The sequence below is a fragment of the Vibrio sp. T9 genome (assembly GCF_003123985.1).
Taxonomy (GTDB): Bacteria; Pseudomonadota; Gammaproteobacteria; order Enterobacterales; family Vibrionaceae; genus Vibrio; species Vibrio diabolicus.
Genome location: NZ_NIGY01000001.1, coordinates 170,142 through 227,812, shown reverse-complemented (window position 1 = coordinate 227,812; position 57,671 = coordinate 170,142). Strand labels below are relative to the sequence as shown.

45 protein-coding genes (1 of these 45 only partly in view) are annotated in these 57,671 nt (G+C 44.3%); 24 read left to right on the top strand and 21 right to left on the bottom strand.

The features are described 5' to 3' along the window. The first annotated feature begins 369 nt into the window (after positions 1–369). The 4 genes from CBX98_RS01005 (at position 370) to CBX98_RS00990 (ending at position 5,067) form a co-directional block, all read left to right on the top strand. Positions 370–1,587 carry an HD-GYP domain-containing protein gene (locus CBX98_RS01005; RefSeq protein WP_109168384.1) on the top strand — a complete coding sequence of 406 codons (1,218 nt, stop codon included), beginning with the start codon at positions 370–372 and terminating at the stop codon, positions 1,585–1,587. Positions 1,588–1,779: 192 nt separating this feature from the next. Further along, positions 1,780–2,403 (top strand): LysE family transporter, encoded by a 624-nt coding sequence (locus tag CBX98_RS01000; RefSeq protein ID WP_109168383.1) that lies wholly within the window; start codon positions 1,780–1,782, stop codon positions 2,401–2,403. A gap of 214 nt (positions 2,404–2,617) precedes the next feature. Further along, complete coding sequence (locus tag CBX98_RS00995) at positions 2,618–4,162, top strand: YjjI family glycine radical enzyme (RefSeq protein WP_109168382.1); 1,545 nt, start codon at positions 2,618–2,620, stop codon at positions 4,160–4,162. Between the two features lie 23 nt (positions 4,163–4,185). After that, positions 4,186–5,067, top strand: coding sequence for a YjjW family glycine radical enzyme activase (locus CBX98_RS00990; RefSeq protein WP_006741577.1), 882 nt, complete (start codon positions 4,186–4,188; stop codon positions 5,065–5,067). A 24-nt stretch (positions 5,068–5,091) separates the two neighbouring features. Here the strand turns inward: CBX98_RS00990 and CBX98_RS00985 are convergent, their stop codons facing one another. Beyond that, positions 5,092–6,030 (bottom strand): LysR family transcriptional regulator, encoded by a 939-nt coding sequence (locus CBX98_RS00985; protein ID WP_041853038.1) that lies wholly within the window; start codon positions 6,028–6,030, stop codon positions 5,092–5,094. A 415-nt stretch (positions 6,031–6,445) separates the two neighbouring features. On the opposite strand from CBX98_RS00985, the gene CBX98_RS00980 reads away from it, so the two are divergent. After that, a complete protein-coding gene (locus CBX98_RS00980) occupies positions 6,446–7,216 on the top strand; it encodes a TerC family protein (RefSeq protein WP_047008736.1) in 771 nt (256 codons plus the stop codon). A gap of 160 nt (positions 7,217–7,376) precedes the next feature. Beyond that, positions 7,377–7,979 (top strand): 2OG-Fe(II) oxygenase, encoded by a 603-nt coding sequence (locus CBX98_RS00975; RefSeq protein ID WP_109168381.1) that lies wholly within the window; start codon positions 7,377–7,379, stop codon positions 7,977–7,979. Positions 7,980–8,040: 61 nt separating this feature from the next. On the opposite strand, the gene CBX98_RS00970 is transcribed toward CBX98_RS00975, so the two are convergent. Next, positions 8,041–9,306: an HD domain-containing protein gene (locus CBX98_RS00970; protein ID WP_109168380.1), complete on the bottom strand. Its 1,266-nt coding sequence runs from the start codon at positions 9,304–9,306 to the stop codon at positions 8,041–8,043. Positions 9,307–9,931: 625 nt separating this feature from the next. Between CBX98_RS00970 and CBX98_RS00965 the strand changes: the two genes are divergently transcribed. From CBX98_RS00965 to CBX98_RS00930, 8 genes are all read left to right on the top strand, one after another. Next, entirely contained in the window at positions 9,932–11,125 is a 1,194-nt protein-coding gene (locus CBX98_RS00965) for an iron-containing alcohol dehydrogenase (RefSeq protein ID WP_109168379.1), read from the top strand. A 161-nt stretch (positions 11,126–11,286) separates the two neighbouring features. After that, positions 11,287–12,492 carry an aromatic amino acid transport family protein gene (locus CBX98_RS00960; protein ID WP_109168378.1) on the top strand — a complete coding sequence of 402 codons (1,206 nt, stop codon included), beginning with the start codon at positions 11,287–11,289 and terminating at the stop codon, positions 12,490–12,492. Between the two features lie 274 nt (positions 12,493–12,766). Beyond that, a complete protein-coding gene (locus CBX98_RS00955; protein WP_104971656.1) occupies positions 12,767–13,891 on the top strand; it encodes an HD domain-containing phosphohydrolase in 1,125 nt (374 codons plus the stop codon). Between the two features lie 87 nt (positions 13,892–13,978). After that, positions 13,979–14,197, top strand: a complete 219-nt coding sequence (locus CBX98_RS00950; protein ID WP_005377723.1) for a hypothetical protein — start codon at positions 13,979–13,981, stop codon at positions 14,195–14,197. Between the two features lie 325 nt (positions 14,198–14,522). Next, a complete protein-coding gene (locus CBX98_RS00945) occupies positions 14,523–15,287 on the top strand; it encodes an ABC transporter ATP-binding protein (protein WP_005394180.1) in 765 nt (254 codons plus the stop codon). A 10-nt stretch (positions 15,288–15,297) separates the two neighbouring features. Next, a complete protein-coding gene (locus CBX98_RS00940) occupies positions 15,298–16,182 on the top strand; it encodes an ABC transporter substrate-binding protein (RefSeq protein WP_109168377.1) in 885 nt (294 codons plus the stop codon). Then, the gene (gene fhuB / locus CBX98_RS00935) at positions 16,179–18,155 is read left to right on the top strand and encodes a Fe(3+)-hydroxamate ABC transporter permease FhuB (protein WP_109168376.1); all 1,977 of its coding nucleotides are present in this window, start codon (positions 16,179–16,181) and stop codon (positions 18,153–18,155) included. The genes CBX98_RS00940 and fhuB overlap by 4 nt, the downstream gene beginning before the upstream one ends. 204 nt (positions 18,156–18,359) lie before the next feature. Then, the gene (locus CBX98_RS00930; RefSeq protein ID WP_109168375.1) at positions 18,360–20,582 is read left to right on the top strand and encodes a TonB-dependent siderophore receptor; all 2,223 of its coding nucleotides are present in this window, start codon (positions 18,360–18,362) and stop codon (positions 20,580–20,582) included. Between the two features lie 41 nt (positions 20,583–20,623). On the opposite strand, the gene CBX98_RS00925 is transcribed toward CBX98_RS00930, so the two are convergent. The 6 genes from CBX98_RS00925 to CBX98_RS00900 form a co-directional block, all read right to left on the bottom strand. Next, positions 20,624–21,172, bottom strand: a complete 549-nt coding sequence (locus tag CBX98_RS00925) for a hypothetical protein (protein WP_054867095.1) — start codon at positions 21,170–21,172, stop codon at positions 20,624–20,626. A 252-nt stretch (positions 21,173–21,424) separates the two neighbouring features. Beyond that, on the bottom strand, positions 21,425–23,200 hold the full coding sequence (locus CBX98_RS00920) for an ABC transporter transmembrane domain-containing protein (RefSeq protein WP_109168374.1): 1,776 nt from the start codon (positions 23,198–23,200) through the stop codon (positions 21,425–21,427). A 3-nt stretch (positions 23,201–23,203) separates the two neighbouring features. Continuing rightward, complete coding sequence (locus CBX98_RS00915; RefSeq protein WP_109168373.1) at positions 23,204–24,943, bottom strand: ABC transporter transmembrane domain-containing protein; 1,740 nt, start codon at positions 24,941–24,943, stop codon at positions 23,204–23,206. Positions 24,944–25,216: 273 nt separating this feature from the next. After that, positions 25,217–25,708: a type II secretion system protein gene (locus tag CBX98_RS00910; RefSeq protein WP_101911898.1), complete on the bottom strand. Its 492-nt coding sequence runs from the start codon at positions 25,706–25,708 to the stop codon at positions 25,217–25,219. Between the two features lie 214 nt (positions 25,709–25,922). Then, a complete protein-coding gene (locus CBX98_RS00905; RefSeq protein WP_109168372.1) occupies positions 25,923–27,266 on the bottom strand; it encodes a sodium:glutamate symporter in 1,344 nt (447 codons plus the stop codon). Positions 27,267–27,840: 574 nt separating this feature from the next. Continuing rightward, positions 27,841–28,527, bottom strand: a complete 687-nt coding sequence (locus CBX98_RS00900) for a DNA-3-methyladenine glycosylase I (RefSeq protein ID WP_046875233.1) — start codon at positions 28,525–28,527, stop codon at positions 27,841–27,843. Positions 28,528–28,613: 86 nt separating this feature from the next. Between CBX98_RS00900 and CBX98_RS00895 the strand changes: the two genes are divergently transcribed. Beyond that, a complete protein-coding gene (locus tag CBX98_RS00895) occupies positions 28,614–28,808 on the top strand; it encodes a hypothetical protein (RefSeq protein WP_005394200.1) in 195 nt (64 codons plus the stop codon). Positions 28,809–28,906: 98 nt separating this feature from the next. On the opposite strand, the gene CBX98_RS00890 is transcribed toward CBX98_RS00895, so the two are convergent. The 3 genes from CBX98_RS00890 to CBX98_RS00880 all read right to left on the bottom strand — a co-directional run bounded on the left by CBX98_RS00890 (position 28,907) and on the right by CBX98_RS00880 (position 34,366). Then, a complete protein-coding gene (locus CBX98_RS00890; RefSeq protein ID WP_109168370.1) occupies positions 28,907–31,717 on the bottom strand; it encodes an Hsp70 family protein in 2,811 nt (936 codons plus the stop codon). Positions 31,718–31,778: 61 nt separating this feature from the next. After that, on the bottom strand, positions 31,779–33,734 hold the full coding sequence (locus CBX98_RS00885) for an Hsp70 family protein (RefSeq protein WP_172605907.1): 1,956 nt from the start codon (positions 33,732–33,734) through the stop codon (positions 31,779–31,781). Beyond that, positions 33,734–34,366: a DUF2760 domain-containing protein gene (locus tag CBX98_RS00880; RefSeq protein WP_005394205.1), complete on the bottom strand. Its 633-nt coding sequence runs from the start codon at positions 34,364–34,366 to the stop codon at positions 33,734–33,736. Before CBX98_RS00880 ends, CBX98_RS00885 begins: the two co-directional genes overlap by 1 nt. 289 nt (positions 34,367–34,655) lie before the next feature. Here CBX98_RS00880 and CBX98_RS00875 point away from each other — a divergent pair, with 289 nt between their 5' ends. Together CBX98_RS00875 and CBX98_RS00870 are read left to right on the top strand one after the other, a co-directional pair. After that, on the top strand, positions 34,656–36,197 hold the full coding sequence (locus CBX98_RS00875; protein ID WP_109168369.1) for a sensor domain-containing diguanylate cyclase: 1,542 nt from the start codon (positions 34,656–34,658) through the stop codon (positions 36,195–36,197). An 83-nt stretch (positions 36,198–36,280) separates the two neighbouring features. Further along, positions 36,281–36,811: a 3'-5' exonuclease gene (locus CBX98_RS00870; RefSeq protein ID WP_005394213.1), complete on the top strand. Its 531-nt coding sequence runs from the start codon at positions 36,281–36,283 to the stop codon at positions 36,809–36,811. Between the two features lie 251 nt (positions 36,812–37,062). Here the strand turns inward: CBX98_RS00870 and CBX98_RS00865 are convergent, their stop codons facing one another. The 3 genes from CBX98_RS00865 to CBX98_RS00855 all read right to left on the bottom strand — a co-directional run bounded on the left by CBX98_RS00865 (position 37,063) and on the right by CBX98_RS00855 (position 39,993). Then, a complete protein-coding gene (locus CBX98_RS00865) occupies positions 37,063–37,503 on the bottom strand; it encodes a TerB family tellurite resistance protein (RefSeq protein ID WP_109168634.1) in 441 nt (146 codons plus the stop codon). 189 nt (positions 37,504–37,692) lie between these two features. Continuing rightward, positions 37,693–39,633, bottom strand: coding sequence for an alkaline phosphatase D family protein (locus tag CBX98_RS00860; protein WP_172605906.1), 1,941 nt, complete (start codon positions 39,631–39,633; stop codon positions 37,693–37,695). 9 nt (positions 39,634–39,642) lie between these two features. Further along, entirely contained in the window at positions 39,643–39,993 is a 351-nt protein-coding gene (locus CBX98_RS00855; RefSeq protein WP_005377676.1) for a hypothetical protein, read from the bottom strand. A gap of 236 nt (positions 39,994–40,229) precedes the next feature. Between CBX98_RS00855 and CBX98_RS00850 the strand changes: the two genes are divergently transcribed. Both CBX98_RS00850 and CBX98_RS00845 read left to right on the top strand, forming a co-directional pair. Beyond that, positions 40,230–41,534, top strand: coding sequence for a MipA/OmpV family protein (locus tag CBX98_RS00850; RefSeq protein WP_109168367.1), 1,305 nt, complete (start codon positions 40,230–40,232; stop codon positions 41,532–41,534). Between the two features lie 62 nt (positions 41,535–41,596). Continuing rightward, positions 41,597–42,016, top strand: coding sequence for a hypothetical protein (locus CBX98_RS00845; protein ID WP_225311865.1), 420 nt, complete (start codon positions 41,597–41,599; stop codon positions 42,014–42,016). A gap of 74 nt (positions 42,017–42,090) precedes the next feature. Here the strand turns inward: CBX98_RS00845 and CBX98_RS00840 are convergent, their stop codons facing one another. Continuing rightward, positions 42,091–42,675, bottom strand: coding sequence for an FMN-dependent NADH-azoreductase (locus tag CBX98_RS00840; protein ID WP_046875241.1), 585 nt, complete (start codon positions 42,673–42,675; stop codon positions 42,091–42,093). A 185-nt stretch (positions 42,676–42,860) separates the two neighbouring features. On the opposite strand from CBX98_RS00840, the gene hrpA reads away from it, so the two are divergent. The 5 genes from hrpA to CBX98_RS00815 all read left to right on the top strand — a co-directional run bounded on the left by hrpA (position 42,861) and on the right by CBX98_RS00815 (position 50,688). Beyond that, complete coding sequence (gene hrpA / locus CBX98_RS00835) at positions 42,861–46,847, top strand: ATP-dependent RNA helicase HrpA (RefSeq protein WP_172605905.1); 3,987 nt, start codon at positions 42,861–42,863, stop codon at positions 46,845–46,847. Between the two features lie 182 nt (positions 46,848–47,029). Then, the gene (locus CBX98_RS00830) at positions 47,030–47,509 is read left to right on the top strand and encodes an outer membrane beta-barrel protein (protein WP_005394221.1); all 480 of its coding nucleotides are present in this window, start codon (positions 47,030–47,032) and stop codon (positions 47,507–47,509) included. A gap of 199 nt (positions 47,510–47,708) precedes the next feature. Continuing rightward, positions 47,709–48,224, top strand: coding sequence for an outer membrane beta-barrel protein (locus tag CBX98_RS00825; RefSeq protein WP_005394222.1), 516 nt, complete (start codon positions 47,709–47,711; stop codon positions 48,222–48,224). Between the two features lie 372 nt (positions 48,225–48,596). After that, positions 48,597–50,177 carry a BCCT family transporter gene (locus tag CBX98_RS00820; RefSeq protein WP_005394224.1) on the top strand — a complete coding sequence of 527 codons (1,581 nt, stop codon included), beginning with the start codon at positions 48,597–48,599 and terminating at the stop codon, positions 50,175–50,177. A 121-nt stretch (positions 50,178–50,298) separates the two neighbouring features. Next, a complete protein-coding gene (locus CBX98_RS00815; protein ID WP_046875242.1) occupies positions 50,299–50,688 on the top strand; it encodes an ATP-binding protein in 390 nt (129 codons plus the stop codon). 20 nt (positions 50,689–50,708) lie between these two features. Here CBX98_RS00815 and CBX98_RS00810 read toward each other — a convergent pair whose 3' ends face one another. The 6 genes from CBX98_RS00810 to CBX98_RS00785 all read right to left on the bottom strand — a co-directional run. Beyond that, on the bottom strand, positions 50,709–51,347 hold the full coding sequence (locus CBX98_RS00810) for a sugar transferase (RefSeq protein ID WP_005394228.1): 639 nt from the start codon (positions 51,345–51,347) through the stop codon (positions 50,709–50,711). A gap of 10 nt (positions 51,348–51,357) precedes the next feature. Further along, on the bottom strand, positions 51,358–52,545 hold the full coding sequence (locus CBX98_RS00805; RefSeq protein ID WP_109168366.1) for a glycosyltransferase family 2 protein: 1,188 nt from the start codon (positions 52,543–52,545) through the stop codon (positions 51,358–51,360). Further along, a complete protein-coding gene (locus CBX98_RS00800) occupies positions 52,538–53,656 on the bottom strand; it encodes a glycosyltransferase (RefSeq protein ID WP_172605904.1) in 1,119 nt (372 codons plus the stop codon). Before CBX98_RS00800 ends, CBX98_RS00805 begins: the two co-directional genes overlap by 8 nt. A gap of 220 nt (positions 53,657–53,876) precedes the next feature. Beyond that, positions 53,877–55,310 (bottom strand): chain-length determining protein, encoded by a 1,434-nt coding sequence (locus tag CBX98_RS00795; protein ID WP_109168365.1) that lies wholly within the window; start codon positions 55,308–55,310, stop codon positions 53,877–53,879. Further along, positions 55,307–56,431, bottom strand: coding sequence for a glycosyltransferase (locus CBX98_RS00790; RefSeq protein ID WP_074191434.1), 1,125 nt, complete (start codon positions 56,429–56,431; stop codon positions 55,307–55,309). Before CBX98_RS00790 ends, CBX98_RS00795 begins: the two co-directional genes overlap by 4 nt. A gap of 115 nt (positions 56,432–56,546) precedes the next feature. Further along, positions 56,547–57,671, bottom strand: partial view of an O-antigen ligase family protein gene (locus CBX98_RS00785; protein WP_006742945.1) — the 3' portion only. Its footprint extends 240 nt past the window's final position; 1,125 of the gene's 1,365 nt are visible here — the last part of the coding sequence; its start codon lies beyond the right edge, outside the window; the stop codon is at positions 56,547–56,549.

Genomic DNA, 57,671 nt, shown 5'->3' with positions numbered 1-57,671 from the left:
TCATTTTATGCGCTACTAGGTTAATAACATACTAAGATTAGGCGGCTAATCATCGACATTTATAAAAAATAGTCAACAGTAAAAATCATTTATAAAATACAGTTATTGATGCTGTCCGCAATCTATAAATATTTATGAATAATTATCCTCAAGTTATTTTAAGACGTGTCGGTTAGAGGTTCTGCTCTTGAGTGTCATATCCGTATATTTGCTAGGTTAAAGACCATAATAACAAAAAGGGCTTAGTGATCGCGATGGGTTATTAATTGACAGGATGCTCATTAATAGTAATCAATTCTAATTTATTATCACGCCAATTAATCAAATCTCTTATAATACTGCCGTTAATATCGAGTAAGCTTTCTTTTTATGCAGTACGATCCAAAAAATTCAATCAAAATTGCGCTCGCTGATGTCGGCGTTGGTATGTTTGTTACCGCGATAGAGCACAACAAGCGCGTAAATTTAGCCAATGCAGGGCGGATATCTAGCCCAGAGGGCATTAAGAAGCTTACCGCGAGCGGCGTGAAGTATGTTTGGGTAGATCAAACATTATCTTCTCAGAAGTGTGTCTTTAAGCCTGTGGATGAATCCATTGTTGCCGTAGAAGAAGAGCGAGAGCCCAAGCCCTCTGACTTTTCGAAGGTTCAACGCGCTTATCGCTCGAGAGACGTTCAACATAAACGAGCCAAAAAGCTAATTGCGGAAGCAAAAGATCTGGCGCAGAAACTATTGAATCAAACTTTTGAAGGCAAAATCATTGAAGTTGATGAGGTAGAAGCTTGGGCTGATGATGTCATTGAAAGCGTTTTTATCGACTCAGATGCGTTGCAATGTGTTTCTGCACTCCGAAAAAAAGACTCCTACTTGTTGGAACACTCCGTCAATGTGGCTTGCCTTTTAGTGTCATTTGGTAAGTACTTGGGGTTAGATAAGCAGACATTAAAGCAGCTCGCTATTGGTGGCATCATTCATGATGTAGGTAAAATTAAAGTTGATGACAAGATTTTGCATAAACCAGCAAAGCTAACACCTGAAGAGTTTGAACACATGAAGCTACATCAAGTGTTCGCTGGTGAGATTATTCTCCATGTAAAGGGCCTTAGTGATGTGAGTCGCGATGTCTGTTTGATGCATCATGAGAAGTTAGATGGCAATGGCTACCCTAGAGGCTTGAAGGGCGATGAGATTCCGATTCACGGCCGCATGAGTTGTATTGTTGATATTTACGATGCGTTGACGGCCGATCGCTGCTACAAAAAAGGCATGAGCTCAGCAGAAGCGTTTAAAATCTTGTTGAGTTTAACGCCATTTCATTTAGATGCAGACCTAGTCTACAAGTTCATTAATTGCGTTGGGATGTACCCAGTGGGCTCTATTGTTGAGTTGAGTGATGGGCGTGTTGGTATTGTTTGGTCCTCAAATGACTCTCAAGCTTTAAAGCCAGAAGTGAAGTGTTTTTACTCACGCAAATATCAGCGTTATATCGATGTGGCGATGGTCGATTTGAAAAATAGCCTACACAAAATAGAAAGAGCAGTCGCTCCGTCATCGTTAGAAATCGATCCCAAGCCTTTTTATGATTAAGAAAAATAAACATGCTTTACAACCTTGCATGCAGAGCGTATTTTTATTGCATAACTATCTATTAATGGTTTCTAAATTATGTAGGGACTAGGTGGTTATTAAAGAATCGAGTTTCATGGATGGAAACCGAGTTAGGAATATCTCAATAAAGATTGAGGTATAACCCTCTACTTTTTGCGGGAAGGGATGCCAATGCAAATTGATACATGGATTTTTTACACCCTGGCCATTTTGGTGCTTACTGCATCGCCTGGACCAAGCTCATTGCTGTGTTTAAGTAAAGGTGTGAGTAGTGGGTTTCGTATTGCCCTCATGACTGCGCTAGGCAGTTTATCAGCGATCACTATTATACTAACGCTTTCTTTTACCGGGTTAGGAGTTGTGATTGCCTCATCTGAGCTGGTCTTCAATATCATCAAATGGTGTGGTGCCGCTTATTTAATTTGGTTAGGCATTCAAGCGCTGCGCTCTTCTCAAACGGATTTTAACAAAACGGCAGCCGTCCAAAGCTCCTCGAATGCGCTCAGCGCGTTCACCAGTGGTTTTATTGTTGGCGCTAGTAACCCGAAAGCGATTGTCTTTTTTACCGCTTTGTTTCCTCAGTTCATTGATCCCTCTGCGCCTTTGTTGGCTCAATACGCGATTTTTGCATCTACATTTGTGGTGTTTGAGCTAAGTTGGCTAACATTTTATGCATTATTAGGTGTAAAAGCTTCAGGCTGGCTGTTTGTCGCTGGAAGAGCCAAGTTGTTCAATCGCCTGACTGGCGGAGTATTTATTAGCGCGGGCGTCATGTTGTCGACGGCCAATCGATGAGAAAGCGCGTGTTCGGTGCATGGTTGGATTATTTCAATTGCGTAAGTTGCAATAACCTAATTTAGCGTTAGCTTATTTCCATTATGGAAATAGACGTTTTGTTTATTTTCATTAGTGGCAACAGGTAAGCCGGAGTAAAATCACGTTACTCTTTAGGGGTAGAATCCATGTTTTATCTTGTGGGTTTGTGGTTACTTTTTCAGGGACATCTCAGATGAAAAGCCTTTCTGAACTACAACAACGTTTTCTAGACATTGCGACTGATGTTCGTCTTTCTCCAAAACAAAAGTCGAACTTTTTGGCCTTGGAGGCGGAAGCATGTATTCCTTACATGTCGATTTCCCCATCGCTAAGACAAGCAATGGATGAAGGAATAATCTGTGATATGTTTGAAGGCCATGCACCTTTCAAACCACGCTATGTGCTGCCTGATTACGCTAAGTTCCTATCGCAAGGCTCTGAGTATCTAGAGTTGCTTCCAGCTGACGATTTCGATGATGCGCTGAATATGCTCACCATCATTTACCATCATGTTCCATCGGTAACGAATATTCCGGTGTATTTAGGTCAGTTGGATGATGTCTTGCTGCCTTACATAGGCGACCTAACAGAGAATCAAATTTACAAAAAGTTAAAACATTTTTGGATCATGTTGGATCGCACATTGCCAGATGCGTTTATGCACGTGAATGTCGGACCGACAGACAACATTATTTGTCGCACTATTTTAAAAGTGGACGCCGAGCTCAAGCAGATTGCGCCAAATCTTACGTTCATGTACGACGAGTCGGTCACGCCTGATGATTTACTTCGTCAAGCGACGCAGAATATTTGCGAGTGTAGTAAGCCTCATATTGCCAATTACCCTGTGCACTCGAAAGCCTACAGCGGTTCACGTTTTGGTATTGTAAGTTGCTACAATTCACTGCCACTGGCTGGTGGTTCAAACACGCTGGTGCGAATGAACCTAAAAGGAGTCGCAGAACGAGCATCGGATTGTAACGACTTCTTAAACAGTGTTTTACCTCTATACCATCAATTAATGGTTGAGTTGATGGACGCTAGAAGTACGCACTTGCATGAAAAGTCCAATTTCTTTCAAGGATTTTTGACGCAAGAAGGGTTGATTGAAGAGTCCCGTTTCGCACCAATGTATGGCATTTATGGTATGGCAGAAGCGGTGAATCTTTTGTTCGAAAAAGAAGGCCAAACGGGGCAGTACGGAAAAGATGAACGTGCGAATGCCTTTGCTCATGATGTTTCAGCCACACTGGCGAAACTAGTGGAGTCAACCCCAGTGAAATATGGTTTGGATGGCAAAGCGCTCTTACATGCTCAAGGTGGTATTAGCTTAGATCTTGGCGTTACGCCAGGTGTGCGTCTTCCTTATGGCACGGAGCCTGACCCTGTCACTTATGTACAAGCAACAGCTGAGCATCACCAGTATTATCGTGCAGGTATCAGCGATATTTTGACGATTGATGAAACGGTGAAATCAAACCCAGAAGCGATGTTCAATTTGTGCAAAGGGGCGTTAAATGCTGGTTATCGTGAGTTTACCGCGAATGTGGCCTCAAATGATTTGATTCGCGTTACGGGATACATGGTCAAACTTTCTGATATCGCAAAATATGATGCAGAAGGTTCGAGAACCAATACGACGTTTCTGGGAGCAGAGGCGGCAAGAAATACTGGGATTTTAGAACGCTCACCACGTGTGGTGAGTCATGAAATGACACCGACCTACACGCAGGCGTAAAGGTCGGTTTAGGAAAGAACAAGATGTCTAGACGAAGTGGAAGCCTTTTGGCAAAAGTCACTCGTATCCTTCCTTTCTCTTGTGTTGATGGGCCAGGAAATCGTCTAGTCATCTTTCTACAGGGTTGTAACTATCAGTGTTTGAACTGTCATAACCCTCATACAATAAACCATTGTAATCACTGTGGTGATTGTGTGAGTGAGTGCCCGGCAGACGCACTGAAGTTCGACGAAAACAACAACGTTGTTTGGCTTAAAGAGGAGTGCACCCACTGCGATCATTGTATAGAGATATGTCAGAACCAATCTAATCCAAAAATTACTGACTACTCTGTGGTAACAATGCTCGATTTGATACGCAAACATCGCTTTTTCATCAGTGGTGTTACAGTATCCGGTGGGGAATCTACCTTACAACTTCCTTTCATTATTGAGCTGTTTAAAGGGATGAAGCAAGATCCTGAGCTACAGCACCTTTCTTGTTTCATCGACAGCAATGGCTCTTTATCAGTGACAGGTTGGCAGCGTGTGCTTCCTTTTCTGGACGGTGCGATGATCGATTTGAAATCGTGGCAGACAGAGACGCACCAGTGGCTAACTGGGCGTGATAATCACCGTGTATTCAAAACGCTTCAGTATCTTGCAAAGCATGAAAAATTGTATGAAGTTCGGTTACTGCATATTCCAGGGAAAAGTGATTTAGATATAGAAATCGTAGCGATTGGGCGCTATTTGAGTACTTTGCCTGAATCGGTGCTTATCCGTTTAAATGCATTTCAACATCACGGAGTCATGGGGGAGGCGCTAACTTGGGATGCGTGCTCTCGCCATGATATCGAACGCTTAAAATCAGAACTTTTACGTTACGTGAGTAACCCCATCGCAGTGCCGACTGTACTCACGTAATGCAGTTTTGATTCGTTATCTTACTCACGCATCGCACGCGTCTAGCATGGCACAGGCATCGAGCAATTGTTTTTGTAGCCATTTTAAAGCCGGATCGTTCAAGCTCGCTTTGTTCCAAACGAGGCTGTAGGCTACCTGTCCATAATCGAATGGAAGGGATTGTTCAACCAAGCCTTTTGCTTGCATGGCCGCCCTTGCCCAAAGTTTGGAACAGGTGAACAAGTAATCTGAGTGCTGACACATCACCGCAGCTGAACCAAAATCCGCTACACGCATAGCCATGTTTCGCTTCGAGTGCCTTTGTGTGAGGTTCTGCTCGAAATAAGGTTGTGAGAGATCTTTATCATGAATCCCAATGTGTCTTGCACAGAGGTAGCTTTCAATAGACAAAGGCTGATTAGAGAGTGGATTTGATGGTCCCATTAAACAAACCATTTCGTCTTTCAGAATGGTTTGCCATACCAAGTCTTTGTTTTGCGTGGGCGGCTGACTAAGATCGTGTGGAAGCAGCAAAAAGTCCACTTGGCCTCTTACCAACGCATCGAAACTCATTTCCTCTTTTGCATGCACATTCAAATGTGCGTGATTGCCGAGTTGCTGAGATAAATGCTGTAGAACTGGCGCAAAAAGCTCAAACGAACTTTCGCGCATAGCTAATGAGAAACTGCCCTGATAGTAAGCTGGATTAAATGAGCCCTGATGTAATAATCCATTCATGCTAGAGAGTATGCCATGGATCGAGGGGCCAATGTGCAGCGCAAATGCCGTTGGTACCAAGCGAGTACCATCGCGATAGAAAAGGTCATCTTTCAGCGTTTCACGTAATTGCCCAAGTGTTTTACTGACGCTCGAAGGTGTTACACACAGGCGCTCTGCGGCAAGCGTAACACTGTGAGTGGTTAACAACATATGCAATACAGTGAGATGTTTTAGGCTAATGCGTGAAAGAGCAATGTAGTCCATAAATAGCATGGTTTCTTATGATTTTTGGCAGTATATCAGGATGAAACAAATTTTTACTATTGTTTATCTCGTAAATGAGCATCTTTCGCTTTGAGCTCAATGTATTTAACGTGTTGCGTAAAAATAATTTGAGCTTTGTACGATTAAAGAACTCTCTTGGATTTGTTAGGTCTTTGGCGTTTTTCTTTCTTCAATTTTAGAATTTCTCTTTTATTTATCTTTCTAGTGCGAGGGCTGAATAGTTTGTGTACGAATGAAAAGCCGTCATTACCTATTAAAAATAGCCATTGTGTTGTTGATTGTTTGGTGATTTACTCAAGATCCTTAAGTAACAGAGGTATAAATAATTAATGGACGACCCCTTTAGTCGACAGAACCCTTCACCGTATGTCTTCCCATCACTGGAGGCGTACTCATGTTAGAACTTTTCATGCAACCAGAGGCTTGGGCGATTTTTGCCACTTTGTTTGCGCTTGAAGTTGTCTTAGGCGTTGATAACGTCGTTTTTATCTCCGTCCTATGTGAAAGATTGCCACTGCATCAACGTAAACTGGCAAGAAACCTTGGTATCGGCCTTGCTGTTATTGCTCGTATTGCATTGGTTTTTTCTATCTCTTGGATTATGCAGTTGACTCAACCACTGTTTTCCGTCGTAAACCAAGCGTTTACCGGAAGAGACGTGATCATGATCGCGGGTGGTGCATTCCTATTGGCAAAAAGCCTGAAAGAGTTGTGGAGCTGGTTAAATCACAATGAATCTGGCCACTCGACTCATGCTCGTACTGGATTAGCGGTAGTGCTGCTGCAGATTGTTGCTGTGGATGCGGTATTCTCAATGGACTCGGTGATAACCGCCGTCGGTTTGACAAGTGATGTCCCGCTTATGGTCGCGGCGATTGTCTCGTCTGCAATCGTGATGGTAATGACTGCTGAAAAAATCAATAATCTGGTGACGCGCTATCCCGGCTTTAAAACGTTGGCATTGCTGTTCCTGGTTTTATTGGGTGGCTTATTGATGGCAGAAGGCTTCGCAATTCATATCAATAAAGGTTATGTGTACTTTGCGATGGCATTTGGTTTGATTCTGGAACTTTGTCATATCCAGCTAAAAAACAAACAGCGTCCTAGCATTAAGCGTCTTCGTCCGTTGCGAATTCGAGCAACGAGATTAGAAGCTCGTCAATAACAAACGACATTGCCGCTCACATGAGCGGCATTTTTGTATCTTGTATCGTCTATTTTAATTCTCGTTTTGCTTCATTGTCGTCTCGATAAAAAATCGCATTTGTTGTTGTGTCGCAGATTTTTTATATAGAGCGCCCAACTAACACGAGTGAACGAAAATAATGAATAAAATGATCGATGCGTTAGCAACCAATGGCTACTACATCTGGGATGATTTTCTTTCTGAACAAGAGGTGGCTCAACTGCGAGATTGCATTCCAAGCAATTGGAAAAAAGCACGTATTGGTCGTAACGATGATGTGACTCGTATTGAATCTATTCGAAGTGACAAGATTCAATGGTTATCGCCAAATATGGGGCATGCTGTTGCTTCTTACTTGGATAAAATGGAAGAGATCCGCCAAGAAGTGAACCGTCACTTGTTTCTTGGACTTTTTGAGTACGAAGCTCATTTTGCCAAGTACGAGAAAGGGGACTTCTACCAAAAACATTTAGATTGTTTCAAAGGTAACGAAAACCGTCGATTGACGACCGTTTTTTATATGAACGAATCCTGGACGGAAGAAGACGCGGGTGAATTAGTAGTATACGATTTGAATGACACTAAAATTGCAACCATTCCCCCACGCTCAGGGCGTTTGTTCGTATTCTTATCAGAGCAGTTCCCACATGAGGTGTTACCAACTAATGCCGAGCGTTTTAGTATCGCTGGTTGGTTCAGAATCAATGGTGTGCGAGATAATTTACTTGATATTGCTAGGTAGCTATTTATCTGCCTAGTTTTATCATCCTAAAAAAGGGGGCGTGTGTTCGCCCCTGTTTTGATTAAACGTCGGTTGAGAGTTCGTAACACTCTGTCATGTGTCGTTCTAATACCGCATAAACGTCAGAGCAAAGCTCCTCTTTGGCTATTTGCTCACCCATAATGTCGGCGATCTGTGTTTGAGTCATTCGTCCTCGATAGGGGCGATCTTGAGACAGGGCTTGGAAGACATCCGCGACAGCAATGATACGCGATGGAACATCGAGCTCGTCGCCTGTTTTGTGATAGGGATAGCCCGACCCGTCTAAACGTTCATGATGATTGGAAGCCCATTCCGCTATTTTCGCGTTAGGAAAGACCTTGTGCAATGCGAGCTGAGTATCAATGGTATGGCGTTTAATGCGTGTGTACTCTTGTTTGTTCAGAGAGCCTTCTTTGTGAAGGATTTCATCTGGTGTTTTTAACTTTCCAATATCATGCACCAGCCCTGCAATATATAACATTTCTTGGTCGTGCTCGTTTAGCCCAAGCTTAATTGCTAGATAACGAGATAATTTCGCTACTTTTTGTGAATGTTGATAAGTGAACGGGCTCTTTGCATCGACAATTTGAGCGATAAACATTCCCAAACTGTTCATATCTTGGATGGTTAATTGTTTTTGAAGCCAATCAATGCTTTTAAAATTTAGGCCTATAGTTTCAATATTTTCCGACTCCATCGCGAACCAAAACGCGTCGGTCATGACGAGTTTAACCATTGCTTCGGCCATGCTTGGATTAAACAAAGTTCCAACGTTTGCCATGATGCACTCAGCAATCAATTCTTCATGAAGCGTGACAATGTCACAGTGGCAGTTCATGACGTATTTTGAGCGCATAAAATCAAGGCGGTCCGATAAGTAGAGCAGGGCGGCCACCTCTTTTTCAAAAGTCGGTAAATCGAGCTCTTTTAGTTCGCTCCAATGTGTATGGTGGTAAAGAACGGGTGTCGCAAATTGGCGCAACAAACGACACTGCTTGAGGCTTCGGTACCCTCTTAAGCAGTGTGTTTTCACGTCTTGTGGCACGAGCTCTTCAAGTAACATTTTATGTTCTTGTGTTTCGGAGACTCCACAGTCGTGGATCATACCTGCGAAGTAACAAAACTCCGCTTTTTCTGGCTCCCAACCCATGACGCGAGCACATTGGTAAGCGATATAAGCGACACGATGGCTGTGGTGAGTATCGTCAACACCGACATAATCGAGTGCTCGAGCAACCCAGATAAGTGCTTGTTTTAGATCGACTTCAAAGCCCGTGTCCGTATGGGAATGGCAAGAATGATTCATGGTTTATACCGACATTGCTAATTAGCCCACGCGAAACCCAAATCAGAAGGTGATAGGAAAATTGGGTACGACAGCGAATAGACCCCAAAAAGGTGGGCGTTTAGACGTAGTTTTAATTATGGGGCGGATAATAATCCTAGTTGCATAACAATATCACCTGAAGCTCATGATTAAGAGTCAGTTATTTGAACTAAGTATTAGTTTTGAAAGATTATTGTTGCTTTTATTGACTTATTTGAAAACGACAATAAATCATGATGTAACGCATTCTTATTTGTATTTTTATAAGTGATGTTCGGATTAGATTACTGATATACCGTACAGCTATGTGATTAAGCAGAATCCATATTTTTGAGTTTGCATGAACGAGAAGGTATCTTCAATAACCACTTTATGATCGGCGAAGCTGAAGGGGGATGGGTTATTAAGGTAACGCTAATGGCAAATCATAAAAAATAATTTTCTCTACAGCTCACGTGGTGTGGGGAGATCAAGATAACGGTATTGCTCCCTCAGCAGCATTTATGTGCTGATGAAATGACTTAATTAAAAAATGTGTGATTGCAAAGTAAGCATAGGTGATAAAAGTAGCTAGAATGATAGCTCTAAATGAAAAGGATTTCGTATGTTGAAGCATCGCTTATATCGGACTTACACCGCAGGGCTAAAAATAGCAGCTCTTATCCTTCCTATGCCGAGACCAACCTTGTTTTCTGGCCCCGGTTCGATGAATGAGCTATTAGAATCGATGACCGAACTGGGATTTAAACGCGTCTTATTAGTTACCGACGAAGGGTTAGTCCAAGTCGGTATTGTCGATAAGGTGCTCAAGGCGGCAGCACAACTCGATTTACAGTTAGATGTTTTCTCGAAAGTGCATCCCGATCCTACCTATGATCAGGTAGAAAGCGGTCTAGAGGCTTACCATCGTTTTCATTGTGAGGGCATATTAGCTTTGGGTGGTGGCTCGGCAGTGGACTGCGCAAAGGTCATTGCTGCGAAAGTTACCAATAAACGGCCAATAAAAAAGTTAGCTGGACTATTGAAAGTATGGCGAATGCCAGCTCCTCTGTTTGCTATTCCAACGACCGCAGGAACAGGAAGTGAGGTCACCATCGCCGCGGTCGTATCAGATCCCTCCTCACACATTAAAACCCCTTTGATGGATCCAAAGTTGGTGCCACTAATGGCAGCTTTAGATGCGAACTTAATGATTGGTTTACCTCCTAAGATCACGGCTGATACTGGCGTTGATGCATTAACTCACGCTATTGAGGCGTATGTGTCGAGAAATGCTACTCAAGAAACTAGGGCTTATTCTGTTGCCGCCGTTAAGTTAATTTTTAAGCATCTTCCTCGGGTCGTAGCACAAGGGGATGATGTTGAAGCTCGACATAAAATGGCCATGGCATCCTATTACGCAGGTTTAGCATTTACGAAAGCGAGTTTGGGTTATGTTCATGCGTTTGCTCACACATTCGGTGCGAAATATGGAATACCTCATGGCATGGCAAACGGATTAGCCTTGTTACCTGTGCTTCGCTTTTCATTATCAGAGATAGAGCCTCAACTAAGAAAACTCGATGCGTTGACGGCCGAAGGGCAGTCAGGTGAGGCGAGTGCTCAACACTTTTTGACGCACGTGGAGTCTTTGTTTGCAAGCATTGATATTAAGCAGAAAAGTGCACTCATTAAGCGCGAAGATGCTGATGCGCTTGTAGATTTAATTCTGAAAGAGGCGCACTGGAATTACCCTGTCCCTAAGTTCATGAGTAGGGAAGAATGTACTCAGCTATTGTTGGATATTAGTGGTGTGTAAGTTTTTATTTACACTTGTGGTTTTTTATCCTTACACTTTGCTTGATCTTCTGCTGAAGATCCTACAATATCGACAGCATTACAAATATGGTATTGGTTTCGGTACGCCGTTACCCGATTTAATACCGATAATTCCTAATAAAGTGTAAAGATAAATATACAATGAGTCGTTCTAAAGTATTCGGTAGTACTCTAATTATCGCGGGAACTACAATAGGTGCTGGCATGCTAGCCCTTCCACTTGCCTCTGCCGGCATTGGTTTTTCAACTTCAATCATCATCATGCTCAGTTTATGGGCTCTGATGGCTTTCACTGCCTTACTCATGCTAGAGCTTCATCAGCATGCAGAAAGTAGTGCAACTCTTCATACTTTAGCGAAACAGATCTTGGGCCAAAAAGGCAAGTGGGTGGCAAGTTTTGCGATGTTGTTTCTGTTCTACTCATTGTGTGCAGCGTACATCGCTGGCGGTGGTGCTCAGTTCGGAGACCGCCTTGCACAATGGTTTGACCTTGATATTTCAGGGCCTACATCAACGATAATCTTTACCTTGATTGTGACTGTAGTTGTGACAGTTGGTACAGGTACGGTCGATAAAGTTAACCGAGTGTTGTTCGCGATGAAACTTGTTGCGATGGTTGCTGTGCTTTCTTTTCTTGCTCCAAACGTTACGGAATCTTACTTATTGAGTATGCCGATTGAGCAAGGTCTTATTGTAGCGGCGATTCCTGTTATCTTTACTTCGTTTGGTTTTCACGGAAGCATTCCGGCAATTGTGAATTACTTAGATGGCGATACTTCTTCTTTGCGCAAAGCCGTTATTATTGGCTCGACGATCCCGCTCGTGATTTACATCTTTTGGCAGATCGTGACATTGGGTGTGGTTAGCCAAAGTACGCTTATTGAAAACGGCGGGTTGAGCGCGCTTATTGGTCAACTATCGCAGACGGTGCACCAATCAAACTTAGGCAACATTGTCGGTGTATTTGCTGATTTGGCACTGTTAACGTCATTTCTTGGTGTGAGTTTGGGCCTATTCGAATTTTTGGGTGATACCATCAAAGGGAGCAACGATAAGCCTAATCGCTTGGTTGCGGCACTCGTGACGTTTACCCCACCGCTGGGCTTCGCACTTTTTTACCCTCAAGGCTTTATTATGGCTTTGGGTTATGCAGCGATTGCATTAGCGATTTTAGCCATCTTTTTACCTCTGGTTATGGTGATCAAGGTTCGTAAATCGGATGATTTTACAGGAGAGTACCGAGTAGCTGGTGGCCAAGGCGCATTAGTGATAACGGGTATCGCTGGCACAGGTATCGTATTAGCTCAGCTGTTAATTACGCTGGGTGTGCTTCCTGCTCTGGGCTAGTTGTTTAGAACGTTCTCTGAATAACCTCTAGTTACTGAATCCATCGTAATCAATCAGTATTGTTAAGCCAACGAGTTTCGCTCGTTGGCTTTTTTAATCTGGATCAAATTACCGTAAGATATTCGGTGAAAAAATTGGTAGAAATGTGCTTTTATTTCGTACACTTAAGTTGTGGTATATCGATAATTTAAGTGGAGAAAACCGCTCAAAATACCATTGAATTTACAACACAATGAGCTTCTCTTGTTTCTCTGCTTGGGTGTGGAGGTGAAGTATGGCGCACCGGAGTTTTTACCCGTTTGCAAAACCGCTTAATGAGCAACTGCAAACGCTAAAGGGCAGGATGCAGGCGCACTTGCCGTGTATTGATAGGGTGTCATTTGCTAAATATCACCCAGACCAAGATGTGCTCAAATCATTTGCAGAAAGTGAGTTCGACACTTGGTGTTTAGCCCACCATGAGTCAGCATTCCGTAAACTCCACCACCTCAATATTGCCTCCAAAAACGCGATTCCTCGCATCGTCGAAGATCTTCACGATATTAATCACTGTCCTCGGGTTCAAACCTTACTCAAACACGGATACCAGTCGTCGGTTGCGATTCCTTGTTACGACAATAAAGCATTTACTGGCTTTGTGTTCTTAAATTCCACTCAGCCCAATGCATTTAGCTTAGAAGCGTTGAATAGTCTTAAACCTTATTTCGAAATGATTCAATTTGCGGTTGAATCAGAAGACCACGTCGTTAGCGCGATAGAAACGTTGGCGAACCGAATGCAATGTATGATGCCAGGCTACTCCCCTGAGTTTTACGCGCATACCAAACGAATGAAGTACTACAGCCAAGTCATCGCAACGCAGTTAGCGGATCGTTATCACCTGAATGATGAAATGGTCGAAGATATTGGTATTTTTGCTCAATTCCATGCGCTCAGTGATATTCAGCTGCCAGTTGAAATTGCTAGTCGCCGAACAAATTATACTCAAGAACAAGAGGCGATATTGATTCAACATATTGAGCGTTGCATCGACTCGGCCGATGACATAGTGGCTCGTATCGGAAATCCGGTTCACCCGAGTGTGACTTTGTTTTTGCAGATGGTTACTTATCAATACGAAAACTTAAATGGTACTGGTTATCCGTATGGTTTAACCAGTGGCGATATACCAATAGCCGCGCAAATTACGGCTGTCGCGAATGCCTTTGATTTTATGACGACGCACCATCCGTACAGACAAGCGTGGTCCATCCCATACGCATTGTTAGAACTTGAAAAATGGGTATATCAGGGATGGTTATCTCGAGAATGTGTTAATGCTCTGCGAGAGCATCAAGGTTATATAAAGCAAATCATCCACAAATATCCGGAGCACTATACAGGCTTGGGGTTAATGTGAAGAGCAGTAACGAAGTTGAAATGTTGACGAGGAGGAATATTTAAACAATACTGTTTTTATATACAGTAATAAGTTTGGAGGTGAAGTATGTTGTGGGAAACCCTTGAAAGAGTAAACCGCTTACGCCAACAAGCACTTGCAAATCCTGAGTTTGTTGAGTCAGCAAAAGAGCACGAACAAGCACTTCAGGAGCAAGAATACCATTATCAAACGAAGAAAAAGCGTTCAGCCAAAGACAAACAAGGTAAAAAGTCGCTGGCCGATATCTATAAAGAAGTAGAGTTTGGCGCTGACGCTCGTCATTAATTTATTCACTGCGGCATTTCTCATTTCTTCATGCGCCGCAGTATTCATTCAAATTTATGCGAGGGCAGTGGTAGACCGCTGCTCTCGTTGACCTGCCGACAATCCACTAATGAAGTCATCCGCAACAAATAATCATTAACGCTTAGTAATTCTCTCAATGATTTTGTTGATGTAATGATAATGACAACGGTTTGCATTTGTATCTTTGTTGTTATATAAAACCTCCCTTATTAATCGTTCTGTTGAATAAGAACGGCAAACGTGATGAACGAATGAAAGCGATTGATTAGCTTTCATTTGTGAATGGCTATTAGGTGAAGTAGGGATGTTGGAAGCTAAAGCACTCCAGTTTGAGATTGAAGGCAAGTCATTGCTAAAAGCGTTTGATGTGACATTTGAACCTGGGAAAACATACGCTCTTGTTGGGCACAATGGTTCAGGAAAATCCACATTGTTAAAGTTGCTGGCACAGCAACAGCCATACACCGCTGGTGACGTGGTTCTGCATGGAACGAGCATTAACGATCTCTCAGCGAAAAAATTCGCCCAACACATTGCCTACTTGCCTCAGCATCTTCCGGTGACCGACAGTATTTTAGGTCGAGATTTAGTCGGTTTTGGTCGTTACCCATGGCATGGTTTACTTGGTCGTTTGAGCAAGAAAGATCATGACATTGTTGAAGAATCAATGGCGATGACAGGAACACTAAAATACGCAGATCGCTTAGTTGATACGCTATCTGGAGGGGAGCGCCAACGAGTGTGGCTAGCCATGCTATTAGCGCAAAAAACTGAGTATTTGCTTCTTGATGAGCCTTTGTCTGCGTTAGATATTAGCCATCAAGTCGATATGTTGAAGCTCATCTCTAAACTCAGTAAAGAGTTGGGTTTGGGCGTTATTATCGTATTGCACGACATCAACTTAGCGGCGCGCTTTTGCGATCATATCGTTGCATTACATCAAGGTGATTTGATTGCACAAGGCAATGTTGAACAGGTGTTTACTGAACCTAAGCTAAGGGACATATACGGGATAGAGATGAAGATCTCTGACCACCCTGCGGGTTATCCGGTGGCGATGCCAAGCTAGAGGTTGAATAATGAGCAGTACAAACACTCGACTTAAGCATTTCTCTTTCTCTCTCTCACTTAGTGCGCTTTTGGTCAGTTCCTTTCAAGCAGTAGCTGAGGCGTCACCTCGGGTGATGTCGGTTGATTGGACACAAACTGAAACGATGTTGGCGTTAGGGGTCGTGCCCGTAGGCGTCGCTCAAGGGCAAGATTACGATGCTTGGGTAAAATCGCCACCGTTACCTCCTCAAACTAAGGATGTAGGGTTAAGAACTCAACCCAATATAGAGCGTATTTACGAGCTCAGACCTGACCGTATTTTTATTGCCCCGTACTTCTCCTCAATGAAGCATCGCTTAGTCGATATTGCCCCCGTTACCACCATTGACTTATATGAAAGCGGGATTACAGATTGGTCGGTACTTACTCGTTTCACTCGGAGGTTTGGTGAAGAGCTAGGAAGAGAAGCGGAAGCTGAGGCACTTATACAAAAATATGAAGAACGTTTCTCTTTATTAAAACAGCGCCTAAACAAAGACCAGCCGCCGCTTTTAATGATTCAGTTTATGGATACGAAGCACGTTCGTGTTTTTGGTCAGAATAGTCTTTACTCTCAGGCTATCGAAAAGATTGGGCTGAGTAATGCGTGGAACGAAGAGACAAATAGCTGGGGCTTCAGCTTAGTCGGCATCGATAAGTTAGCAGGTATAAGAGCCCAAATTGTTATCGTTGAGCCATTGCCTCACGGTGGCGAAAAGCAGCTCTCTCAAGATCCGTTTTGGCAATACGTTGTTCAACAGTCTGGTGAGAAGGTCATGCAAGTCGCGCCTGTTTGGAGTTTTGGTTCTATGCCTTCAGCGCTTCGGTTCGCGGAGTTAGTTACGGCGAGTAAGGTCGAGGAGTTAGAACAATGAAAGCCATGCCTTTAAGCCTTGTGGTGTTACTTTCGGCATTTACCTTTTCTATTGGTGCTTTCCAATTGTATCAAGCAAGTTCATTCTCACTGGCTCTTAGCAGTTTATGGAAACCTAACTTTCAATCTATCGATTCCGTCTTACTTCACTTTAGCTGGTGGCCTCGAGTCTTCACCACGATTATATCTGGTGCTGGATTAGCGGTTGCTGGGGTATTGATGCAGCAAGTTCTGCGCAATCCTCTTGCTTCGCCAACAACATTAGGTGTGGCGAGCGGTTCAAGTTTTGCTTTGATGTTAGCTACGCTATTTGCCCCTTGGATGTTGGATATAGCACCTAATTTGGTTGCTCTCATCGGCGGTGTGACATCGATGGGGTTGGTGATGCTGTTGTCATGGCGACGAGCGTTATCTCCAACGGTCGTCGTCGTTTCTGGGTTAGTGATAAACCTGTACTTTGCATCATTAAGTACGGTTATTCTGATGATGAATACCGAAAAGCTGAATGGATTAATGATATGGGGAGCGGGCTCGCTTGTTCAGAGCGGATGGGGTGATTTCTCGTATCTTGCACCTCGAATCGCACTTGCTACGGTTATCGCATTTGTGTTTGCAAAGCCGTTAAGTCTGTTAGAACTCTCCGAGCAAGGTGCCAAGAGTTTAGGTGTCTCGCTAGCCAAACTGCGCTTTGTCTGTCTTGGGCTTGCGGTGTTAATCACTTCTTGGGTCGTTTCTGCAGTAGGAATCATCGGTTTCATCGGATTAGCAGCGCCAGCGATTACTCGATTGATAGGTATCAATAAAATCCAGCATAAGCTTTGGGTATCGATGCTGATTGGTGCCATGTTATTGACTTTAACCGATTTGGTTATTCAGCAACTGCCAGGGCTAATGGCGAGTTTTATACCAACGGGAGCAGCAACCGCTGCACTGGGCGCTCCGCTACTGTTATGGCTGCTACCTCGCTTATCACAAAAGACGCAGGGTCATACTCAAACGGTGTTAACTCGACATCGTCAACATGTTTACAAGCTAAACCCTAAAGCGATCTCATTGGCGTTGATCGGCACATTAATTTCCGTTGTTCTTTTTGCCACGGTTGCTGTGCAAAATGAAGGGTGGACAAACTTGTTTGCTAGCCAAAATTGGATTTTTTTGGAATGGCGCGCACCTAGATTATTTGCAGCAGCAATTGCGGGAGCAATGTTAGCGATTGCTGGCACCATGATTCAACGCCTAAGTGGAAACCCAATGGCCAGTCCAGAAGTGATCGGCATCAGTTCAGGGACAGCGATGGGATTGATCATCGCGATGTTTACTGGGTTAGGTTCGTCAATTTTCACTCTTTCTTTAGGCGGGCTTGTAGGTGCATTAGCGACGGTATTGGTCATTGTGCTGCTAAACCGTAAATCAGGTTTTCAGCCGGAGCGCATTTTGTTGACTGGTATTGCTATTACCGCACTGATGAATGCAATACAGAGCTTTATTCTAGCCACTGGTGACCCAAGAAGTTATCAAGCATTGGCTTGGTTGTCTGGGTCTACCTACTATGTTTCGGTTGAAACGTTACTCCCATTGTCTTTATCTGCACTTGTTTTTATAGGGTTGAGTTTTCTCTGCGTAAGATGGCTAGATATTCTTCCTGTTGGCGCCGCTTCCTCTAAAGCACTTGGGATTCGCGTTGATCGTTCACGCTCGATACTGCTGCTTTTAGTTGCTTGTCTCACGGTCAGTGCGACATTGGTTGTTGGTCCTATTAGCTTTGTTGGGTTACTGGCTCCGCATTTAGCTCGCTTATTTGGCTTTAACAAAGCGTCACAACACATGTTATGCGCCGCGATATTGGGTTCCGGCGTGATGTTGTTGGCCGATTGGTTGGGACGACAAGTTCTTTACCCACAAGAAATACCAACAGGGCTGATGGCATCTCTCATTGGCGGTTTGTATCTGATGTGGGGATTACGCCGTTTATAGATACCAGCTAAGCCTCAACGAAGAAAGTACTTATACAACAAACAAGCACTCGCAGTGGCATTCGTAACCTATGCGAGTGCTTTATGCAAAACCTCTGGTTTGTCTTTTATGGAAACAATTGGCGATGCTGTAACTCGCTTTTCTTTCAGCGATCGCTGAAGTCATGAAGGGTTAGTTTGGCTGCCGACAAAAAAGGAGAATAATATGACTCGGCAGTTTATGCTGACACCAACGTCAATGGCGGTTGTATTAGCGTTATCAACGCCAAATGTCTTAGCTCAGGAAAATGAAAATATAGTTGTGATTGGACAGCAGCAAGACAGTGCAGTTGGCCCTGATTTTAGTTATCTTGGAGTGAAGAGTCGGGCAGCGACGAAAACTGATATTGCCATCAATGAAACCCCAAGAGCGGTATCTGTTGTTACGCGAGAACAAATGGATGATCGTGCCTCTATTAGCATTTCTGACGCGCTACAGTACACACCAAGTATTCAAACTAATTATTTTGGCGAAGATAACAAGCAAGATTGGTTTATTATTCGTGGTTTTAAACAGGCGAACAGCGGGCTGTATCAAGATGGTACCCGTTTATATTCTTCTGGTTTTTATAGTTGGCAAATAGATCCGTTTGCTTTGGAAAGGGTTGAAGTTTTACGTGGTGCCGCTTCTGTTCTTTATGGGCAAAACCCTCCAGGTGGGGTCATCAATGTCGTCAGTAAGCGACCTCAATTTGATGGGGGCTCAGGGCTTGTATCTTTGGAGTACGGTTCTGAAGACCGTAAACAACTTTCTCTTGACGTAAACTCTGAGGTGAGTGAGCAGTTAGCTTTCCGCTTTCAAGGGTTAGCGAGAAAAAATGGGACGAGAATTAGTGGGGTAGAAGCGGAGCGCATTCTTCTCTCTCCATCAATGACGTACAAATTTACTGAGACGTCTGAAATTACCTTTCTAACGAGCTATCAAAAAGACGACTCAGATCCTTATCTGCAATTTTTGCCAGTTGAAGGAACGTTAACGCCAAACAAAAATGGAAAGATCAGTGATAGTTTAGCGATAGGCAATCCCAACTGGGAGACGTTTGAGCGTGAGCAGGTGTCTTTAGGCTATGAGTTTTCTCATGCGTTTAATGATACCACTTCGTTTGTTCAAGCTGCTCGTTACAGTGAAATGGATGTTAAGTTGAGACAAATGTATTCGTACGTTTACTCGGCTGATGTACCTGGGTTGGGGCCGATTTTAGATCCATCAAATGAACGCAAGACCATACTTCGGGGCGCTTCAACAGAAGATGGATCATCCGATGCTTTTAATATTGATAATCGTTTGATGCACCAAGTAAATTGGGGAAGCGTTGAGCATAACTTGATGTTGGGTTTAGATTTTCAAATGATCAGTATCGATGGTAAGGACTTTGCGAATGATCCTATCGTTGCTGATGGTAATGCGCTCTTAAACACACCAATGGGAGCTTTGCCCGATCCTAGGTTTAATGTATTTAATCCTACTTATTCGGATAACATAATGTTACTCGATCCGAATACGCTACAACCATTGAGCGAAACCGATAAGCAAAGAACGAAAATCGATAATCAGCAGCTCGGCGTCTACTTTCAAGATCATATGCTGATCAACGATAAATGGGCGATGTTATTGGGCGCACGTTACGACAATACAAGTAATGAAGTACATAATGTTACCACGGGTGCTCGCACGAAAGTCGATAATGGAGAGTGGACGTTTAGCGTGGGAACGGCTTATATTTCTGATTCTGGCTTCACGCCATACTTTAGTTACTCTCAGTACTTTGATCCAATTATTCAAGAAGACAGCAATGGTAAGCCAGCGAAGCCTGAAAGCGGTGATCAATTTGAAATCGGTATGAAATACCAACCGGATTCATTCGATGGCTATTTCAATATTGCAACGTATCGGGCAACAAAAGAAAACTTGGCTCGTATCTACTTGAGTGAATTAACGCAAATAGGAAAAATAGAAAATAACGGCGTTGAGTTTGAAGCTGTAGCTAATGTGACACCATCCTTAACATTGATCGGGAACATTGCGTACGTTGATGCAGAGATAAAAGAAGACATCAATAAGGTATGGGTTGGCAAAACACCTTCCCAAGTGGCGAATACCGTATCATCAGCTTGGGCACATTATCGTTTCTTTGATGGACCTCTTGATGGCTTTGCTGTTGGCTTAGGTGCGCGCTATACAGGTGAGTCATACGGAGATAATGAAGAGAGACTAAAAGTACCAAGTTACTTTTTAATGGATGCGACGGTCAGCTATCGCATTGGAGATTACAAGCTACAAGTCGCAGCCAAAAATATCACTGATAAAGAGTACATAGCGACATGTGATGGTTTTTGTTGGTATGGCGATCGACAAAATATTATTGCCAGTTTAACTTACGATTGGTGATTTAACGGATAAATAAACACCCCTAGTGTAGGGGTGTTTATTTAGAAATCGGCTTTGCGGACAAAATGTGGGTTTTTGTACTTTTTCTGCGGACCAAACGATGATACTACGAGCTTGTTCCATAACGTTTTGTCAAACTCACCCTTTGGAATCGAAGGGTAGAGGGTTTCCTCTTCTTCTCTTGCAAAGTTCATGTACTGTTTCTTCTTAATTTGATTGTACTTTTTGGCGATCTGGTTATGTTTTCTTACCCACTCCAGTTTGTAATTGTGGAGCACTTTTTCACCTTCTTCCGCACTCATTCGAGATAGGAATAATCGCTTGTACGAGACCTTTCTGTCCAACATTGTGCGCATGACGGTTTGGATATATTTACCGTGGTGCGTGACAGTAATATCTTTTTCGTCAACAGGAGTGACGCACCAGCCTTTAGGTAAAAAGTCTGGCTTCTTAAATTGCTTATTACGCTCCATTAGCGCCTGATGTAAAACTAAATCAGAGGTGCCGCGGAACGTTTTTTGCCATTTACCGATACGAATTTGAATCGAACCAGGCAAGCGATAGATGTTAGTAAACTTATCTTTGTCCATGGACTTGTGTCATGAGATTAATATGCATTATTAGAAAGTGAAAAACAGTCTAGTGCAAAGGGCACCAGACTGAAGTACCGTACGATTTTACAACGACCTTGCGTGATATAGCGAGGGGTTATGTCAATAATAGGTAAGAAATAGAAAATTAGTTCACATTATGAAGAAATTGGAAGCTAATCAGGCTAACTTTTGAAGTTGGGCCGATTATGCCCATGCCTACCAAATAAAAAGAAGGCATGGGTATAAAAATCACACCGCTTCTTCGAGTTGCTTGGTTTCTTCTTCAATCTGCTGTAAATGTCGGTTTGCTTGCTGTAACTGATACATTTGGGCATAACGACCATTTTGTTTCAACAGTGCTTTGTGTGTGCCTTTCTCTACTAACTCCCCATGATGAAGAACAATTATTTGGTCCGCATCCAAAATAGTTGAAAGTCGATGAGCGATAACGACTAGTGTCATGTCTTGTCTGAGTACTGCCAAGCTCTTTTGTATTAAAGCTTCTGTTCCTGAGTCAATATTGGCCGTTGCTTCATCTAATATCAATATTTTAGGTTTTACCACAAGCACACGTGCTAACGCTAAGAGCTGTTTTTGTCCAGCAGATAGATTGGTTTCACCTTGACCTAACTGCGTGTCTAGCCCATTAGGATAACGGTGAATTTGCTCTGCCAAACCTACCTTGTCTAACGCATCCCATATTTGAGTATCGTCAACCGCTCGACTAAGAGAGATGTTTTCTCTGACTGAAGCAGGGAGAATGTGCGGATCTTGCTGAACCATTGCCACATCTTTGCGAAGTACGTCTTTTCCTAATGTTTTAAGTGGACGACCATCTATGAGCAGTTCACCATATTGCGTTGGATAAAAGCCCATTAACAGTGACGCTAATGTGCTTTTACCGCTTCCTGTATGCCCGACAAGCGCAATAAAGTTTTGGTGGTTGGCCCTCAACGAAATGTCTTTTAGGACGTCCTGTTTACCATCGTAGCTAAATGTGAGGTCTTTAAGTTCGATAGCACCTGACCTTAATGGCTGATGATCGTCCCCGTAAGTTTGTTCTTTCGCATCAATCAATTCAAAAACACGTTCGCTTGATACTAACGCTTGCTGAAGTAGAGCAAGTTGCTGAGTCATCTCAATTAGTGGTTCAGTAACTCGCGCAAGATAACTGATAAATGCATACAGTACCCCCACACCAATCAACTCAATACCATTAAAACCAAAGATCGCAACCAAGCAAAGCAACGCAAGACCTGCGAGCAAATCCATTAATGGTCTTAGCAGATAGCCGTTTAGCCGAATCACTCGTTTAGATGCCACCAAATGCTCTGCGGTTAGCTCGTTGAACTGTTTATTAAAACGCTCTTCTTGTTGCATTAATTGAATGACACTCATACCTTGAATGGATTCACTCAGATTCGCATTTATATCAGTCAATAGGTCACGCATCTTTCGGTAGCTTTCTGTACTTAGCTGCTTAAACAAGTACATAAAGCCGATGACGATCGGTAGCAATACAAGCACAACAAGTGTGAGTTTCCAGCTCATAAAAAACATAACGCCAAGCATCACCACAATCATGACCACGTTTTTCACCACGGTCGCGATCAAGAGCTCATAAAATTGCTGTAGAGATTCCGTATCGTTGGTGATTCGCGATACCAATTTTCCAGCAGGAGTGTAATCAAACGCAGATAACGGCTGCTTAATCACGCCAGAAAATACTTGCTTACGAATCGCTTTGATCGTGTTAGCCGCGACAATGCTAAATTGCAATGACTGAAAATACTGGAATGTTGCCGATACGATCTGAAGAGCGATATAACCTACTGCTAGCGAAATCAGAATATTTTGTGAATAGTCACCTTTAGCGATGTGCTCATCAATGAAATATTGAATTAACCAAGGGCCGCCGGCGCTGGCTAACGCTGCAATAAACAGCAAGGCGAGTCCTTTAATCATTGGCTTTGGTTGAGATAATGGGTAAGACATTAACCGTTTAAACGTACTGGTCTGCTTCATTCATTATTCCTCCATCGCCTGTTCTAGTTTTTGGTACTCGAACATTTCGGCGTACCAGCCTTTATGCGCTAATAAAGCGCTATGTTGCCCACGTTCAGTAATGTGGCCGTGATTCAATACAATGATCTCGTCTGCTGCTTCCAATGCGGTGAGGCGGTGCGCAATAACGATTAGGGCTTGATCACGGTAGTGCGTTTCCAAATTCTTAAGGATTTGATGTTCGGTCCGTCCATCAACAGCGGAAAGTGCATCGTCCAAAACCAACACTTGGGCATTCAACAGCATAGCGCGTGCTATCGCAATACGTTGTTTTTGCCCGCCGGAGAGTGTAATGCCTTTTTCACCGACTTCTGTTTGGTAGCCTTCAGGAAACTTCTCAATATCGTCATGTATACAGGCTAACTTTGCTGCTCTGTAGACTTCTTCCTTTCCCGCGTTAGGGTTGCCTAAGGCAATATTGTCAAAGATAGATTTTGAAAATAGAAACGGGCTTTGATTAACCACGGCAAAGCGGTTGCGCCACTGAGGAAGTAGGGCATCTTTAATCTCAACATCCCCGAATGTAATTGAACCGTTTGTTAGGTCGTGCTGACGCAAAAGCAGCGTTAGCAGGGTTGATTTTCCGCTTCCGACAGGGCCAGCTACTCCTAACATTTTACCGGGCTTGAGCTCGATTTTTATTTCGGCCAAAGCTGGTGGTAAATCACTGGACCAGTGGAAAGCATCGATATCAATTTTTAATGGCAGTGGTTTATCTTCTAATGGTTTATTACCACTGACAATTTCTGGTGTTTCATCAAAGATCTCTTGTAGGCGATTCCATGCTGCGGAGCCTCTCTCTAAAATATTAAATAAGAAAGCGAAGGCCAGCATAGGCCATATCATCAACCCTAAATACATCGTAAAGGCTGTTAGATCACCAAGCGTGATCTCTCCCTTATCGACAAGGTAAGCACCAGCAGCGACACTGAGAAGGAAAGAGAGGCCGATGGTGAGTTGGATAGCTGGATCAAATCTCGCGTCGACTCTAGCGACGGCGATATTTTTCTGACCGGTATCATCGACTACATCTTCAAAGCGCTGTTGTTCTTGATTCTCTAACCCAAAAGCTCGCAACATTCGCACGCCGTTAAGTGACTCTTGCGTCATGTCTGACATGGTAGAAAAGGCTTCCTGAGCAATGCGGAAACGTTGATGCAGTATACGGACGATAAAAAAGATGATGATTGCAAGAAACGGCATTGGAAGAAGTGCCATAACAGTGAGCTTCCAGCTAACTTGCGTTACCATGATGATTAAAACTGCAATACCCGTGATCAAGGAATCGGCTGCCGTTAAAACCCCTTCGCCGGCTGTCATTACGATGTTACGTACATCATTAGTACCACGCGCCATGAGATCACCGGTCTTATAACGTTCGAAAAATCGGGGTGGTTGTGTCGATAAGTGCCTATAGAGACGATTACGTAGAATGGTTCCGAGTTCCCAGCTTGCGCCGAAAAGCCAAATTCGCCATAAGATACGGCATCCATAAATGGCAAAGATCAGTGCAGTGAGTCCCAAGAGCCACAGAATCAGCGTATTTGTATCTAACGTGTTATCTACGACCCCATCAACGATGATACCGACCGCTTTAGGAGGAACAAGTTGTAGAGTTGATATCACAGCGAAAAGCAAAATCGATCCGACATAATGCTTCCACTTTTGTTGGAAATACCAACGTAACTGCCAGAATATTCTCATCACGCCTCCCGCTTTAAATTATTGAATTTGTTATAGAACTATTATTGAGCGAAATGATGAGTTTACAAGCACAAATTATTGGCGGTCGGAAAAACGATAGATTGTTTCGATTACGGGCGCGTGCGGTCGCTAATTACTTGTTTTCTCGCTGCAAGCTAACTATGAAACAACATTATGTGAAATAGTTGTTAATAATGGGTTTTGGGGCCAGTATTCTGCTAAAAGCGATGAAAGCACCAAAAGTGCAACTGTTACTTTCACTCACTAGGGGAACTAGCAGTCGTCAGTTTGTATTTTGTAGCTGACTTGGCCTCCTGGAGTTTCTGGGTAGTAAACTTCGACATAACACATATGGTCTGGACCAACAGGTTTGTTTGCAAAGCCGATAAGGAAATAGGGTTCGTCCGGGCTGTCTACCCCGTACCAAGTATTGATAGTGAGTTGAGGGTCGAAACCTGCCAGCTCTTTTGCGGGAATGACATTCTTAATGAATCCAAAGTAACCAATTAGGTCGTTATTGCCGTCATTATCTAGATCAATGTTATATTGTTTGTCGCCATCTACCGTCTCTTGAGATTGAATAACGGCTTTGGTGTACACAAAGTTGTTTGCAGTCATGAGCGCTTCCCTCGCGCCATATAGAACCGCCACTCGAGCATCTTTTTGCAGACCAAGAAATTTAGGAAGGGCAATAACACTAACGACACCAAGGATAATGATGCACACAATGAGTTCAATGAGGGTAAATCCTTGAGAGCGATGCACTGCCTTTTCTCCATGAGTCATGAATAGTTTGGCGGCTATTTTGATATAAAAATGCGCAGGTCAAGTATTAAAAAAGGATGGGAAGGAGTGACCAAGCTTGCAGATCTTAAATATAAAACAAGTTGCTTATTTGTTACATGCTGGTGGGAGGCGGCTATCGAATAAGGGGAGAGAGTTAAATTCGGGAGGATAAAATACCTCCCGAAATGATCAATTAAGACTCGTTTGCGACGGCTTGACCGCTGCGCTTAAATACAAATCGCCAAATGAATAAGACAATGGCAATATAGGTTAGACCAACACCTAACGCTTGCCAGTGCATGCCGTTATACATTGCGATTGGCATAAGCGAGATGATGAAAATGTCCGTAATTGAGCCTGGAACATAAGCGATAGCATAGTCGTCTAACACTTTACTGCGCATTTTGGGGTCGACAATGCGTAATAACGCGATACCCATAGCGACTGTACCTGTTAACCATCCCCAAGAGAAAATGCCTTTCTCAAACCAGTCATCTCCCATGATGCGAGGTGCAACCCAAAAGATAAGCCATAGCGTGAACGCGATACCACCAATTGCGAGCACTACCATTGGCATTAAATACTGCGCTAGAACCGTGATCTTAATAGCTGAAATACCAAAGATGATCAGGTAATCCGTACTAATACCCGCTGCGTGTTTGAATGCGCCGTCACATAGGTAATGAGATGCCTTGGTTTGCTTAGCGATGATTCGAACTAACATACCGCCTAGAAAGCCAGTAACGAAAGTCGGAATTTGTACCTTATCGTGAAAAGAAGATAAGTAGTTGGCTGCTACATAAGAGAAAGCCGTTACCACTACAACCAGCGCCGCGTGAATTGCGAAAGAATCGACTGACAATGATGACATCGTATCTTTCATCACAGGTTCTTGATCGTCAGGTTTCACTAAGCCTTTGCGTTCGTGTTCGTCCATGCTGTCGAATGTCGTAAAGCTACGAATCCAGCCCATTTTCAACGCAAACTGAAGCATTAACATGCCCACAGAGATTGAAATAAAGATCCCAACTGTGGCGAACGTTAAACCGAGCGTGAAGCCATCTTCCCAACCAAGTCCCGTGAAGATTTCACCGACTACAGATGCTGAACCATGTCCGCCCATGAATCCAGCGGACATGGTTACGCCAAACCCAGGATTAATCTCAGGCCAAAAGAAGGTGGTAAGTACTAAACCAAACATTGCTGCAAACAGCCATTGCGACACGGATGCAATTTGGTTAAACGCCCACAATGAGCCTGCTCGTTGAGCAACCACTTTTGGTGACGGGACATCTGTTGCTAAACCCAACGCAGAAAAAAGTGCAGCAGTTAAGAGGCTTGCGTTTGCGGTAAAGGTATCTGTCCAAGGTAATACGTTAAGCAGAGCTGGGCCAAAAATAAGACCAAATAACCCAGCCAATACAGCAGATGGAATGTACATGCGTTGTAGTAAAGGCATATGTACACGAATTACTTTTGCTGCAATTAATAGTAAGCCAGCGATGGCTAAGTCAGTCAGCATTAGACCTTTTGGCATTTCTTGTCCTCCAGTAAATGCGTTCAAGGGGCTCATCCTTTTAAGCAGCCTTGATGTAATAAATAACTTCCAGCACAAAACCACGAAAATAGTCACTCATGTGACATCGCGTCATGGTTGTTCTAGTCAGCACTTTATTGCGCTGTCGAATTTGTATTAACGGATCTGTTGATCCTTAAATCTATAAAGTGAGTGCAATTGTTGTGAGTGCTCACGAAGTGTTGAGAAATTTGAATAAATTCCTCGATCAAGTTTCTGATAGTTCACTCAGGAAGGGCGTGTATCCTAGTCAGTTTGTCAGCGCAATGCAATTGAGCGTCATCAATATTTAGTGCCTAAAAACTGGGCACTTGTAATTAAATATTTGATAAATAAAAATATTGAACAAGAAAAATAATTTGTCGATATGATAACTTTTTGTGATTTGAAGGGGGATTTTGCCACTTTAAGGAGGGATTTTTTGGAGGAATCGAGAAAGTAGTAATATCAGCAAGAGCTAAAGTAGAGTGATTCGCGCAAATATCATGCGTTATAGGGGGCCGGAATTTCGCCCCCCGAGCTACAAAGTGCTTGTTTAAATTCGGTTGTCACCAGTACTAAACGCGATAATTTGACTGATTTCGGTCAAGCTTCTTCCACTTTCTTGCTGCCACTGAATAAAGGCTTTATTAGCAGAGTCCAAGGACTTTTTCGTGTCTTTGCCACCTTCAATGATCTTGCAATTGCGCAGGTAAGCCTCGACGTCGCTAGACAAGATAAAGGTATCAACGCCCATTTGGCGTAAAGTGTAAGGGCCTGTATTTCCACCCAAACGACTACCATGCTTCTTCAAGTAGCCCCATAGATCCGTGATCTTTTCCCGAGGCCATTCAGCAATCATGTTACTGAACGAGCCATATTCGATTCTTGCTTCATGGATCATGCGAGCGTTGGCCGGAATCGACATGACTTTTGTGAGGTGGCGAATAATGCGTTTGTCCGTTGCTTTGGTTTCCCATTGTTCGTCAGACAGCATCAATAGCGGCTCAATCTTAAATCCGAAGAACACTTCTTCGAAGTTCGGCCACTTATTGCGAACCACGCTCCACGAAATCCCACTTTGGAACACCTTCATCGAAAAAGCGGCGAGCCAACGGTCATCGGGAATCGCTGCTAATTCCTCTTTACTTAATGGGTGAGACAATAGCGCTTCAAGCTGATCTTCTCCGCCTTTTCGCTCAGCAGCACGTTGATAAATCGCGTCAAATTTTTCGATACTCATAAAAGAAGTTAGTCCTAGTTTATGTCGATATTTGCGAAACATACTACGCTTAAGTGGCTGAATCGTAAATTGATGGAGTGTCACAAATGAAGAAGGTCACATTAACGTTTGTCGGGGAAGGTTCGGAGCGTATCGCGGATAAATTTTATACTTGGCTGGCTGATGGCGGATTAGAAGACAGCTTAATTGAGACTCTATCGGACAGAGAAGTGTCGGTGGTCGGTATTAGTGATATGGATAACGAAACGCGTGATGTAGTAATTACGACAGAAATGAATTAGCGCGTTGTACACGACCAAAACCAAAAGAATGCGATACAACAAAGCCCTTCGTCGGAAGGGCTTTGTACGTCTAACTCGTGTTCTTGTGTAGAGTGGATTTAATGATGAACCAGCGTTAAACCGCTTGGTAAAGCATCACCGAAGACACGTTTTGACTCACTTTCTGAGAGCTCTTTCACTTCTTCAACCAGTGATACCCAAGATTCAGGCACCTTGCTTTGCTTCAACTTAACCAAGACCTGCTCACGGTAGTCGTCAGAGATATCGAATAGTCGGTCGCCCGTCTTACGACAAATCATTACGGCTGCGAAAGCGATCATTGGTTCTTTCTGCCAGTTTTGTTCCAGTAATTTAGGTAGCCACTGTTCCGCTTGTTCACGAGGAATGACGTTGTGCTGGCTGCCATAAAGTGGCGTTCGCGATGCCAAGCGTCCCAATGCCCACCAGTGCGCTTGTTCAAACTGGTTTTGGTTGATGGCTTTGCTCAAGAACCACGTTGCCAATAGAACTTTGTCTTCGACTTCTAGGTGTTCAAGCGACGCCGCCAATCGAACCATGGATTCATAACCCATGTCTTGTGCCGCTTTAGCTGACTGTGGGTTTTTCATCGCGCCAGGGTGTAGGTATTTCGCGATGTCCGCCAAGATGGTCTCTTGCTGCTCTTGGCTTAAACCACCGGCAATACGACGCCAGAATACCCACCAGTCAGTCCAACCTTGATGGTTTTTGAACTGAATGTTTTGTTGGTAGAGGCCCCAAACTTGCTCAATGCGCCAAGAGTCTGTTGGATCGCCAAAGCCCGGACGCAGTGCAAAGCCCGCCAAACGAAGCCAGTTTTTCTCGTGCTGTTCAGAACGACGGCGACGTTTACGACCTTGTGCAAAGGTATCAAACAGTTGACGTAGGGTAGTGAAATCCCACTCGTCACGTTTGCCGAGCTTCTTCTCAAGATCTTTGGCTAAGGTTTTGATCTCTTTGCCTTCTGCGCTTTTTTTGTTACCGCTGTATAGGCGAGCGATTAGCCCCTTACATTCGTTCAGTTTAGGGTGAAGCTTAACTTGCTCGCTGTCATCGGTTTGCTTGTTACGGACTTCAAATTCGAGTTCCCAACGTTTGTTGTCGTCTTCTGCGCTGACACATTCCATCTTAAGTGTGCCGACTTCAGTCAACTGACACGCCAGTTGTACTTCTACGCGCTCTTTCTGGTTGGCTTGCAGTTCGGCACCTTCACCTTCAAGGGTGGTGATATAAGGCGGCAGAGGAGCAAACAAGTCTGGGTCAACGTCAACCATCACGCCGTTTTGAATAGCGGTGTTATTGGTTAAGGTGTCGTGGGTAGAAGTCAGCAGGTTAAAGCGGACTGGCTCTCCAAGAGTGAGCGAGAAACGACGACCGCTTAAACGGATCTCGTGACCTTCTTCTGTACCTTTTGCAAGCAAACAGAGCGCTTTGCCCATTTTGTTCTTTTCTTGAAGATGCAAGAAGTAAGAACGGGCTGCACCACCACCAATTTTAAGCTGTGCACCACGACGTGCTTTACCAAACGCAACAGCACCCAGCGCAACAGACCAATCTGGATGTGGGTTATCTAATACCGTAACCGGAGCGCCGCGCCAATCGGACAGTAGGGTAGTGACACGCTCAGTCACCAGATCACTGTTGAACACGCCACCGTTGAGTAGCAAACCGACTGGAATGGCATTTTGTTTGTCGTCTTCGATGCCAAGAGCGGCACGAGACACTTGCTGATGCATCGTTAAGAACTCGGCAACGTGCTTGCTCACCGCTGGGTCAGCAACGTATGGAAGGCCAAACTCGACAACTGCGCTGCGGCGTTTGTCTGGTACTTCACTGAAATCAGAAAGCGGGAAGAAGCCATCTAATGCGATTTGGTGCACTTCTTGTTTGCTTAGAGCAATACTCTTTGTGCCCCCAAGTAGCTTAGAGCCGCTACCTAACATGGTGATCTTCACTTCGTCAGGTGCGCTCGCTGAAAGCAGGTTCTCTTTCGCTTTACGTGTTTGCTGAATTAGCTTTGTTAGGCTTGCTGCAGTGAGCTTCTTACTTTGATTGAAGCGGCTTTCTGCAAGGTGTGCTAATGCTAAGTCGAGGTTATCACCACCCAGCATCAAGTGTTCGCCAACGCCAATACGATCAAGGGCTAGCTCATCTTGAGAAGAGAAACTTGCTTCAATCAAGCTTAAGTCGGTGGTACCACCGCCCACATCGCACACCAGAATCAGCGGTAGCTCTTTGAGCTCATCAGCTGCGGCTTTCTGATGGCGTGCGTACCAGTCGTAACATACGGCTTGTGGCTCTTCGAGCAGGACGATTTTCTTTAAACCTGCCAACTCTGCGGCTTCAAGCGTGAGCTTACGAGCCGTCTCATCGAATGATGCTGGAACAGTCACAACCACATCTTGGTCTTCTAGCTTGTTGCTAGGGTGACGGTAGTTCCATGCTTGACGAATGTGGTTGAGGTAGCTTGCGCTGGCAATGACGGGTGAGACTTTATCCACGTCTTGCGCGCCAGCCCAAGGGAGAATGTCTGAGCTACGATCTACCGCTTGGTGCGATAGCCAGCTTTTTGCACTGGATACCTGACGTCCTTCCACCTTCGCGCCTAATTCACGAGCCCATTCACCAACGATGACATTGTTAATGTCGCCAGCAACAGGTTCGTTGTCCCAAGGAAGAGTGAGGTCAGAAGGGGAGATTTGACCTACAGCTGGATGATAGCGGAAAGAGGGCAGAAGTGGTTTACGAACGACTTCGCCCGGACCAATCAGTTGGTCGATGTCAAATAGGGATACTTCGGATTGTTCAAGGTTGTCGGTGATTTCACAGTAGGCCACCACAGTGTTTGTGGTGCCGAGGTCAATACCAACAAGGAAACGAGGAGATGCCATACAAAACCAAACCTTCGTGTATTTAAAAACGGCACCCGATTGGATGCCGTTTGACTTCTAATTATTGTTCTTCGTTTGAGTCACTTTTCGCGTCTTCGCGCACATCGAACTCAACATGCCATTTTTGCCCGTTATCAGCGGCAATGGCTTCTAAGTAAAGCGTACCAAGCTCTGTTACGCGAGAAGCTAGGGTAACTGGAACCACTTCACCTTCACGACGACCTTCTGATACAGGCAGCGTTACTTGGATTTCTGGTAGCTCTTCAAGCTCTTCTGGTGCCCAGTAGTCAAGGTGAGTACCTGCTAGGTCGTCACGACGAACGGTTGAGCCGAAGAATTGGAAGTTAACTGGCTGGCCGATGATCAAACCAAACTCTTGGCTTGGTACGTCAACGCTTGAGCCTTCTTCCATACCAAATGGTGCTACACACAGTGCTTCCATTGGAGGTGCCATGCCCGGAATCGCAGGCATCGCACTTTCGATACCCACGTAGTACGCCGAAGCAATACCGCCGCGGATACGAACGCCTTGACCACGACGCACAGAGCCGTAGTAAGCCGCACCGCTAGCAACCGCAAGGTCTAGATCCACACCTGTTAGGCGTTTCGCCATTTCTGCGTCTGCTTCAATTAGCCATTCGTTGATCGTGTCTTCTAGACGAGTTGCTAGAAGTTTCGATTTCAGAACACCGCCGTTGAATAGGATTGCTGTTGGCTTGATGAAGTCAGCCGATTGCGCTGCATCCGCGCCAGGCATACCTGGCATGTTTGCAAATGGGTTGAAATCTTGAGCTTGCGCTGATTCACCACCGCTTTGCGCGTGTGCTTGCTTAGACAAGAATGCTGCAATGTGGCGAGTAATACCCGCATCTTGTGCGTAAGGCAGACCCATTTGTGTTAGTGCACCACGGTTACGTTGAACAGGGTGGTCCGTAATCGCAACTTGAGGGAAGAAGCCGTCAACCAATGTTTGTTGTACTTCTTCTTGAGTCAGTTCTGTCTTCAACGTTGCGCCAAGCAGTTTAGAACCGCGGCTTGGTACCACGATTGGTACTGACTGAAGTTCGCTGTCGTTCAATAGCGCTTCTTTCGCGTCACGACATGCGTGCGTCATCGCCTGAACTTGCCACGGCTGTAGCTCTTTGCCTTCTTGCGCTAGCTTCATCTTCAAGCGGTACGCAAGTGCAAGGTCCATGTTGTCACCGCCAAGTAGGATGTGTTCACCTACCGCGATGCGGTTCAAAGTTAGGTTGCCGTCGTCTTCAGTTACTTCAACCAAAGACAGGTCAGTTGTACCACCACCGATATCGACCACAAGCACGATGTCGCCAACTTCAACTTCGTCGCGCCATTTGTCGTTGCTGTTATCAATCCAGTTGTAAAGTGCAGCTTGTGGCTCTTCTAGAAGCGTTAGGTGCACAAAACCAACGTTGCGTGCTGCTTCTGCAGTTAGATCACGAGCAGCAGGATCGAAAGAAGCCGGAACCGTAATGGTAACGTCTTGATCGGCAAGTTTGTGATTTGGGTTCGCGTGATTCCAAGCATCTTTTAGGTGCTCTAGGTAAAGCTCTGTCGCGCGAAGAGGGGATACTTTTTCCACTTCTTCAGGGCTACCTGCTGGTAGGAATGCGTCACGACGGTTTACACCACCGTGGCAAAGCCAAGATTTCGCACTTGCAACAAGACGAATTGGTGTTTTTGAACCTAGGTTACGTGCAATTGCACCAACTAGAGCTTTTGGCTCGCTCGACCACGGAAGAACGCGTGATTGCGGGTTCATTTCGTGTTCGTGTGGTTGGTATAGGAAAGAGCCTAATTGGCTGCGAGTCTCTACTGTACCTGGCGCAGTAAGCTGCGGGATAGGCATCACTTTAACGCGAGCATCTTCGTCGTGTGTATCAACAAAAGACATGACACAGTGTGTTGTACCTAAGTCGATACCAACACTGAATTTAGGCGTCTGTTGAGTTTCAACAGACGCTTCTTGAGAATGGTTTTCTTGGTTCATGTGTTCCATTACAGCTCAACCTCGGCTGGAGCAATCACAGATGCATCGTAGTTTTCAGCCAGCTTAGGAAGGTTCATCGATGTTGCCTTCCAGCCTTTGTGCACTAACGTGCCTTGGAATGGCGCGCTACCTGTCACGTTGCCAGTAAGGCGGATTTCTTGTGGGTTGAAGCCTTCTTCAACCGTAATACGAGTTTCTTCGTCTTCGTTGCGAACGTGCGCAAGTGTCACGTAATCGTTCAATACTTTCTGCCCACCAGTATGAATTACGCGAGCTGCTGCGCCTACTTCTTCATCAGAGAACGAAGTTAGGTCTTCTTGTAGGAAGTCGATCAGACGAGCTTCTTGTTGCATGATAGAGAGTAGCTGCATTGCAGAATCAGTAGAAGCTGTTGCGAGTTTCGATTCAACTTCAACGACTTTTTCTACGACTTTCTCAACTTCAACGACTTTTTCTACTTCGACGATCTTCTCAACTGGCTTCTCAACTTCGACGATTTTCTCGACCGGTTTTTCTACGACTTTCTCAACCACTTTTGATTTGCGAGAGACCGCGACTAAAAGAAGCAAAACGCTCGATGCGGTTAGGCCAGCGTGAAGCATATCGAACGTTTGAGGAATTAGGTTCAAATCAATGTTCATGACGTTTTTTCTCTTTCTATTGATTATTGGTGCTCAGTATTGGCTCATATGTGTTCACTAAAACGATCGTCTTTGCGATCTTGCACCAAGTTTAGACATTAAAATGATGACGGATGGTAGCATATTCAAGGCTTAAGGCTGTAATAATTCGTGACTATACCGTACGAACAGCGTGAAAAATCGACGATCGGACTGCCCAGCATAGGTTGTTGCTTGATGTTTGTGCGTTGCTAACGCAGTATTTCAATAGATCCCGAAGTTTAACTTACGGAAGTATCAAAATTACGATATGACACAAAGCACCGCTCACAAGAGCGTTATCAAACGACATTCAGACTCTATTCTAGCTTTTGCAGCGACGTTGTGTGTCACTGCTGGTGTGGTCGGTGCTGCTTATACGATGCAGCAACGGTATACGCAGACGACGTTTGATACTTTAGCTGACCGACAAGCAGAATCACTGAAAGCGAACGTCGAAAATGATTTAAAGTTTATTGGTGCAGGTGCAAACTTTTTTCATTCGATTGAACGCACCTATTGGTCTTCGTTCCCAATGTATGCGGAACAAGTAATCAATAGCTCGCGAAGTCTAATCGGACTTCAATGGATGCAAAAGGTCGAATTCGAAGACCTTGATGAGCATATTTTAAAGACCCGTCAAACATTTCCTGATTTCCAACCGTTTACCGTTCCTAAAGATGGCCCCAAAACCTACGGGTACATTTTTGAACACAAAGAGCCAATTTTTATCGCATCGGATATTTATCCAAGAACACCAGAAAACCTTTCTCTATTAGGTTTCTATTTTTCACGTAAACGCTTCGATCTCATCTTGGATGATATATCCACAAATGGGCGAGCAAATGTCTCGGATAAAGTTCGCTTACTGCAAGATGGGTATGACAAGTCCATTCCTAAAACTGGGCTGCTAGTGTTCCATCCAGTGTTTGACTTCGAGAACCAACATTTATTAGGTGTAGTGACAGGGGTGATTCGAAGTACGGTTTACTTTGAGGATTTGATCACGAAAACCGCGACTGAGCTAGATATGTCGGTGCGCGTAGAAGATTTAGGCTTTGACGCAGCAGATGACTCCGTTCTCTTCCAAAGTTCAAACTGGGATAACATTCGAGGAACGGTTATAAGCCGTACCATTCAACTGCCTAATCGTGAGTGGCGGATTGATTTTAAACTTTCTGATGCCGTCTCTGCTTGGGAGCGTTCTATTTTAGCGGGCACGACATTAGCCGGGTTGGTAATCGCCTTTTTGATTAGTTGGATTGTGAATTTACAGTCACGAGAAAAAGAGCGCTTGGCGGTTATGTTAGAGCTTAAAACCGTCGAATTAAAAAGGATGGCTGAGCGTGACCCTCTAACTCAGTTACTCAATCGCCGAGCGTTTAACGATCATTTGCTTAGCCAGATAAACAAAGGTGTTAGCTTCGCATTGGTTGGTTTTGATATCGACCACTTCAAAGTTATCAATGACAAGCACGGTCATTTAGGGGGAGATGAAGCATTGCAGCATGTGACTAAGCTAGTCAGTGCGAATCTAAAGCCTGGAGACCGATTTTATCGTGCTGGTGGTGATGAGTTCTGTATTATTTCTAAAGTCATTGATAAAGAAGCACTGGAAGCTTATCTGGAAAAGTTGCGGAGCATCGTGGCAAGTACGGCTTTTGACTATGGCGATGCTTCAATCATTTGCACGTTAAGTATCGGCGCGGCTGTCCATAAAGATGAAGATCCTGAAAGCTTGTATCACAAAATGGATAATCAACTTTATTTGAGTAAAAAAAACGGTCGTAATAATGTGTCGATTGGCGATTAAATGGGCGTGCAAATTCGAGTTTTACACCGTGTTACGGTAGAATCCCACGCTTTAAAATTTTATGTTAGGAATCAAGACAAACTATGAACCATAACCGTATTGTATGCTTCGATTTAGAAATGTGTTGCTGGAACGAAAATGGCGTCGGCAGTACGGGTGAAATTATCGAAGTTGGGTTGGCTGAAATAGATTTGTCTAGAGGCGAGATAGTCAAGCGAGCTCAATACTACGTAAAACCTGAACATGATGAAGTTTCGCTGTTTTGTGCCGAGCTAACAGGTATTACGCCGCGTAAAATTGAAAAACAAGGGCGCCCATTAGAAGAAGTGCTTAAATCCATGGTTAAGAACTTTGGTGGTCGAAACAAGATTTATGCATCATGGGGCCGAGATGACCTCATCCTGCTTGAAGAGTGTAAGCAAAAAGGTATTGAAGCGCCATTTACGGAGTTCATCAACTTAGCAACGCTTTATCGCATTCAAAATCGTCTTAAGGATAAACGTATTGGTCACCGAGCCGCTCAAGAAGCAAAAGGCATTGATTGGGAAGGGCGCCAACATTCTGGTTATGTGGATGCGTACAATTTAGCGAAGCTTGCTCTGACTATGCTTTAATAGTCCTTTATAGATAGGCAAACTTGTAATCAAATCGTCATTCAACCATTGTTGTTTTGTCATGGAATCTGTTTAGTGTAGAGCTCGTCAAACACATTCATATCTTGACCAGTATTTTAATAACAATGTCGTTGGCTTATCGAAAAACGCGCGTAATGCGCGTTTTTTTGTGGCTATAGAACTCAATCTTCGCCATCATTTCACGGTAGACTTGAAATAGCTTGCGCGACTTACATGTTTACCTTGTTTCCTTACTGAGATTGCAACTTTGCTCGAATGAACTCACTGTGATCAACGTAGAGTAGTTCTGCTGTTTTGCGGATCACTGCATCTTCTAGTGGATCAATTTCGCCATCGGCATACGCCACTTCCCACATGCTTTTGATTAAGTTGTAGCGTGTTTCTTGAGTCAATTCTCTCAGTTGAGAAGTAAAATCGTACAGAGACGCGGAGTCTTTTATTTTCTGTTGCGCTTGCTCTAACAAAGCATTTGATTCTTCTTCATTTAATGACAGAAGCTTCATCAATAATGAACGCTTTGTTTCTTGCTCTTTATCATCGACGTTATGGTCTGCGCCAGATACTTCACACAGCAAGCACGCGATAGCCATATTCGCAGAGAGTGTGTTGGTTTGGCTTAAATCAGAGCCTTCAATGAGCTGTTTAAATAATGAGGTAAGAGAGTTAAACATATTGAACACCGAGCTATTGTTTATTTGGTTAACATGGTCATAAATACGGTAGATCTCAAGGTGTGGTATCAAATTTAGCACGCCGTTGACAGTCAAGAGCTTTGCTAATCTACCCAAATCCCTCGTACTTTTAAGTTCAGCCAAAATGACTTGCCTTCAAGAAAGGGCAAGTCATTTTGGGAGCGAGATTTAGCCTTCTGCACGAGTTGGTGGAAAATGTACCTCTTCACCATCGCTCGTTAGAATGCTAATTTGACTCGGCTTTCCTTCGTCATCAAGACGTAGCTCACCAATGGCGCTGTGGTTAACTAAGCGATAAAAATTGTGCGTACTTGGTGCGCGTTTGTAGATCTTTAGCCGCTTACGTTTTGTGAACCAGTTTAAAGGTGAACGAGGGCTATATAGCAGTCTATCTAGACCATCACAAATATTGAGCAATTGGGTTGGGAACTGATTTTTAATCCCGCTACAGGTGATTTGATAGATATTCGGACTATTTTTTCGGTAGCGAAGTTTAATGTCGTATGCAAAAGAGTAGTGCACGTCGCCAGAGAGAATAACGAAATTGGTCGGCGTCTTAGTATGTGTAAAAATACTAATAAGCGTATTCGCACTTCCGGGGTGCGCCATCCAGTTTTCAGCATCGACCATTAATGGTTTACCAAGCATCGTTACTACTCGCTGCAGTGCTTCGATAAATTTCACTCCGAACATTGGCGCGGCAGAAACAATGATAACTTTGTCTTGATGAACAAGTTCTTGGTGGAACTCAATCATTGCTTCCCAGTCCATTAACCCAGAGGGCTTGTTCATTTTAGACTCAGAACGCCAGCGTCTGGTTCGCGTATCTAGCACGACAACTTTTGGCGTCGTCGGAATGGTGTAATGCCAATTCTCAAAGCGATACAAATATTGAATAAATGCATCTTGAGTTTGTGAGGAACGCTCGTTGAAAAAGCGTTGAGCGATACTCATAAACTCATCATTGAATTTTTCTGGCGCGTTTCCCCACCCTTGGCAGAGCCAGTAGGCAATCAGGCTGTTGCCTATAATACGTTTTGCAAAGGCGTTGCTGTACGCGGCTTGTTCCCAGCCTATGGTAAGGTTCCAATCGTCGGTGACATCGTGATCATCAAAGATCATGTAGGTTGGAATGTGAGCAAGTAGGCGTTGAACCTTATCCAGACCTGAGACGAATTTATCTATTTGAGCTTTTTCTTCTCGCCATTGCTGTTGCCATTTGGGGTCGAGAGTTGCTCCGCCGACAGTAAACTCATTTTCTAATAAGCGATCTGTCCGAATAAGCTTCCATAAGGTCGGAGACCAAACCAATAAGTACATTGCAAAGCATTCGGCAAAGCTTATTAGATGGTTTTCACACTCTTTGGCGCTGAATATTGGCGTCCCTCTGTGCGGGAAAAACGTACTCAGTAAACTGCCATCATTCACATAATGAGGCAACAATTTGTCCCGACCATAATAACAAGCTGAGTGCTGGTAGAGGGCATTGGTATTTTTTATCGGCGCTTGCTCGAATTCTTCGCCCGGTAAACCGAGTAGGGCAATGACTTGTTCGATGGCGTCCAGAGTAGGGCCTGCAACATGGTCTGCGTAGATTTGGTCACCACTCATGATGAGCATATCTGGTCTTTCTTCGATGGTTTGAGATGCGATTTTATGATCCGCAGCGACCAATGTATCTTTACTGAAGTGGTGGGGATTCCGGCACGAGCCATGTAGAACATAATCTGCTTTTTCGCTGATTAGGAACTCAACGCCCAAATTTGGACAGTTATCTCGTTCATAAGTCAGATGAGGAAGCAGTTCCGTTACGGAGCCGTGTTGCGTTTGTATTTGATAGCGTAACGTTTGATGGGGCGGAAACTCGCCCTTTAATTGCAACAAACAGCACCACGCATTGAGACCGATTTGAAGCTGTTCTTTTTGCTCACTTAAGGGGGCTTGATGAAGGACGGAGGCGTTTTCATCCGTAATTTGCACCATACCCTCCAAGCGTTGGGTGGTGACTAGCCAAATATTGATTTCAGTTGCGGTCACTTTGCGCAAAATCGGACCTGCAACGATAAGAGGAAGTGAAGATGTTTCAGTCGTATTCATCAATGCTGGCAAAACGGCTCCTTATGTGTCAGCTTCTTCTTCTAATATTTCGATAACTTGTGAACTGCTAAGTTCATGTCCCATAAGGAATAAACCTAGCATGGCATCGGCTTTTGACGCGTTATCACTGTCTTCATCCAAAATCTGCTGAAGTCGCGTTCTGATTAGATCTATTTCGTGCTCGACGAAGCCGCGTCCCTCTTCGTCTCCCTGACCATCTTCTGGAGCATTATCAAAGTGCAAAAATAACATGTCACCATCAAGTTGAGTCCCTATCAACCTTTCAGGCAGCCATGCTTCTCCCATCACAATGTCTGGGTCCGTGTCTGCGGGTAAATGATTCAAGGTAGAGATGAGTTCTGATGCTTTCACTTTTTACTTCATTATGTTTGATTTAGAACTAAGCTAGAGTTTTAAGAGCTTGTTACGATAGTAAAATATTCACAAATAAGCTCATCTAGTCGTGCAATATTAATATAATCTTGGGACTCAAACTGTCACGAGGATGACAACATTTGTCATTGTAACGGCTATCATCAGAAGAACATAAGCTTTAAATGGCAAATCATTGATGTTTGCCTGCTTCTCAACCAACATTTTTCGAACTCATGAAGAGATTAATTCTAACAACACTCACTTTGCCTTTAGCTGCGATGGCTTCTTCTGCGTATGGTGTAGAAGAGCAAACGTGGGGAATTGCAGCGATGTATCGCACCGCATCGATCCCGTTTTATACCGCCGATAATGACTCGACGGTGAGTACATTTGTACCAATGATGTTCTTTGAAAACGAGCATTTGTATATCAATGGCATTGAAGGCGGCGTTTTTCTGTATGACGAGAGTGATTCTGACTGGCGCGCGAGTGCGATCATGCGATTGAGATTTGTTGATATTCCCATGTCGCTACAAAATGCCAATGAAGGGGACAGAGTCGACTTTGGTGGTCAAGTTCGTTATAGCATTAACGACAACTGGCGCGCAGAGTTAGAATTAATGACGGACGATGAACTCCAGTTTCACTCTAATTATCGCCTTGCCGCTAATTATGCGTTTGGTGATTGGGAGTTAGAGCCATCTATCACGATTCGATACAAAGACGCTGACTTCAACAGTGAATATTATGCGTTTAAAGATGTTACTGGGGAAAGAATTGGAGCAGGACTTGACGCCAACCTCGGCATCAAAGCGCGTTATCATGTGACTTCCAACTTGTATTTATTGGGGGAGACGAGTGTCACTCGCTTAGATGATAATGCCTACAACAGCCAGCTTGTAGAAGACCGATATCAAGGTGAAGTGTTTGTCGGTTTTGGCTTTTTCAACGATAAAGGCAAAGCTCCGAAATCAACACTGAGCAATAAACCATACCTACGTATCGCGCATGGTTGGGCGACGCCTTCAAATATTGGTGAAATATTTAGCTTTGAGAGAGAAAAAGACCCATACGACAATCAACTTACTTCATTGTTTTATGGGCACCCGCTAACGGACGAGTTGTTTGGTTTTCCTCTTGATATTTATTTAACGCCAGGTTTGGTTCATCACTGGTCGTCCAGTGTGCAGTCCGCGAGCACAGAATACGTGATGGCGATTAAGGCTTATTATACCGTTAATTGGCCAACGACTTGGCGATTTGGTGTTGCGGAAGGTATGTCATACGTCGACAACATTACCTACATCGAAGGAACCGAAATGGAAGACAAGGGTTATACACCAAGTAAGCTACTGAACTACTTAGACTTCTCGTTTGATGTAAATATAGGTGACTTATTCAACCAAAAAAACTGGGAAAATATGTGGGTGGGTTATTCATTGCATCACCGCTCAGCAATTTTCGAAAGTGCGTCCCAGTTTGGGCGCATTAAAGGCGGGAGCAACTACAATACCATTTACTTCCAGTTCGAGTTTTAGAGCATCGTAAGATGCATATAGGTCGGATTTGCAACTGACTTCTTTATCGCCCATTATGAGTAATGATGAATAATACAATGCTGCTTTCAACGCGAACCTTCGTGTATCGTGCCAAAGTTAAGGCTGTTTGTGATGCATCTGATGAATCGGATGGCATGAGCACCATGAGTATCGACTCCTCATTCAATATTCAAATTGAGGCGATAAACTGTACCAACGATGAATTTGCCAAGCGCTTTTTTGTCGTCCACGGGGAAGGACATTTAGAGGGTGACGAATGGTTAGTGTTGTACGTCAATTCTCTTGAGGTTGACGTTGGAGACGATCTCGAAATTCCGAGTGATGTCGCGTTTGATGCGATGATTGAGAATATGATAAACGAAGCCGAGCAGTCTTTGGAAAAGCTCTATCACGAAGCGCTACACAACTTAGAGAAAGTGAATCGCTCTGGGAGAAATAAGATAATTTCTAAACACGATTAGGGTATTTTGATCGACAAGGGATTGGCGCGAACCAATCCCTTGTTATTTACATTCTTCTATCTAGCTTGGCCAATTTACGCTATCGCTGCAAGTTGGCTCTGCGCTTCAGAAATGCCTTTCGCAGCGAAATCTTCACCCATGTTTAGCGCTTCCGCATAAACAAATTCCACATCAGTGATACCAACGAAACCTAGCACGGTACGCAGGTATGGTGTGACGTTGTCTGTTGGTGAATCTTTATGGATACCACCGCGAGTCGTGATGACAATCGCTTTCTTACCTTCGATCAGGCCTTGAACGCCGTTTTCTGTGTATTTGAATGTCACGCCAGCGCGAGCAATCAAATCAATCCAGTTTTTAAGCTGAGTCGGAATCGTAAAGTTATACATTGGTGCGGCAATAACCAAAGTGTCTGCGGCTTTTACTTCTTCAATAAGGGTATCCGACAGTTCGACAACCGCTTGTTGTTCTTGTGAAAGATCTTCCGTTGCGCGAAGTGCAGTGGCAACGGCGAAGTCCAAAACTGGTAATGGGTTTGCAGCCAAATCACGAACAGTTAGCTTGTCTTGGTCTACATTTTTGATGAAGTCTTCAACCAGTTTGTTTGATTGAGAGTAATCGCCAAGGATGCTTGATTTTAGAGCTAGTACACGAGACATAATGGTTATTCCTTAAATAAGTGCTTTTGACTATGGGAGCCATTATAAGCGAGGCACGTTGGTTAAAAAGTATAGGGATTCGCTGAACATGTTCGAAAAATTTGAATGTGGTTTCGGTTATCTTGTTGCAGATCTTGTGTGATACAATCCGCGCAGTTTTTGTAATGAAAAGAATAGGAAACGCTTTGACTTCGTCACAGCCCCCAAAAAAGAATCCCGCTGAAGAGCAAGCGACACCGTCAAATGGTGTGCAAAAGGCGACAGCGAAACAAGATAAAGCACCTCAGGCTCAAGTGAATAGCGCGGCGTCTCTACGCAAAGCGTTAAGCCAGTGCATGATGCGTGACCGCTTCCGTTTAAGTAAACGCATTTCTGGTGCGAGCAAAATTAAGAAAGATGCAGCACGTAATGCTGTGTTTGATGAAATTGCACTCGACATTGCTAAATCGATGATGGTTGCGGAACAACGCAGCAACTACAAACCAACGATTGAATACCCAGAAATTCTGCCCGTCAGCCAAAAGCGTGACGACATCGCTAAAGCGATTGAAGAAAACCAAGTGGTTATCGTCGCGGGTGAAACCGGTTCTGGTAAAACCACTCAGCTGCCAAAAATCTGCGCTGAGCTTGGTCGCGGTAAGTTCGGCCTGATTGGTCATACTCAGCCTCGTCGTCTTGCGGCGCGTTCGGTTGCGAACCGTATTGCCGAAGAGATGGAAACCAAACTGGGTGAGTTTGTTGGTTACAAGGTTCGATTCAACGATCAGATCTCTGAAAATACCCAAATCAAATTGATGACGGACGGTATCTTGCTGGCTGAAATTCAGCATGACCGTTTCTTGAATCAATACGACACCATTATTATCGATGAAGCGCACGAGCGCAGCCTTAACATCGATTTCATCTTGGGTTACTTGAAAGAGTTGCTACCACGTCGTCCTGATTTGAAAGTGATCATCACGTCGGCAACCATTGACCCAGAGCGCTTCTCAAAACACTTCAACAATGCACCAATTATTGAAGTGTCAGGTCGTACTTACCCAGTAGAAACCCGTTACCGCCCACTAAGCGGTGATGACGACAATGATCGTGACCAACTTGAAGGCATCTTCGAAGCGGTCGACGAATTGTGCGATGAAGGTTTAGGTGACATCCTGATCTTCATGAACGGTGAGCGTGAAATTCGTGATACCGCAGATGCACTGTCTAAACGCAATCTGAAGAGCACCGAAATTGTGCCGCTTTACGCGCGTTTGTCGGCGGGCGAGCAGAACAAGATTTTCCAACCTCATACTGGTCGCCGAATTGTACTGGCAACCAACGTGGCAGAAACCTCGCTAACCGTTCCGGGCATCAAGTATGTTATCGACCCGGGCACGGCGCGCATTAGCCGCTACAGTTACCGAACTAAGGTTCAGCGTCTTCCAATCGAGCCGGTTTCTCAGGCGAGTGCGAACCAACGTAAAGGTCGTTGTGGTCGTGTGGAAGAGGGTATCTGTATCCGTCTGTACTCAGAGGAAGATTTTGAGTCGCGCCCAGAGTTTACCGATCCCGAGATCCTGCGTACCAACCTAGCATCGGTTATCTTACAGATGACCGCTCTTGGCTTGGGCGACATTCAAGCCTTCCCATTTGTGGAAGCTCCGGACAAACGTAACATCCAAGATGGTGTTCGTTTGCTGGAAGAGCTTGGCGCGATTAATTCTGAGGTAAAAGACCCGAAAAAACGCCTGACTTCCATCGGTCGCCAATTAGCTCGTTTGCCAATCGACCCACGCTTGGCGCGTATGGTATTGGAAGCGCCAAAATATGGTGCGCTTAAAGAAGTGATGATCATTGCAGCGGCCTTGTCGATTCAAGATCCACGCGAGCGTCCTTCAGACAAACAACAATCATCAGATGATAAGCACCGTCGTTTCTTCCATGAAGAGTCGGACTTCCTGACGTTTGTGAATTTGTGGGAATACATCCAAAAGCAGCAAAAAGCGTTGTCTAGCAACCAGTTCCGCAAACAGTGCAAGCAAGATTATTTGAACTACTTGCGCGTTCGCGAGTGGCAAGACGTGTACTTCCAAATTCATCAGTCGATGCGTGAGATGGAATTCAAACTTAACGATGAGCCTGCTTCTTACCATGGTGTACACAGTGCGATCTTGGTTGGTTTGTTGTCGCACATCGGTATGAAAGACCAAGAAAAGAATGAATATCAAGGCGCGCGCAATGCTCGTTTCCATATCTTCCCTGCATCGGGTCTATTTAAGAAACAACCTAAGTGGATAATGTCAGCCGAGTTGGTGGAAACCTCGAAACTTTGGGGCCGTATCATTGCCAAGATTCAGCCGGAGTGGATTGAGCCATTAGCCAAACACCTTATCAAGCGCAGTTACAGCGAACCGCATTGGTCGAAGAAACGCGCGGCGGTGATGGCGCACGAAAAAGTCATGCTTTACGGCGTGCCAATCGTACCGAAACGTTTGGTGAACTACGGCAGTATCGATCCGACCGTTAGCCGCGAAATCTTTATTCGTAGTGCATTGGTTGAAGGTGAGTGGGAAACCAAACACGCGTTCTTTAAACAAAACCGTAAGCTTCTGCAAGAAGTGGAAGAGCTTGAACACAAATCTCGTCGTCGTGACATCTTGGTGGATGATGATGAGCTGTTTGATTTCTATGACCAACGTGTTGGTACCGAAGTGGTGTCTGGTAAACATTTCGATACGTGGTGGAAAAAAGCATCGAAAGAAGATCCTGAACTGCTGAACTTTGAAAAAGAGATGCTGTTCAAGGGTGATGCTAGCCATGTGACCGATTTGGATTACCCGAACTTCTGGCATCAAAATGGTTTGAAGCTCAAGTTGAGTTACCAATTTGAACCGGGCGATGATAGTGACGGTGTCACAGTGCATTTGCCGTTGCCGATTTTAAACCAAGTTGAGCCAGCGGGCTTTGACTGGCAGATCCCTGGTCTGCGTCATGAGCTTATTGTTAGTTTGATTAAATCGCTGCCGAAGACGATTCGTAAGAACTTTGTGCCTGCGCCGAACTATGCCGATGCATTCTTAGCACGTGTAACACCAATGGAAGCGCCGCTGCTAGACTCGCTAGAGAAAGAACTGCGCCGCATGACGGGTGTAGAAGTATTGCGTGAAGACTGGAACTTGGAACAGGTGCCTGAGCACTTGAAAGTGACGTTCCGCGCGGTTGATCATCGAAATCGCAAACTGAAGGAACATAAAGACCTTCACGAATTGAAAGAGAGCTTGAAAGACAAAGTTCAAGAAACGCTTTCTAAAGTGGCGGATGACGATATTGAACAGCAAGGTCTGCATACGTGGAGCTTCGGTGAATTGCCGAAAGTGTATCAACAAAAACGTGGTGGCTACGATGTAAAAGCGTATCCAGCACTTGTTGATAGCAAAGACAGCGTTGAAATCAAACTCTACGAAACCGAATTTGAGCAGATCACCGCAATGCGTGCTGGCCAGCGTCGCCTAATTTTATTGAACGTACCGTCGCCAATTAAATACTTGCACGCTAACTTACCGAACAAATCGAAGTTGGGTTTGTATTTTAACCCTTACGGCAAAGTGCTTGATCTGATCGATGACTGTATCGCCTGTGGTGTCGATAAGCTTATTGAAGAGCAGGGTGGCTTAGTTTGGGAGCCAGAGAAGTTCGAAGCGTTGAAAGAACACGTTCGTGCTGAACTGGGTGATACCGTCGTAGAGATCGCGAAACAGGTTGAGACTATTCTGACAACGGCGTTCAGCATCAATAAGAAGCTAAAAGGCAAAATCGACTTCACTATGGCGTTTGCTCTGTCGGATATCAAAGCACAAATTGAAGGCTTGATCTTCAAAGGCTTTGCGACGGAATGTGGCTGGAAACGCTTGCCGGATATTCTTCGCTACATGCGTGCGATAGAGCGTCGTATGGAGAAGTTGCCAATCGATCCAAACAAAGATCGTTTACACATGCTGAAGATTGAATCTGTGACTCAAGACTATAAAGAGTTGCTGAACAAGATCCCGAAAGGTGTGGCCATTCCTGAAAACGTAAAGGAAGTGCGTTGGATGATTGAAGAGCTTCGCGTGAGTTACTTTGCTCAACAATTAGGCACTCCTTATCCTGTTTCTGATAAACGAGTCAAAAACGCGATTGATGCTTGCTAATCAACCAGTAAAATAGCGTCAGATTTGTAATTCTCGCGTATGAGGTTACTGGTACACTAATTGCTAGTAACTCAATAAGCGTTATTTTTTAGTTCTGGGAGGCAATGGTTCGCCTCCCTTTATTTGTAGTACCAACGACTGAGTTATGCAGACGTGGGAATAATAAAGAGTAAAGGTAGATGATGAAAAAAACTCTATTAGCAGTGGCGCTACTTGGCGCATCTTCTGCGGCAATGGCAGATTCTTGGATTTACGGTGGTGCAACAGTAGGTCAGTCTGACTACAAAGGTGAGACGGATACATCATACTCTGTTCACGTTGGTACAGGCATCCTACCTATCATTGGTATTGAAGCCGGTGTGACGCAACACGGTGAATTTAACGTAAATGGTCAAGACACTAAGCTAACGTCTTACTACGCAGCACTTAAGCCAAGCATCGACTTTGGTCCACTGCATGTGTATGCAAAAGGTGGCTTCCACCAGTGGGACAAAGAAGTGAAAGGCGGCAAAGACGATGACGATTTGGATCTAATGTACGGTGTAGGTGCTGAGTACTTCATTTTTGGTCCGATGTCTGTTGGTGCTAGCTACATGAACTACACGGCGGGTAAAGACGATATCGGCACGTTCTCTGTTAACGCAACACTGCATTTCCTATAAGCGTCTAGCTTTCTAACACCCATATGAAAAACACCGACTTTATGTCGGTGTTTTTTTGTCTGGAAGTCACAAAACAAAAGTTGAACATAAATTATTCACTTTTGGATCTTAAAATGCTCATGCTTTCCAATATATAGTGGCGATTAAATGCGCATATTTGCGTAATGTTTCGCTTAGGAATCGCTTAGGAAGGGATAGTATGAAAAAAACACTCTCGTTATTAGCTCTAACGTTGTGCTCAACATCAGCAATGGCTGACTCATGGATTTACGCTGGCGGTCAAATCGGTCAATCTGATATCGATAGCGAAAACGATACAACCTATGGTATTCATGTAGGTACTGGTATTTTGCCATTCATTGGCATTGAGGCAGGTTACTTTAACCACGGCAAGGTGGATTTATCACTGAGTGGCAGCAGGGGTAGTGCTGATTTTGATTCATTCTATTTAGCAGCGAAACCAAGCATCGACTTTGGGCCGCTTCATGTCTATGCCAAAGGTGGCATCAATGCATTCAATGTTGATTATGACGGCGGACTGAGAAATTTAGATAAAGATGATGGTGTCTCCTACATGTATGGTGTCGGTGCCGAATACTTCTTGCTCGATAATGTTTCTATTGGGGCAAGCTATCAAGCGTTTGGCGTGGATATTGACAGCGATAGTGACACCGTGAGCAGTGTGACGGGGAATATTACCTTCCATTTCCTATAATACTCAATCTATATGAAAACTTTACTGACATGGTTTCATCGCTAGCTTTGAAACCAAGTCAGTGTTACTTATCTCAATTTACGCGTCCATCAATGATAAAGCCACAGAGCGCAAGTATTTCCAGTGCTTTTCGAACGATCAAATTACGATAAAATCAATCGTTAGACCTCATAATTTTTGTGTTGATATTACTTTGTTCTCATCTGCCTTTAACTGAGCCAAAAATGCAATAAATGGCGATTTTTTGCAAAAATATGTGATTACTGCTAAACTTCGCCCCGCTTTAAAACTTTAGAGTTCAAATTAATGGAGGGCGGTATTGGAGTTCTTCTCACCTGAGGGGCGTTTCAAATTCACGTTAAATTTGTATTTATGGATAATGCATTTAAAAAATATAGTATCGACACAACAGACTATCAGGTTGGACAGGACAACGTTCAAAAGTGGGGATTCGACATACATAACCCCGTTTTTGGCATCAGTGCGGGTCTCGTTGTTTTCTGTCTAATTTCACTTCTTCTTGTTGAGCCAACCACTGCTCGTGATGTATTAAACGGTCTGAAAAACGGAATTATCGAACAGTTTGATGCGTTCTTTATGTGGTCGACAAACTTCTTCTTATTATTCGCTGTTGCTCTTCTTTTTTCTCCGCTGGGTAAAATCCGCTTAGGTGGCAAAGAAGCAACGCCGGATCACTCAACCGTTTCTTGGTTGTCGATGCTCTTTGCTGCTGGTATGGGTATTGGCCTTCTGTTCTGGAGTGTGGCGGAGCCGACCGCGTACTTCACTGATTGGTGGGGAATGCCACTGAACGCAGTGCCATACACAGAAGAAGCGAAATCACTAGCGATGGGTGCCACCATGTTCCACTGGGGTGTGCATGGTTGGAGTATTTACGCACTCGTTGCACTAGCACTTGCGTTTTTTGCTTTTAACAAGGGTTTACCGCTTTCATTGCGCGCGGCGTTTTATCCAATTTTTGGTGACCGAGCATGGGGTTGGTTGGGACATGTTATCGACATTCTTGCCGTTTTATCCACGCTGTTTGGTCTTGCAACGTCGCTGGGTCTCGGTGCTCAGCAGGCGACCAGTGGTATTAACCATGTCTTTGGTCTAGAAGGCGGCATTGGTACACAAATGATTGTGATCACCTTTGTTACCTTTATCGCGGTGCTATCAGTAATTCGTGGTATTGATGGTGGTGTTAAGCTACTGAGTAACGTCAATATGGTGGTTGCGTTTGCCCTGCTTATTTTCATTACCTTTATAACGTTTGATACGGCGTGGGGTTCGCTACGCGACACAACAATGGCTTACATTGAAAATATTATTCCGTTGAGCAACCCCCACGGTCGTGAAGATGAAACTTGGATGCACGGCTGGACGGTATTCTACTGGGCTTGGTGGGTATCTTGGTCACCGTTTGTTGGTATGTTTATCGCGCGTGTGTCTAAAGGTCGTACGGTTCGAGAATTCCTGTTCGCAGTGATCGTTATTCCTACTGTCGTTACCTTGATTTGGATGTCTGTATTCGGTGGTATCGCGCTTGACCAAGTGGTGAATAAAGTCGGTGAGCTAGGTGCAAATGGTCTAACTGATATTTCACTGACTCTGTTCCATGTTTACGATGCGCTACCGTATAGCTCAGTGATTTCAATGCTTTCTATCGTGCTGATTCTGGTGTTCTTTATTACATCATCAGACTCTGGCTCACTGGTTATCGATAGTATCACTGCGGGTGGTAAGATTGATGCACCAATTCCACAGCGTATTTTCTGGGCTTGTATTGAAGGTGCAATTGCAGCCGTTATGCTTTGGGTTGGTGGCAAAGAAGCCTTGCAAGCATTGCAGTCCGGTGTGGTTGCAACGGGATTACCGTTTACCTTTGTTCTGTTGTTGATGTGTGTAAGCTTGGTTAAAGGGTTAAGAACCGAACTGTCAGCTTACAAATAAACACTATCCACTATTGAATTTAAATGCCGAGCCTAATGCGTTCGGCATTTTTTATTTCTACTTTTCTTTTTCAATAATTCCGTTACAGTTTGGGCTTATTCCCACCTCATTTAACAGCATTATGTCACTGGCGAAACTCATTCTTATTCGTGGACTTCCAGGTTCAGGTAAAACAACCTTAGCAAAGCAACTGGCGATAGAGCTTGGTGCTAAGCATTTTGAAGCTGACATGTATTTTGAAAATGATGAAGGTGATTATCACTTTAACCCAACTGAATTACCCCAAGCGCACGAATGGTGTTTTCAGCAAACTCGAGAGTGGTTGAACAAAGGGAAAGTCGTGATTGTGAGTAATACGTTTGTTCGGCACTGGGAGATGAAGCGTTACTTGGACTACTGCGTGAAGAAGCGCATTGAGGTGGAAGTTAAGGTGTGTCGCGGAGCGTATCAAAGCATTCATGATGTACCACCAGCGACCATCGAAAAGATGCGACGCCAGTGGCAAGAGTGACCGTTACCAGAACCAGGGGGTTACTGACCTCGTCCGTCAATCATCACAACGAATGTTTTGCTCATGATTGAAAGGTCCATTGAAATCCAAGAGTAGAACGAACCTAAGCTTAGTGCGTAACTGTGATCAAACCCAACTTTACGTCGTACATCTTCAATACAAGCATCGTAGCCTTGGTTAACTTGCGCTAGGCCTGTAATTCCTGGTAATACGCCATATGTGCGTTCTACAAAATAAGGGATTTCATCTTCCAACTTTTGGTAGAAAGCAGGGCGCTCTGGACGTGGCCCGATCATCGACATTTCACCTCTCAACACATTAAACAGCTGTGGTAACTCATCCAAACGCGTCTTACGTAAAAAACGTCCTACTGGTGTTATTCGAGGATCATTCTCGGTTGCCCAAACTGCACCGGAGCGTTGCTCCGCATCAATATACATGGTGCGAAATTTCATGATTTGAAAAAGATCCATTTTTTCTGGTGTACAGCGCCCAACACGCAGTTGACGATAGATCACTGGGCCTTTTGATGTGATTTTTATAGCTAGCGCGATAAATGGGAATAGTGGTGCAGTGACGAGCAAAATAAACATTGCAACCAGTACATCAAACGTTCTTTTCGCGTGGCATACATTTGAATCGTAGCGTGAGTTTTTCATGATGCTTTCCTTATTGGTTGACGCGTTTCCAACGTCCATTTTCCATTCCTAGCAAATACTTCATACCGCCGATGAAATTGGCGAGATGACCAATGACGATGTAGCTAATCAGTTTAAAAGGCTTGACTGTGTTAAGTGCAGGCACCAAGTAAGTGACAAGTGCGATACCATAAACACAGGCTTGAGCGAGCAGCATTATTTGAAACAGCGGGTTGTGTGCCAGTAGCAGTGAACAAACCAAGCAAACAATCATCAAATAGGGTGTTGCTAAGCGCAGAACCTTTCCCGATAGAAATGCAAAGGCAGTGCCACGATAGCGAGGTAGCAGTAATTGCTTTAATTGCATGAGCTGCTGCATGTTACCCGCTGAAATTCTTAGGCGTCGCTTGAAGTCTGCGTCGTCTGAGCTTTGTTCGAGTTCAAGAGCTAGCATGTTAGGTTCGTAGATAGCGTTATAGCCTCGCAAAACGATTCTCATAGGGAGAATAAAATCGTCATTAATGGTGCTGACTTCAAGTGGTTCAAATAGGTGGGTTCTGAATGTATAAAACGCACCGTGAGAACCAATCGTTGAACCTAGCAAGGATTCTTGGTGCTTCACTCGAGACTGGTATTGCCAGTACGCTGCTTCACCTTGGTTATCGGTACTCATTATTTGATATGTCGCGTTAACCACTCCAACCTTCTCATTTTGATAATGCTGACTAGCTAGCAACAGAGAATCGCAAGAAATCAATGCCGATGTATCACTCAGTGCGGTAATGTCCGAGCTAACATGACGCATTTCTTCGTTGAGTAGGGCAACTTTACCGCGATTGACTTGGTGGTCATTAATGATGAACAGTGTATCGGAGCAGATTGCTTCTTGAATCGTCGCTTGAGCAATCTCGGCTGTGTTATCTGTGCAGCCATCACATGCGATCACCACTTTCAATTTATCTCTTGGGTAATCTAAGCTCGCAAGGTTGCGGATCTTTTCTGCTATCCATTGTTCTTCATTGTAGGCGGGCACGATGACAGTAATAGATGGTAACTGACTGTCTGTTTGAGAGGCTTTGTAAGCTCGCTCTACAAATGGTGCTGTGGTTTTTTGCTGTTTTAAAGGAAGCCATTTAAGTAGCAATGGATAACCAACATGATGATAGACAATCAAAAATGCGGATAAACCAAAACCTGTAATCCAAAGTAAATCATTCATAGCTAGCCTCCTTGGCCAAACGTGAGTAGCGACCCACCATGTCTCTGATATCAAAATGTTTGAGAATAAAAGTTCGAGGAGAACCATGGGTTGATTTCAATTGCTGCGACAAAGCTTCCGCCAAAGAGAACACTCGGTTGGCTTCAACCAATGTGCTGTTAATCGGGCAGAGCGTCTCTTTCACGCCACCAACATCGGTTGCGACACAAGGAACGTCACATGCTTGAGCTTCTAGTGTTGAGAGAGGGAAGCCCTCTTGAAGCGACGGTAAACAAAATAAATCGAGGCTTTGGTAAAAGCTGGGCATATCATCGACCAAGCCTAAAAAGGTAACGCGATCCTCAAGTTTTAACGTTCTAACTTGTGCTTCCAATTGAGCTCTCTGAGAACCATCTCCAGCAATGGCTAGGTGTGTGTTTGGCGTAAGATGAGAGAAGGCTTCGATAAGCACTTTATGGCCTTTAACTGCTTCTAAACGTCCAGCCACTCCAATCACGGTTTTGTTGGCTGGAAGCCCAAACAAGTTTCTCTTGGTTGCTTGATTACCGCTTTGAAATTTCTGGCAATCGATTCCATTGTGAATGGTGCAGACTTTGCGGTAATTCAGTTTTGTCTGGATTTGTTCGGCGACAAAGTTCGCATCGGCAACCACATGTGGACGAATCATTTTTAGCAGTAGGGACTGCAGTCGAGCTGACTTTCTGTTATTCAGATGCCAGGCGTCGTGCTCAGTATGGATAATTACTGGCACCTGCGCTAAGCGTGCCGCAATCCCACCATATAATAGTGGACCGATATGGTGAGTGTGGACCACATCAGGCTTAAGTCCTTTGAGCATGGAAGTCAGCGTACTTATGGTTTTTCCGCTGAATCCAGGTTTCTTATTGAGAAAGTGCAGTTGGCCTTGGTAGGCCGAGAGTTTTGACCAGCATTGCAGTGCTTGCGCTTTGCTTCCCTCTAAACTTACGACAAACACGGAATGATTCGGTTGCGCAAAACGAAGCATCTCTAATACGAGCGTTTCCAAACCGCCAGGAGCTAAGTGCTGCACGACGTGTAATATCACTTTTTTATTGCGTTGAGTGCTATTTTGTTTTTGTCTGAATTCCATTCTCAAACCCTCGTTGAGTTCTTTGTTTATTTAGGAATTGCAGACTGCGTGCCAATAAATTAAGTGTTTAAAAACATGAGGTTAACGTCGATATATATGAAGGGCGATGTTTATTCTCAATTTGAGATTCATATTAGTGGAAACCTTACACGGAGTTAGAATAAGCACAAAAAGAAAAGCACTCGCTGAACGAGTGCTTGTAATGGAGTGTTAACGGCTGTTAGCTTCCGTATACCACTCTAGGTAGAGTGGTGATCACAGGAACGCCAAGGTGCTTTTCTAATGCTCTTTTCGAGCGGATAGAGTTATCTGCTAACTCAAGTATCGTCGCTAATCCAATGCCCAAACCCGCGCCACCGATAAACCCTAAAATGACAAACACAAAACTAGGTAAGTTAGACGGAATGGTTGGTGTGAAAGGTTCATCAATGATTTTCACGCGTTTATTCTCTTCAAATACGCCAAGTGAACCAGTTAATTGAGCCATTTCATAACGCTCTACAAGGTCATCATACATTTCTCTTTTTACCGCGACATCACGAGCTAGGCGGTTAATTTCTGTTGCTGTGCTACCAAATCGATGCGCATTACTTTCTAACTCTTGAATCATTGTTCGTAAGCTATTGGTTTCTTCTGTGAGAGCTTCAAAGCGTCCGCGCATAATTTGCAGTTGGTGAAGCTGAGAGACCAGAAGAGGCTGAGCTTCTCCAAGACTGTTTACGGTGGTATTGCTTGCGATATCCCAAAGTTGGGCGCTGTTTAATTCCGGTTGTTTAGAGTTCAATAGTACTGAGCGCTCTTGCTCCAAGCGGTTTAACTCTCGTAGCTTGCCTTGAACCATGCTATGCGCCTCAGTGTACTTGGCGCGAAGCAAAGTGAGCTCACTACGAATGTCGATGATTTGTTCTTCAAGCTTACCGATAACCGGGTTGGTTTTAGAAAGCTGTTGGTCCAAACTACCTAGGCTTCGGGTAACACCAGCAAGCTCCGCTTCTTTTTCTGCCAAGGTTTGTTTAAGACTTGCCAGACGAGTCAGGCTTTGTGCTTGCATTTCAGGCGTCGCGTGAGAGTAAGTATTCTTGTATTCTGCGAACGCTTGCTCTGCTTTATCCAGCTCTTCACTGCGTTTATTAATATGGATGGTTAAAAAGTGACTTGAATCTTTAATTGAAGATCGTTCAGGAGCTAAAAGCTGTTCGACAAAATGTTCGCTGACGGAGAGTAACATCGACTCCATGCCATTCGGTTTGCCACTTCGTAGTTGGATTTGAATGAAGTCCTTACCAAGCTGCTGAACAGACAAACGCGACGCGAGATCTTTAATGATGAACTCTTGCTCTTTAGCACTCATGTCGTCACTAATCAGCGCTTGTTCTTTGGCAACTGAGTACAAAACATGTCGGCTTTTTAGCAAGGTACTGAGTGCGCTCAATCGGTCTTTCAGCATGGTTGAGACGGCAAGATCTTGAAGGAATGGGTTCATTTTCGCTGTCTCTTGGATAAGCATACTTGTATGAGCGACATAAGTCGTCGGAACCAGTTTACTTACGATGAAACCCAGCACAGGCAATACAAGCATAGGAATAACGATCATGTAGCGACGTCTCCAAGCACCATGTAACAGTACACTGAGGTTTTCTCTTAAATCGTTCATAGCGCCCTCACTAATTTATCAACTTGGTTGGCTCTTGCTTCCCAGCTTTGCTGTTGAACAAATGACTTTGAATCTGTCGGTGGTGGTAGGAGGTGATCGAGACTGGCACACACGTCTTCGACATCTTGAACCACATGGAGCATATGTTTGTAGGGCATTAATGCAGGAAAGGGCGTGCTGATAACAGGGGTTCCTGTTGCCAAGTACTCAAGAAGTTTTAGCGGATTACATGCCTTGATTTGAGCGTTATCAACAAAGGGCAACCAACTGGCATCCCAGTGTTGGGAGTAACGTGGCAGAGTGTGATGCGCTCTCGGGCCCAGGTAGTATACGTTGCATCTTTGTGGAAGCGGATTATCACTGAACTCGTTAGGGCCGATGAACACGAGATCCCAGTCAGGTGCTTGGTCTGCGACTTGGGCAATTAAGTCGTAGTCTAACCATTCAGACAAACTGCCATAAAAGCCCAGCACTTTGCGACCATTATTAGGAAAATCTTCAGCCTTAGGTGCTGGCTCAGAAAACAAACTAAAGTCGACACCGTGAGGTAAAGTGACGGTTTTACCAGATGAAAATTGAGCGGCGAGTTTGTCACTTGCTGTAAAAATCACATCAGCTGCGTTAACCAGTGTACGTTCATGCTTGGCAACCGTGTCGTGGTCAACACCAGCTAAAGCGCTAAAGTCATCGCCACAATAGTAAATTAGCCCACGTGAATTCATTTCCGCACAAACATCTGCGGCCGTCGGGAGAGATGTCCAAAATATAGGCTTATCAAAACCAAGAGCGTGTAACTGTTTATTGAGCTGGTATTTCATCATCTTAGCCGCTACTTTTCTTGCCAGCGCAGAGCTTGGAGCAGGAATAGTGAGTAGGTTAATGGTGTGAATATTTGGGTTTATTTCAGACTCTAACGTTGGCTTGTGCGATCCAGCGTTATTAAACACACGAGCGAGCTTGTTTAACGCACGTTGCATGTCTTTAGCGGTCAGCCTAGGTTGACGCAGACCGATTGAGTTAACCCAAAGGATGCGGTGGCTAGTTGCTAGTCGTTTGACAATGTGTTGAGTGGAGGAGGGTAACCCGCCAAAATCTTCTCCAAATACTACGATGTCTGTCATGTGGCTCTCCTTGAGTCTTCGTTATTTGATTACTAATCAAGAGAGTAATCACAATACGTGCCAAGGATTTATTTGATATAAAACAGGTAATTAGACTTTCTATTGGTATTTGAAATTAGGGTTTCTCATTTTGACAATCACTTTGAACGATTCGGCTAACGACAACCGTTAATGCTGCCAGAATGTAAATTGGCCAAGTGAAACCTTGAGTGAGGAAAGTACCTGATACGATGGTCCCGATAAGCCCACTTAAGACTGCGTTTGCTCCAACAGAGAGGGTGTAATCCGATGTTGGCGTCAGTAGTGAAATAGAATGCAAAGAGGTTCGAATCAATGACACAATCAATGTAATGAACACGGCGAGTCCAACAAACCCCGTTTCTGCTAATACGCCAAACCAAGTACTGTGTACGGCGTGATTGATGCCATCCCAGTGAGGGCTATAGAAATAGTAATTGAAGTAGAAATTATCAAGCCCAACCCCAGTTAACGGATGGTGGAGAGCCATTTTAAATGCGGCTTCCCACGCGTAAAGTCGTCCCATCGCAGAGGCATCTATACCATCCTCGGCTGCGCCACCCGATTCTCGCCCTGAGATACCAGCAAATGCGTAGAGTACGATGGCTGCGACGGCGCCTAGTACTAAGACTAACGTTTTGCTTTTGATGTGCTTAAAGGCAAAGTACGCAAATACCGATAGAGAGCCTAACAAGCCCCCGCGGCTTTGTGTCTCAATAATCGCAAAAAACAATACCAAACAGGTAACAAGTGCGAAGAGTCGGAGATGTTTAGGTGAACGTTTCTCCATCAACTGACTAACGGTAAAGGCGAGGGGAAACATTAATACCAGCGCCAAGTCGTTCGGATCGCCGAGTACTGAACCTATGGAGCGTCCAATCGATACGCGCGTCCCTTCCACTAAATCAATGCCATTCGCTGCGTTTTGTAATGCGACTAAACCAATCAACAATCCGGCGAAAATTATCGCTTTCGACATTTGTGCCAACTGAGCCGGTTTGGTAATAAGCCAGGTGATCGCCAATGTCATAATGATGATTTTCCAATAGGTATTTTTGAAAACCGTAATGGCAATGTCACGACTGGAGGCAAAGACGATACCGATGATCACCAACCCCCAAAATATGCACAGCCATTTTAATGAAGGGTGCCAAAAAGCAGTAAGCTGGCGACTTATCAAAAGGTGGAAAGCAAGTGCGGCCAGTGCCCCTAATGATAGTAG

What these genes read in the sequence shown, in the direction of transcription:
- CBX98_RS01005 (WP_109168384.1), top strand. Translation starts at nt 370, where the DNA reads ATGCAGTACGATCCAAAAAATTCAATCAAAATTGCGCTCGCTGATGTC.
- CBX98_RS01000 (WP_109168383.1), top strand. Translation starts at nt 1,780, where the DNA reads ATGCAAATTGATACATGGATTTTTTACACCCTGGCCATTTTGGTGCTT.
- CBX98_RS00995 (WP_109168382.1), top strand. Translation starts at nt 2,618, where the DNA reads ATGAAAAGCCTTTCTGAACTACAACAACGTTTTCTAGACATTGCGACT.
- CBX98_RS00990 (WP_006741577.1), top strand. Translation starts at nt 4,186, where the DNA reads ATGTCTAGACGAAGTGGAAGCCTTTTGGCAAAAGTCACTCGTATCCTT.
- CBX98_RS00985 (WP_041853038.1), bottom strand. Translation starts at nt 6,030, where the DNA reads ATGGACTACATTGCTCTTTCACGCATTAGCCTAAAACATCTCACTGTA.
- CBX98_RS00980 (WP_047008736.1), top strand. Translation starts at nt 6,446, where the DNA reads ATGTTAGAACTTTTCATGCAACCAGAGGCTTGGGCGATTTTTGCCACT.
- CBX98_RS00975 (WP_109168381.1), top strand. Translation starts at nt 7,377, where the DNA reads ATGAATAAAATGATCGATGCGTTAGCAACCAATGGCTACTACATCTGG.
- CBX98_RS00970 (WP_109168380.1), bottom strand. Translation starts at nt 9,306, where the DNA reads ATGAATCATTCTTGCCATTCCCATACGGACACGGGCTTTGAAGTCGAT.
- CBX98_RS00965 (WP_109168379.1), top strand. Translation starts at nt 9,932, where the DNA reads ATGTTGAAGCATCGCTTATATCGGACTTACACCGCAGGGCTAAAAATA.
- CBX98_RS00960 (WP_109168378.1), top strand. Translation starts at nt 11,287, where the DNA reads ATGAGTCGTTCTAAAGTATTCGGTAGTACTCTAATTATCGCGGGAACT.
- CBX98_RS00955 (WP_104971656.1), top strand. Translation starts at nt 12,767, where the DNA reads ATGGCGCACCGGAGTTTTTACCCGTTTGCAAAACCGCTTAATGAGCAA.
- CBX98_RS00950 (WP_005377723.1), top strand. Translation starts at nt 13,979, where the DNA reads ATGTTGTGGGAAACCCTTGAAAGAGTAAACCGCTTACGCCAACAAGCA.
- CBX98_RS00945 (WP_005394180.1), top strand. Translation starts at nt 14,523, where the DNA reads ATGTTGGAAGCTAAAGCACTCCAGTTTGAGATTGAAGGCAAGTCATTG.
- CBX98_RS00940 (WP_109168377.1), top strand. Translation starts at nt 15,298, where the DNA reads ATGAGCAGTACAAACACTCGACTTAAGCATTTCTCTTTCTCTCTCTCA.
- fhuB (WP_109168376.1), top strand. Translation starts at nt 16,179, where the DNA reads ATGAAAGCCATGCCTTTAAGCCTTGTGGTGTTACTTTCGGCATTTACC.
- CBX98_RS00930 (WP_109168375.1), top strand. Translation starts at nt 18,360, where the DNA reads ATGACTCGGCAGTTTATGCTGACACCAACGTCAATGGCGGTTGTATTA.
- CBX98_RS00925 (WP_054867095.1), bottom strand. Translation starts at nt 21,172, where the DNA reads ATGGACAAAGATAAGTTTACTAACATCTATCGCTTGCCTGGTTCGATT.
- CBX98_RS00920 (WP_109168374.1), bottom strand. Translation starts at nt 23,200, where the DNA reads ATGAAGCAGACCAGTACGTTTAAACGGTTAATGTCTTACCCATTATCT.
- CBX98_RS00915 (WP_109168373.1), bottom strand. Translation starts at nt 24,943, where the DNA reads ATGAGAATATTCTGGCAGTTACGTTGGTATTTCCAACAAAAGTGGAAG.
- CBX98_RS00905 (WP_109168372.1), bottom strand. Translation starts at nt 27,266, where the DNA reads ATGCCAAAAGGTCTAATGCTGACTGACTTAGCCATCGCTGGCTTACTA.
- CBX98_RS00900 (WP_046875233.1), bottom strand. Translation starts at nt 28,527, where the DNA reads ATGAGTATCGAAAAATTTGACGCGATTTATCAACGTGCTGCTGAGCGA.
- CBX98_RS00895 (WP_005394200.1), top strand. Translation starts at nt 28,614, where the DNA reads ATGAAGAAGGTCACATTAACGTTTGTCGGGGAAGGTTCGGAGCGTATC.
- CBX98_RS00890 (WP_109168370.1), bottom strand. Translation starts at nt 31,717, where the DNA reads ATGGCATCTCCTCGTTTCCTTGTTGGTATTGACCTCGGCACCACAAAC.
- CBX98_RS00885 (WP_172605907.1), bottom strand. Translation starts at nt 33,734, where the DNA reads ATGGAACACATGAACCAAGAAAACCATTCTCAAGAAGCGTCTGTTGAA.
- CBX98_RS00880 (WP_005394205.1), bottom strand. Translation starts at nt 34,366, where the DNA reads ATGAACATTGATTTGAACCTAATTCCTCAAACGTTCGATATGCTTCAC.
- CBX98_RS00875 (WP_109168369.1), top strand. Translation starts at nt 34,656, where the DNA reads ATGACACAAAGCACCGCTCACAAGAGCGTTATCAAACGACATTCAGAC.
- CBX98_RS00870 (WP_005394213.1), top strand. Translation starts at nt 36,281, where the DNA reads ATGAACCATAACCGTATTGTATGCTTCGATTTAGAAATGTGTTGCTGG.
- CBX98_RS00865 (WP_109168634.1), bottom strand. Translation starts at nt 37,503, where the DNA reads ATGTTTAACTCTCTTACCTCATTATTTAAACAGCTCATTGAAGGCTCT.
- CBX98_RS00850 (WP_109168367.1), top strand. Translation starts at nt 40,230, where the DNA reads ATGAAGAGATTAATTCTAACAACACTCACTTTGCCTTTAGCTGCGATG.
- CBX98_RS00845 (WP_225311865.1), top strand. Translation starts at nt 41,597, where the DNA reads ATGATGAATAATACAATGCTGCTTTCAACGCGAACCTTCGTGTATCGT.
- CBX98_RS00840 (WP_046875241.1), bottom strand. Translation starts at nt 42,675, where the DNA reads ATGTCTCGTGTACTAGCTCTAAAATCAAGCATCCTTGGCGATTACTCT.
- CBX98_RS00830 (WP_005394221.1), top strand. Translation starts at nt 47,030, where the DNA reads ATGAAAAAAACTCTATTAGCAGTGGCGCTACTTGGCGCATCTTCTGCG.
- CBX98_RS00825 (WP_005394222.1), top strand. Translation starts at nt 47,709, where the DNA reads ATGAAAAAAACACTCTCGTTATTAGCTCTAACGTTGTGCTCAACATCA.
- CBX98_RS00820 (WP_005394224.1), top strand. Translation starts at nt 48,597, where the DNA reads ATGGATAATGCATTTAAAAAATATAGTATCGACACAACAGACTATCAG.
- CBX98_RS00815 (WP_046875242.1), top strand. Translation starts at nt 50,299, where the DNA reads ATGTCACTGGCGAAACTCATTCTTATTCGTGGACTTCCAGGTTCAGGT.
- CBX98_RS00810 (WP_005394228.1), bottom strand. Translation starts at nt 51,347, where the DNA reads ATGAAAAACTCACGCTACGATTCAAATGTATGCCACGCGAAAAGAACG.
- CBX98_RS00805 (WP_109168366.1), bottom strand. Translation starts at nt 52,545, where the DNA reads ATGAATGATTTACTTTGGATTACAGGTTTTGGTTTATCCGCATTTTTG.
- CBX98_RS00800 (WP_172605904.1), bottom strand. Translation starts at nt 53,656, where the DNA reads ATGGAATTCAGACAAAAACAAAATAGCACTCAACGCAATAAAAAAGTG.
- CBX98_RS00795 (WP_109168365.1), bottom strand. Translation starts at nt 55,310, where the DNA reads ATGAACGATTTAAGAGAAAACCTCAGTGTACTGTTACATGGTGCTTGG.
- CBX98_RS00790 (WP_074191434.1), bottom strand. Translation starts at nt 56,431, where the DNA reads ATGACAGACATCGTAGTATTTGGAGAAGATTTTGGCGGGTTACCCTCC.